This window comes from Bradyrhizobium sp. Crot121 (assembly GCF_059512385.1).
The window spans coordinates 1-56,907 of record NZ_JCAMOR010000034.1 but is presented as its reverse complement, the minus strand read 5'-3'; the positions used below and the strand labels follow the sequence as shown (position 1 = coordinate 56,907).

Below are 56,907 nucleotides of genomic sequence, written 5' to 3'. Positions count from 1 at the left end.
CGGCTGCGACTTTCACAAATGCGGGGAGTTCCTCGACAGTCTCCTTCAGGCCTGTGAGCCACACGGAAACCTGCGGTCTGGTGTGTCCCTCTCTTTCCTGCAGCTCGCGAAATGCGCGCACATTGCGCAGGATGCGGCCGAAATAATCCCTGCCGCGGATCGCCTTGAAGCTCTCGCGGTTTGACGCGTCGAGCGACACACGTAGCTCATCAAGCCCGGCGTCGATCAGTGCACGGCCATTGCGCTCACCGAGCACCGTTCCATTGGTGTTGAACAGGACGTAAACGCCGCGGTCCTTCAGGTATTTGACCATTCGAGGCAGGTTCGCGACCAGCATCGGCTCGCCGACGCCGTGCAGAACAGCGCGCGCGAGCGTGGGTACCTGGTCGACGATCGACGTGAACAGATCCCAGCTCATGTCGGCCGGCGGTTCGAGCTCCTCATAGGTGCGAGGACAGGTGGTGCACAGCAGATTGCAGCGGTTGGTCACTTCCAGATAAAGGCAGACGGGCAGACGCTGGGCGATCTCGCTACGTTCGGCCGTGACCGACTCGTGATAGCGGCGCGGATCGAATGGCGCTTGCGTAGCTGTCCCCGTTCCTTCGCCGGAGAGGCTCATCGCGATACCCCTTCCTCTGCAATCCGCTGCATGCGGGTCCTTAACGCGGTAACAGCCAAAGCCAGCAGGAGACCTCCGAACAGAACCGACTTGGTCACCATTCTTGGAATGTAGAAATCCCAGTCGAGTTGCTCGGACAATAGCAGCGCGCCAATCGACACGACCCATGTTGGCGCGGAGCCGCACAGGGCGGCGAACGGCGTGATGACGAGAAAATACCAGGGATAGTTAGGCGACAACAACAGGAGGGTGATGAGTAACAGCATGTTGATGTCGGCGAGACGGGGAGCTGTGGTGCGATCAGAGCTGCGGGCCACGGAGAGCCCCTTGAACACGAGAAGCAGCGCGGCCAGGACAACGTAAGCGACAACATCACCTCGATGCTCGCCAAACACAAGGCGCCAAAGCGACAGGAGCCAGAGATCGTTGCCGGCACGGATGCCCTCTTCCGTCAGATAGCCTTTGGTCAGGAATCCGAGCACTCCCCAACCGACCGACAAATAGGGAAGATAACAAAGCGCGACGGTAGCGATCACGACGAGCGGCATTTTGAAATCCCACGGTCGCCAGATCCCGGCCAGCACCGGCGCGACATATGGTTTCACCAAGACCGAAAACGCGATCAAGACGGCTCCGCGCAGAGCATAGCCGGTCAGCGCAATCCACAGACCCAGCATCATCAGCGCCATCATCAGCGCGTCGACGTGGCCGCTGTTGGCAATCTCCCACAAGGGCAGCGGGTGCCAGAGATAGGCGACCACGCGCGTCACAGGGCGGTTCATGCGCCGCAGCAGGAGGATGATCATTGTAACGGTGACGGCCTCGCACCCCAGCAGAGCGAGCCGCATCACAGTCACGTTTTCACCGAACCGCGTGACGATGAGGAAGAAGAATTGCGCCACCGGAGGATAGATGGTGACGGCGGTATCAGCCCGGTTGATGTGAGGAAAGATCATCCCGTCGCGCAGAAACGCCAGCGCCTCATCGGCTGGCATGTAGCGATAGGGATTGATGCCGGCGGCCTGCACCTTGCCATCCCAGACATAGCGATAAATGTCGCTGGACAGAAGCGGATCGAACAGCAGCGCATAGACTCTCAGCGCGATCCCAAGCCCAAAGATAAGCCATAGCGCGCGATCAGGTGGAGCGCGCTCGACCAGGCCTGTCGCTACGATCGTCAGCAGCCCCGCGGCGATAGTCAGAGCGATGAAGGCGTTGTCACCATAGGCCTCGAAGGCAAAGGGTGTCACCACGGTCAGAACGACCAGGAGGGTGCCGATCCCGGTCAGCAGGTGAAGCGGCGGCAAGTTATTGGCGGAGCGCATCAGCCGACCGAGTTGAATCGCGTTAGCTCCGGGCATTGGCGTCACGGGCTTAGCTGCGGCGCCGCCTTGATAAAGGCCCGGCTCGCCGCGGCAAAGCCGCCGCCACGAAAGCGGCTCGAATGGCCGGCCAGTTCATCCTGTAGCCAACGCAACGTCTCAATGTCGTCGACGTCGTACCATTCCGGAAGCAACGTCGCGGCAAGCCCGATTTCGGCAGCCCGGTCGCATGTACTGCGAGCTACGGTTTCTGTTCCCCATGCGATCTGCGTAAACAGATGCTTGTGCGGATGCTTCAAGCCGATGAGATAGTAGCCACCGTCGCTTGCTGGCCCAAGCACCATGCGGTCTCCGGGTTGGCGAAGCGTTTCAACAGCCTGAATCAGCAAACGCGGCGGCAGGGTTGGGCTATCGCCATTGACGAGCAGGACGCAATCATGTCCGGCGAGCAGGAGAGTACGCGTAGCGCCAAGCAACACGTGCCCCAAATCGTCGCCGGCCTGCAGCAACAGTCCGAACCCTGCCGGAAGCAGCCGCTGCACGATGTCTTCGGCGCCCGCCGGAGCATAAACGCCGTAGCCGCGCCTGCCGAGCGCTTCGGGTACCGCTTCGATTGTTGCCGCGACATCGCGCACAAAGCAGGCGGATAACTCTGATGCTGCAACTTCGCCAATGGCCGTTGCAAGCCGCGTCTTTGAGCGGCCGGGCTGCGGCGCCTTGCAAATGATCCCGATCGCCGCGACGCTCATCGCAGCCATGACCGGAGGCGATCCGCGGCGATCGCGATCATTTGAAGCGCGTCATGGCTGCCGTCTCCCTCGCCCTTTTCGAAATCGCCGTCGACACGTCCCATTTGATTTGTCACATGGGCAAAACACACGACGGGCTTTTGTCGGACTTGCGCGAACGCATAGAGCGCAGCGGCTTCCATTTCGACTGCCATCAGGTTCCGTTCGCGCATCGCGTCGATCGCCCGCTGGGTTTCCCGGAACGGCGCGTCAGTCGTCCAGGTCGCCCCTGTGATCACCGGCACGGAGAATTCGTCGAATGCGCCATTGAGCGCCGAGATCAATCCGGCATCAGCATGCGAATAGTCGGACGCCGCCATGTAGTGATAGCTGGTACCTTCGTCGCGCAGCGCGCGTTCGATGATGATGAAATAAGGCGGCGGGCGTACCGGCACGATCTGTCCGGAGGAGGTGACGCTAATCAGGAGCTTACAGCCTGAAGCGAACATCTCCTCGGCAATCAGCACCGCGAACGAGGCGCCGACAGCGCAGCCGACAATCCCAAAATCAATCCCGCCGCGGCTGAAAGTGTAGAGCTGGGTGTGGTAGCAGGCCCATGCCGGTTCGAGCCGGGCTTCACCACGAGCGAGCAGGCTACGCACGATGTCGCCGTCAGGATCGAGCACGCAGACATCGGGAATGCTAGCGTCCGTAATCCGCTTTTGCCTGCGCGCTTCGCGCAGCAGATTTTCCGGCGTAAATGCGGACGGCTGCGCGTAATGTTTTTGCGCGAGGATGGGCGGGATCCCGCCATCATTGATCGCCATCGCCAGACAAACCTTGTCACGTTGTTGCCGATTATTGGTAGCGTTCTCCCTGGCAGCGGGCAAGCGCCGCCGGGGTCTCGCCGACGTCACAAAAAAATAGGTTTCGGGTGATGTAACAAGACGGCTTTGAAGAACGTAATGGCGACGGTCTGCACTGGCTGTTGGTGCGGCAAGAACCTGCCATACCCGAAGCCAGTCGTGTTGATCCGATGGCGCGGGTCGCGTAGCATCGGTCGCAAAGGGAGCGGATCGATATTTTCGAAATTGATAACCACTAGGTGTCGAGGATCGCCATGAATCACGAGACCGCAGTTTCGAATGCCAAAGAAATCGCCGATCGCGTTCTCGCACCGGCGGCCAGGCAGAACGACAAGGAAGCTCGATTTTCGTCCGAGGCAATCGCGGCGCTTGGTCCGGCGGGATTGCTGGGAGCCATGCTGCCCACTGAGGTCGGCGGTTCGGCCCTGGGACCCCGGACCTTGGCTGCCGTCATCGCAACGCTCGCAGAGGCGGACGCGTCCGCCGCCATGGTTTACCTGATGCACATGAGCGCTACCGCAATGATTGCGGCGGCCCGTCCGGATGCCACGGTCGCTCAGACGCTAAAGGACATTTCGGCCGGAAAGCACCTGAGCACCCTGGCATTCAGCGAAGCTGGATCGCGCAGCCACTTCTGGGCGCCCGTCTCGCGGACGAAGCGAAACGCTGACAACGCGCGTCTCACAGCCAAGAAATCATGGGTGACAAGCGCCGGCCATGCGCAAAGCTACGTTGTTTCGGCGCTCGCCCCTGAAGGCAAGAGCCCCACGGATTCAACCCTTTATCTTGTCGACAGTGGCACACCCGGACTGTCGATCGCCGGCCCATGGGATGGTCTTGGGTTACGCGCCAACGCCTCCGCACCAATGACCCTCGATGATTGCGAGGTCGCGCCTGGCTTCCAGCTGACCGACGACGGCGCCGGGTTCAAGGCGATGCTGGAGGTCGTGCTTCCGCTATTCAACCTCGGCGCATCGGCGGTGGCGCTTGGACTTTGCCGGGCAGCGGTGGCTGGGACCGCGGCGCACCTCAATAGCGCTCGCTTCGAGCATTTGGGCCAGACCCTCGGCGAGAGCCTGCCGACCCTTCGCGTACAGCTTGCGACGATGCAGATCGACACCGATGGGCTTGCGGCGCGCGTCGACGATCTCGTCGACCATCTTGAGCACCCGCGAGATACCACCATGCTGCGCGTGCTCGAGAGCAAGGCGGCGGCAGGTGATGTCGCCATCGCTGTTACCTCGGCGGCAATGCGGGTGTGCGGAGGCGCTGCGTTTTCCAGGCATCTGGCGATCGAGCGATTGTTCCGCGACGCTCATGCGGGCGCTGTCATGGCGCCAACGGGCGATGTTCTACGCGAGTTCATCGGCAAGGCCATCTTGGGAATACCGCTGTTCTGAGCGCGCGAGCGCTGCGCCGCCTGGCAGCGCTCGGATCGCGATCAATGACATTTGAATATCGAGCTCGAGAAGCGAGATGCAATCATGAACCAGACGATCTGGGTAGGCGCCGTCGCTTATGATCCAAAGGTGGTTGGTATCTGGGAGGGCATGCGGCGGTACTTTGTCGAGGAAGCGGGTCTCCCCGTCGAGGTGGTGCTGTTTCAGAGCTACGAGGCACAGGTCGCTGCCCTCCTGGCCTCGCCTGGCGATCGGCTGCCGCGCATCGACATCGGATGGAATACGAACCTTGCCTATATCCAGGCCGACGCCTGGAGCGACCATCGCTGCCGACCAATCGCGATGCGCGACACGGACGTCGGCTGGATGACCAAGATTGTCGCCGTCACCGGCGGGCCCGTCGCTAGCCTCGCTGATCTTAAGACCCGCACCCTGGCGCTCGGTAGCCGCGACAGCGGCCATGCGGCAATCCTCCCGGTTCATTTCCTGCAGCGCGACGAATTGGTTGAGGGGAAAGACTACCAAACGCTGCGCTTCAACACCGACCTCGGCAAGCACGGTGACACGGGTGCAAGCGAGTCCGAAGTCGTTCGTGCGGTCCTCGACGGTCGCGCCGATGCCGGCGCAATCGGCAGCCCCTTCTGGAACGCGGTGCGTAACGAGCGTCTGGTACCCGAAGGCGCGCTGACCGAGATCTGGACCTCGCCGTCCTATAATCATTGCATGTTCACTGCTCGGCCCGATCTGGATCCGTCCTTGGAGCAGCGGTTCGCCAAAGCGCTATTCGGGATGAGCTACGACAACCCGACGCATCGTCCTGTGCTCGAGGCGGAAGGGCTGCGCCAATGGATAGCGCCGCAGCTTGAAGCATATAGTGAGTTGCGGGAAGCCTCCGCGCAACAGGGCTTCTTAACGCGGCCTTTGGCCTAGCGGCCGAGCCAAAAAGCCCGATGCTGCTCTGAGCGCAGTCTGCGCCTTTATCAGGCGCAATTGAAAATCATTGCCAACCGGCGCGCATGCTCAGATTCGTGGTCGAAGGCGCGGCGTACAGCTGCGAAGGATTCAGCGAGCGGAAAGATTTCACGGCGGACCAGCAGGTCGTTATCCTCGGCTCCGACCGGATGCCAAAAGACGCCTTCGGCGGTGATCGTCACCTCGGGGACCAGATCCGCCCTTGCCAACGCGATGCCCCGCGTGGCGGAGCCTCGCAGCGCAATTCGCCTGATCACGCGGTCCTCCTCACTCACGTGATGGCCATCAAGGAAGCTCCGAAACTCAACGGCCTCCGCGTCGCTTGACACTGTGGCCGCCACTCGCACGCGGAATCCTTCGGCCCGGGCGCGCTCGATTCCATTCCAGGCGCGCGCCCATGTCCCCTCTCCACGATGGCTATCGTGGCGCTCCGGCGTGGGGCTGTCGAGGCTGATCTGCAAGGTTACACGCTCTCGCGGCAACGCGCGCAGCGTTTCGAGCCGACTTCCGGCAAACAGCATGCCGTTGGTGAGGACGGTGGTCGGCGCCGTCGCTGCACATGCGGCGAGAATCTCGCCAATATCCGGCAGCATGAACGGCTCACCGCCGGTGACAAAAATCTCGCTCACGCCGAGTTCCCTGGCCTCGATTGCGATCCTTCGCACCCGCTCGACGCCTAGCGCCCGCCGCGGAGCTTTGGGTGACGAGCGCACGCAGCAATAGTCGCAGCTGAGGTTGCAATCGAAGTTGGTGTAAAGCCATAGTCGAGAGCCGACAGGCCGATCTTCTCCCACATTCTCAGGGGCCTCTCCGTACCGAAGCACCCATCGTGTGCGACCGTCTTCGACTACGGTGTCGACCAAACTGTTGCGGGTGAAGCGACACCATGCCTCGAGATCGGGGCCGATGTTCGGATCGCTGCTGATCACCGCGACAAGATCGCCCCTACGGCTCCGGCGTAACGCGCCGATCAAATCCGGCAGGAGGCCTGAGGCAAATGTCTTGCTGCCGGCGTCGAGCTCAACGTTCGCATTCGTCCTCATGCGCAAATCCATGGTCCTCCAGACGTTCAACGTCTGCCGCACCAGTTTCGTACCGGAAACGATCTCACCAGAACGCAATGAACGGGATCAATCTCCGACGAAAATGCATGAAAATCAACGATCGCGTCCGATATCCTGCCGCTCATAACGGTCTGGTTGCAGGTTCGAGTCCTGCCGGGCCCACCAATGATTACAGGCGCTTGCGACGCGGCGGTTGCCTGAGGATTCGGTACCGCCACAGTTACCGCCACAGAAACGATTGCCGCTTCGTTCGCGTAATGGTCTCAAAAACGCAAGTTTGATCCCGGCCAGAGCCGCCTTCGCTGGCAGGCGAGTGTCAAGCGCTCATCTCTGTTTCGATAGTAGCCAACCATCGGCAAATTGGCCGGAGGAACCGAACGCTCGATCCGCCTGCGTCCGCAAAGCGCGCACGCTCACTGCACGTCGATGATCTCCACCCAGTTCGCTCCATTTCGCACTGGATAGCGATGAGCCTCGCCAAGCTTGCCCGTGCTCTGGTCGACCTTGTAGGAAAGGTGATCCGACTTTTCACCCGACGCGACGAGGTACTGGCCACTCGGGTCGATCCCAATGCCGCGCGGCTGCGCCTCGGTCGCGAAACTGGCGACGTAGGCGAGCCTGCCGGTTCCGGGTGCCAGGGTGAACAAAGCGATCTTGCTGGTGGTACGTTCGGTCGAATACAGAAACTTGCCGTTGGGGCGTGATTTGGATGTCAGCCGCCCAGACTTTCGGCTTCTCGTCCTTCGGCAGCGCTGCGCCGGGCGTCGGTGCAGCGCCAACGGGCGCCTGCGGCGTACCCCAAGCAAGGCCGGCATCCGCCGGCACCGAGCTAATGCTCTCAACGAGGGTCAACGTCCCCTTGCAGGAATCGACCAATGGCACGCCCGACGACTTCATTGCGGATGACGACTTTGAGTTTTCACTATCATCGCAAAACGGTGTCGTCCGGCGCTACCGATGCGTGGCGAACACGCGATTTTTTCCTGAAGACGGATTTGCATTGGTTACGGCCCGGCAGCGCGCAGCAAAGTGGTATCTTCACGTCAGATTCCGCAGTGAAGCCGGGTTAAAGGCAAAAGGGGCCGTTGGATGTAGACTTATCTACCCTGACCGCGCGGGGAGCGCTTCGATGAACTCGAGCACTGCCCGTCCCTTGGACGTGATCCTCCAGCCGCCGCTTATCCGCTCGACCAACTCGGGTGAAAAGATGCCGAGATCCGGAACTCGCGCGGCGGGCGCTTGGTCCGGTCCGCAGATTATTCGACCGTCCGCCGCAACCGGATGACCGGCATAGCAGAACTGCCGATCAGCCCGTTCGGCAGGTGAGCGCGCCGTCGACCGGGAGCAGCACGCCGGAGATATATTTCGCGTCGTCCGATGCCAGAAACAGCGAGGCATGCGCCACATCCCAGGCGGTGCCCATCTTGCCCATCGGCACCATGGCGTCGCGCCTGGCGATCATGTCGTCCACGGAATCATAGACATGCTTGTAGGGCTCGACGATCATCGGCGTGTTCATCAGGCCCGGCAGAACCGCGTTGCAGCGAATCCCCTTCGGCGCGTATTCGACCGCGACCGCACGGGTAAAGTGATTCACGCCGGCCTTTGACGAGTAATAGGAGATCATCGGCACGCTGATCGTCGTGATCGATGCGACCGACGACACGTTGACGATCGCGCCACCGCCCTGCCGTACCATCTCGGGCAGCACGCGCTTGCAGGTCAGGAAGAACCCCTTCAGGTTCACGGACATCACGCGATCCCAGCTCGCCTCGTCGATATTCTCGGGACCGCCGGGTTCGGCGATGCCGACATTGTTCTGCAGGATGTCGATGCGGCCGTGACGAGTAACGGCGGTGCCGACAGCCGCATCGATGTCCGCCGCCGACGTGATGTCGGCGCGCAGCGCGCTGGCCTTGCCGCCCTCGCCCTCGATGATCGCGACGGTACGCTCGGCCGATGCGATATCGCGGTCGACGCAGATCACCGTCGCGCCTTGGCGGGCGAAGAGAACGGCGGTGGCTTTGCCGTTGCCCCAGCCCTCACCGACGCAGCCGGCTCCCATCACGAACGCGATCTTGTCCTTGAGCCGCTGCGACATCCTTACTGTCCCTGTTACCGGTTTCAGTTCTTTTCGTACAGCGTCACGACGGCCGCGCCGCCGAGGCCGAGATTGTGCTGCAGCGCGAGCCGCGCGCCGTCGACCTGCCGCGCCTCGGCGGTGCCACGCAGCCGATGGACGAGTTCGTAGCACTGGGCGAGGCCGGTTGCGCCGAGCGGATGGCCCTTGGAGAGCAGGCCGCCGGACGGATTGGTGACGAAACGCCCGCCATAGGTGTTGTCGCCGTCGACGACGAATTTCTCGGCCTCGCCCTCGCCGCAGAGGCCGAGCGCCTCGTAGGTGATGAGTTCGTTCTGAGCGAAGCAGTCGTGCAGTTCGACGACATCGACATCGTCGGGCGCGACGCCGGCCTTCTCGTAGACTTTTTCCGCCGCCGACTTCGACAGGTCGAAGCCGACCACCCGCATCATGTCGCGGGTCTCGAAGGTGCTGGGACGGTCGGTCGTCATCGCCTGCGCGCGAATCCGGACCTTGTCGTTGAGGTTATGGCGCTTGGCGAAGGCCTCAGAGACCAGCACGGCGGCGGCGGCGCCGCAGGTCGGCGGGCACGCCATCGAGCGCGTCATCACGCCTTCCCAGATCACCGGCGCCTGCATCACGTCGCCCTCGGTCATCTCCTTGCGGAACAGCGCCAGCGGGTTTTTCGCGGCATGGCGGCTCGCCTTGGCGCGGATCTTGGCAAAGGTTGAGAGTTGCGTGCCATACTTCTCCATGTGCTCCTTGCCCGCGCCGCCGAAATAACGCAGTGCCAACGGGATCTCGCCATGACCAACCAGATCGTCGGTGACGCGGTCGAAATCCGCGAATGGCGACGGACGGTCTTCGAAGATCGAGCCCAGCGCACCGGGGCGCATCTGCTCGAAGCCGACGGCCAGCACGCAATCGGCCGCACCACTCTGGACCGCCTGCCGCGCCAGGTACAGCGCGGTCGAGCCGGTAGAGCAGTTGTTGTTGACGTTGACGATCGGAATGCCGGTCATGCCGACGCGATAGAGCACCTTCTGGCCGGCGGTGGAGTCGCCGTAAACGAAACCGGCATAGGCCTGTTCGATGGCGTCGTAGCCGAGCCCGGCATCCGCCAGTGCCAGCTTCACGGCTTCCTCGCCCATCGCGTCGTAGGGTGCCGAAGCGCCCGGCTTCGCAAACGGGATCATGCCGACGCCTGCAACGATCGTGGTCATTATGCGCTCTCCTTGTTTCCTTCGCCGATTATGCGGCCGTTTCGCTTTCGATGAGCTTCCTGATTTCGGTCTTGAGGATCTTGCCGTAGTTGCTCTTCGGCAGGCTCGGCAGGAAGCGGTAGGACTTCGGCCGCTTGAAGCGGGCGATGTGCTCGATGCAGAAGGCGTCGAGTTCTTCGGCCGTCACCGGTGCCGACGACGCCACGAAGGCGATGACCTCCTCGCCCCAGTCCGGATGGCGGCGGCCGATGACGCTGACCTCCGTCACGGCGGGATGGCGCAGCAGCACCTCCTCGACCTCGCGCGGATAGATGTTGGAGCCGCCGGAGATGATGACGTCCTTGGAGCGGTCCTTCAGATAGAGAAAGCCATGCGCATCGAAGGTGCCGATGTCGCCGGTCCACAGCCAACCGTCGCGCAGCGCCTGCGCCGTCGCGGACGGGTTGTTCCAGTAACCGGCCATCACGACGTCCCCGGCGACGATGACCTCGCCGTTCTCGCCCGGCGGCCTGTCGTTGCCTTCGGCGTCGACGACGCGGACGGCGACGCCGGTGCGCGGAATGCCCACCGACGATAGCCGGTCATCGAGACGGCCGTCGCCGCTGTCGAGGTGCATGTGCGGCGGCAGATAAGTGATCGTGCACGGCGACTCGCCCTGGCCATAAGCCTGCCACAGCCGCGGGCCGAGCACCGACAGCGCTCGCTTGAGATCCTCGACATACATCGGCGCGCCGCCGTAGAAGATGTGATCGAGATTCTCCACCTTCAGATCCGCCAACGACGGCGACGTCACAAGCCGGTTCACCATGGTCGGCGCAGCGAAGAACGAACTCCCCGGATAGCGATTGATCAGATCGACGATCTCGCCCGGCTCGAATCCGCCGCTCTCCGGCACGACATTGGCCGCGCCGCGCACAAGATGCGCCAGCGCGAGCAGACCCGCGCCATGCGACAGCGGCGCCGGGTATAGCGAAGCGTCGGTCTCGTCGACCGGCCCGATGTCGGCAAGAAAGCTCATGGTCATGTTGTAGAGGTTGCGATGGGTCAGCATCGCGCCCTTCGGATAGCCGGTCGTGCCGCTGGTGTAGAACAGCCACGCGATGTCGTCGGGCTTGGCCGACGCTGGCCGCAAGTCCGGAGGCGTGGTCGCGAGCATCGCGCGATACGCCTCGCCGTCGACATCGACGACATTGCCTGGCTGCGAAAGTCCGCCCTCGATGTCGGTGAACAGCACCGAGGCCGCGCAATTGTCGATGATATAGGCGAGCTCCTTCGGGTGCAGCTTGGCATTGATCGGCGCCACCGCCAGCCCCGAGAACCAGGCGCCGAACAGGATCTCGAAATACTCGGGACGGTTCGACAGGAAGACGCCGACCCGCGAGCCCGGCGCTAAGCCCTTGTTACGCAGCGCGGCACCGAGCGCGGCGCTGCGCTGCAGAAGCTGCGCGTAGTTGTGAACGGTCTCGCAGCCGAGGCAGACCGCCGGGCGGTCTGCGAACGCCTTCGCCGCATTGGCGAGTACCATGGCGATGTTCATGGGCTTTTCCCTGTTCAGATCGCGCGCGTGCGTCCCTTCCAGAAGATCTCGCGGATATCTTTCTTGCGGACCTTGCCGACCGGGCTGCGCGGCAGGCTCTCCCAGAATTCCACCGACTTTGGCGCCTTCACGCTGCCAAGCTTCTTCTTGCAGAGCGCGATGATCTCGTCGGATTCGGCGCTCGCGCCGTCTTTCAGTTCGATGACGGCCTTGACCGCCTCGCCCCATTTCTCGTCGGGCACGCCGATCACGGCGCAATCCTGCACCGCGGGGTGCCCCCAGATCACCTGTTCGATCTCGCTCGGATAGACGTTGAAGCCTCCCGAGATGATCATGTCCTTCTTGCGGTCGACGATATAGACGTAGCCGTCCTCGTCCTTGAAGCCGATGTCGCCGGTGTGATGCCAGCCGAAAGTGGATACCTCCGCGGTCGCTTCGGGGTTCTTGTAGTAGCCGGGCATCACCAGATTGCCGCGCACCACGATCTCGCCGCGCTCGCCGGTCGGCATCAGGTTGCCGTCATCGTCCATGATCTCGACAGGCGTCAGCAGCGTCGGACGGCCGCAGCTCGCCAGCCGCTTCTCCTTGTCGGGATCGCCGATCACCAGATGCTCCTGCGGCGACAGGAAGGTGCACAGCATCGGCGCCTCGGCCTGGCCAAAGGTCTGCGACATCACCGGTCCGAAGACGTCGAGGCACTCCTTCAGCTTGTCGATCGACATCGGCGCGGCGGCATAGATGAAGTGTTCGAGCGAGGAGAAATCATGGTGCTTGATGCCGGGATGCGCGAGCAGCATGTAGATCGCCGTCGGCGGCAGGAACATATGGGTCACGCCTTCGGTCTCGATGGCGTTGACCACCTTGGCGGCGTCGAAGCCCGGCAGGATGATTTGGGTCCCGCCAACGGCCATCAGCATGATGCCGACGCCGCCTGCTGCATGGGTCATCGGTGCCACGACCAGATGGACCGGCGGCTTCTTCACCGACATCGAGGTGAAGAAGTTCGAGATCATGGTTTCCCAGACCAGGTGGGTCCAGAGCACGCCCTTGGGCCGGCCGGTGGTGCCGCCCGAAGAGAACACCGAGATCGGCGCGTCGCGATCCGCCGGTACGTCTGGATCCGTCTCGGGCGCATCCGCGATCCAGTCCATCAGAAACGGCGCGTCGGCACCGGCCTTGTCGATGCAGATATAGTGGCGGACCTTCGGACACTCCTTGCGGAAGACCTGTACGTTGGCTTCGAATTCGCTGTGATAGAACAGCACCTCGACGTCGCAATTGTCGAGAATGTAGGCGTTGTCCTCCGCGGAGTTGCGAGCGTTGATCGGCACCCAGATACTGGCGGCGCGGATGATGCCCAGAATGCACTCGAAAGCCGTTGCTCCATTGGGGCTGTAGACCGCGGCCATCTGGCCGGGCTTCAGGCCGGCTGATGCAAGTGCGTTTGCGATCCGGTAGCTGCGCAGCTGTACCTCGCGGAAGGTACGCGAGACCGTCGCATCCTTCAGGCAGGTACGCGATGGATTGATGCTGACGCCGCGGTCGAAAAAATCGATCAGACGCATGAGTCGGTTCTCAACGTTCGAGGATCGTGATGCAGGCCGTCGCTTCCTCGTAATGATGGAAGCCGCCGCCGTTTTCGGCAATAGCGTGATGCGCTCCCTCGACCTGGCGCGCGCCTGCTTCGCCGCGAAGCTGGGTGACGAGCTCGTATATCTGCGCAAGGCCGGTGGCGCCGATCGGATGCCCCCGCGACTCGAGGCCGCCGGAAACGTTGATCGGTATCCGGCCACCGAGCGTGGTGTCGCCGTCGCGCACCAGGCGGCCGCCATCGCCGATCGGGGCGAAGCCGAGCAGTTCGGCCTGGTGCAGTTCCGCAAACGCGCTGGCATCATGGACCTCGGCCACCGACATGTCGGCCGGGCCGACGCCGGCGATCCTGTAGGCACGGTTGGATGCGAGCCGGCAGAGATGCCGCTCCAGATCGTCGGCTTCGCGGTCGGAGCCTGAAGCCAGCACCGAGGCGGCGATGCGGATTGCCCGCGTCGCGCCGAGCGCGCGCGCCTTCTCCGCGGAGCAAACGATCGCCGCGGCGGCGCCGTCGCTGATCGGCGCGCACATCGGCAGCGTCAGGGGCCACGATACTTCGCGGGCCGCCAGCACGTCGTCGGCAGTCATTGCGTCCTGATACTGCGCCTTGGGATTCAGCGACGAATGCCGGTGGTTCTTCGCGGAAACCTCGGCGATGTCGCGCTGCGTGGTCCCGAAACGATGCATGTGATAGCGCGCCAGCGAGGCGTAGACGTCCATGAACACGCTGCGCTTGCCGCTGTTCTGGCCGGCACCCGGCGGCAACGCGAGGTCCTTGCTGAGCGTCGTCAGGCGGCGGACGCTGCCGTCGACATCGTGCACATCCCAGGCGCCGTCGAAAATGGCAAAGGACTTTTCCCGGTCCTTGGAATTCATCTTCTCCGCGCCGACCGCCAGCGCGATGTCGCCCTGCCCCGACGCAATGTAGGAGAAGGCGGCATTGAGCGCCGTTGAGGCGCTGGCACAGGCATTTTCGACGTTCATCACGGGAATGCTTTCGAAACCGAGCGCCCGGAGAACGAGCTGCCCGCGCACGAGGTGCTGCCCCTCCACGACGCCCTGCGCCGTGTTGGCGAAGAACGCGGCCTGGACATCCTCGCGGCCAACACCGGCATCGGACAGCGCCTCGTCCACCGCCCCGCGCGCGATCGTCTCCAGCCGGTCGTCGAGGTAGCGGCCGAACCGCGTCATGCCAACCCCGATGATGTAGACGTCGGTCATGGTTTCCTCCTAGACGCTGATCAGGGACTCGATACGGGCGCGGTCCGCCTGCAGCTCAGCGGTCGTACCCGACCAGACCACGCGGCCATTGTCGATGACGAACTGGCGGCGTGCGAGCTTGAGCGGAACCTTCAGGTTCTGTTCGACCAGCAGCATGGCAATGCCCTCGGCATTGATGATGCGCATGGCCTCGATCAGCTGGTCGACAATGAGCGGCGCAAGCCCCTCGGTCGGCTCGTCGAGCAGCAGCACTTCCGGATTGGTCAGCAGGCCGCGGCCGATCGCCAGCATCTGCTGCTCGCCGCCGGAGAGCGTATCGCCGCCCTGAGATGCGCGCTCCTGAAGCCGCGGGAAAAGCTGGTAGATCCGCTGCAGCGACCACGGCCCCTTGCGACCCATCACGGTCGCGATCTTCAGGTTTTCCTCGACCGTCAGGTTCGGAAAGATGCGCCGGTTTTCCGGAACGAAGGCGAGCCCCAGCCGCCCGAGTTCATAGGGTTTCCGCGCGGTGACGTCGCGATCGCCGATCATCCGCCGCCCGCTGCGCACGGCGTTGAGACCGATCGCGGCCTTGAGCAGCGTGCTCTTCCCGGCGCCGTTGCGGCCGATCAGCGAGACGACCTCGCCGGCGGCGACGTCGAGCGAGACGTGATGCAGCGCCTGGGCCTTGCCGTAGAAGACGTCGCAATCCTGCAGGGCCAGCGCGCTCATTCGTCGTTCCCGAGATAGGCGGCGCGCACCGCCGGATTGGCCTTGATCTCCGCCGGCGAGCCGGACGCCAGCAATTGCCCCTGCACCATCACGACGATCTCGTCGGATATCTGCATCACGACGTCCATGTTGTGCTCGATCAGCAGCACGGTTCGCCCGGCCACGATCCGCTGGATCAGTTCGATTGCCTGCTCGAGGCGCTCATGGCCGACACCGGCGAGCGGCTCGTCGAGCAGCAGCACGCTCGGATCGCTGAGCAATGCGAGACCGACCTCGAGAGCCCGCTGGTCGCCGTGCGAAAGGTTCTCCGCCGGCGCGTGAGCGAGACGTTCGAGCCCGATCTGCTCGAGGACCTTTTCGGCGCTCTGCCGAACATCGGCGAAACGGCCGGCCGGCAACCAGAACGGCTGCACCCGGTACAGGTGCGCGAACGCCGCGAGCTTCAGGTTCTCCAGCACCGTCATGCCGGCAAAGATTTTTGTGATCTGAAAGCTGCGGCCGAGGCCGGCGCGCGTCCGCGCGTGAACGGAAAGTTTCGTGATGTCCCGCCCGTTGAGGATCACCTGCCCGGCGGCCAATGTCGCGTGGCCGGACAGCGCATTCATCAGCGTGGTCTTGCCGGCGCCGTTGGGACCGATCAGCCCGTAGATCCGTCCGGACTGGAAGCTGCGGCTGACGCCCGCGACCGCCTTGAGGCCGCCGAACGCGACCTGGATATTCTCGCACCGCAGGGAGATTCCGTTGGCCGTGCTCATTTCGGCGCACCTTTCCTGGCGCGCCCGAGTGCGGCGAACAGACCTGCGATGCCGTTCGGCAGCAGGATCGTGCAGAGGATGAACACGATGCCGAGGATTCCGTACCAGTGCTCGGTGAACTGGCTCAACTCTTCCTTCAGCACTTCGAACACCGCGACACCCAGCACCGGCCCGAGCAAGGTGCCCTTGCCGCCCAGCAGCGTCATGATCAGCACGTCGCCGGAGGTGCTCCAGTGCAGCATCTGCGGGCTGACATAGAACATCAGCGAGGCCAGCAGCGCGCCGCTAATTCCGGCATAGGCGCCAGAGATCATGAAGGCGCACTGGCGCAGCCGCTGCACGTTGTAGCCGATCTGCTCGGCCCGAACGTCGTTGGCCTGGACCGCCTTCAGCGCACTGCCGAACGGCGAGATCCGCAACAGCGCCATGATCGCTACGCCGATCACGAACACCACGACGAGGAAGAAGAAATAGTTGCGGTTGCTGTAGAAGTCGATGCCGAACAGGGCCGGCCGCGGAACGCCGGGAATGCCGTCGAGTCCGCCGGTGAACGCCCGCAGCTTGGTGCTGGCCAGGATGTGGACGAGTTGCGCCAGCGCCAATGTCAGCAGCGAGAAGAATAGGCCCGAGACGCGTAGCGCGAAGATGCTGAGCAGGAAAGCCAGCGCCGCACCGGCCACGGCGGCGACCAGGAGCGACGGCACGAAGCCGAACTGCGGCGCCAGCAGCGCCAGCGCATATCCGCCCGCGCCGAACATCGCGGCGTGGCCAAAGGACAGCATGCCGGCCATGCCGAAGATCAGGTCGAAGCCGATCGCGAACAGGCCCCAGATCAGGATCAGGCTGATCAGGTTCAGGCTTTCTTCGCTGGTCGAGACGGTCGCAAAGAGGATCATGGCAGCGACGACGGCGGCCATCAGGATCTGATCGAGACGGAACATGCTCATGCCGCACGTCCCTTGTGGCTGAACAGGCCCGATGGGCGGGTCATCAGGGTGACGATGAGCAGCACGAAGGTGATCAGCTCCACCCACTCCGGGGCATAGGTAAATCCGGCCGCGCGCGCCATGCCGAGCAGCAACGCGGCAAAGATTGCGCCCTTGATATTGCCGAGGCCGCCGATGATCACCACCACGAAACAATCGATGATCACGCTAAAACCCATGCCGAGTTCGATCGGCACCAGCGGTGCCGCGACGACGCCGCCGAGCGCGGCAAGCCCCGAGCCGAGCGCAAACACCGCGGTGCGCACCCGCGCCACATCGACGCCGAGTGTCTGGGCCATTTCGGAGTCAGAACTCGCCGCGCGGATCACCATGCCGAGCTTGCTGCGGTCGAGCAGCAGGAACAACAGGACGGAGACAAGGGCGCCGAAGCCGATGATGAACAGGCGATAGGACGGAATCTGGCTGCCGAACAGCGCAATCGGCTGCGAGAACACCGCCGGTGTCGGCACCTGCTTGTAGTCGAGCCCCCAGATCAGGCGGACCGATTCCTCGATCACCAGGATGAAGCCGAATGTCAGCAGCAGCTGATAAATATGATCGCGATTGTAGACCGGCCGCAGCGTGATCACCTCCATCGCCGCGCCGAGCGCAGCGACGACCAGCGGCGCGAACGCCAGCCCGATCCAGAACGAACCGGTCCAGTGGACGATCTGGTAGCAGACATAGGCGCCCAGCATATAGAGGGCGCCGTGGGCGAAATTGATCACGCCGAGCATGCCGAAGATGAGCGTCAGGCCCGCCGCCAGCAGGAACAGCAGGAAGCTCAAGCTCAGGCCGATAACGATCGTCGACACGCCAGATTGATCCGCGGTTCATAGACAAGGAGTGAGGCGTGTCCCGACGCCGGGACACGCTTCCGTTTCACGAGCAGACGTCGAACAGCTTCGAGGCGTCGAAGACGTCGGTGATCTTCATGGTCAGCGGCGGCAGGGGCGCCTGCCCTTCGGTCACGATACCCCACAGGCCGACCTGCGCCGCCTGGTGATCGCAGCCGCGCATCACCTTCTTGCCCTCAAGCGAGTTCTCGCGGGTGCTCTTGGCGAAGGCATCGACCCACTTCTCGCGATCCCAGCTTCCGGTGGACTCAACCACATCGAGCCACCAGCTGATGCCGTCGTACGCCTCGCCGGCAAAGCTCGACGGCCATTCGTTGTATTTGGCGCGGTAGGCCTCGACGAACTTCTTGTTGGCGGGATTGTCGACCGTGAAGTGATAGCGGACGCCCGAATAAACGCCGACAGCCGCGGGACCGACGGCCGCAGCCAGGGTTTCGTCCTGCAGCACCGGACCGAACTGGGTCTTGGTCTTGTTGAGACCGACCTGGCCCGACTGCTTGAGGAAGGTGACTGCGTCGTTGCCGGTGACGATGACGGCAATGCCGTCGGCGTCCGACTTGGCCATCTTGTCGACGATGACCGAGTAGTCGCGGTTGCCGAGCGGCGCATAGTCGTTGCCGACGATCTCGATGCCGGCCTTCTTCGCCTCGGCGACGAACAGGTCCCAGCCGTCGCGGGTTGCCTGGTAGTCCGCGGTCACGCCGTAGATCTTCTTCAGCCGCTTCACTTTCGCGAACTCGACGCACATGCGGATTTCCATGCCGAGCGTGTTCGAGGTGCGGAATGTATAGCGCGAACCATTGGCTCGGGTGATCTTGTCGTCCGCCGAGATGGTCACGAGCAGCGGAATCTTGCGCTGATCGGCCAAGCCCTGCAGCGCCAGCGTCGAAGCCGATCCGACCGCGCCAAACATCATCTGGGCGCCGCCCGCGAGCAGGCGCGTCGCCTTCTGAACGGCGGGCTGCGGCTTGGTCTCGTCGTCTTCCCAAGAGACCCGGATCGGCTTGCCGAGCACCTTGCCCCCGCGGTCGGCGATGGCGAGCTCGACGCCCTGCCGCATGTCCTTGCCGATAATGCCGTAGGCTCCGGAGAAAGCCAGAATGCCGGCGATGTGGAAATCGGCTGGTTCGTCCGCAGCCTGCACACCTGATGCAGGAGCGAGAGCCGAAAGTGCCACGCCGGCGGAGCTCATCAGAAACATTCGACGATGCATAAAACCTCCCAAAACTAACGCTTATTTTCGTTGTACTGGCGGGTAGGCTATCTCTTACCTCACAGTAAATGTCAAGCGAGAGCGGGTCCGTCAACTGCGGCTTGATCGAAACCTAAGAAATGTGCATTGAAACCGCAGCGCGACGGTATGCCGCCCCTGCGTCGTCGCAACTTGGGAAGTGCTCGAATGTCGAAAAAGCTCATTGGGAGAAAGCGTCCCAACATTTGGGAAAGCGCCGACCTGCGCCAAGAACAGCATGACGCGAAGCGCCGTCTCATTCTGAAGCAGGCTGCGGTCCTCTTCGCCGATCGTGGCTTTCACGAAACGACGATCGATCAGATTGCTGAAGCTCTGCAGGTGAGCAAGCCGACGATCTACTACTACATCGATAGCAAGGAAGACCTGCTCTATGAGGTGGCGCACACGGCTCTCGCCGACCTCAAAGCGGCTCTGTCTCGCGATCAGGACGAGCAACTTTCGGCTATCGATCGCCTCGCACGATTTTTCACGATGTACGGCAGACTCATTCTATCGGAGTTCGGCGTGTGCCTGGCGCTCGTCAGTGATCGTTCGCTGAATCCGCAATCGCGACGCCGGCTTCGCTCGCTGAAGAAGCAATTCGAGGTTGAAGTTCAAAAGATCCTCGATGAAGGCCGCGCAGACGGTACCATCCGCGTGGACGATCCAAAAATGTTTACCGTCGCGATATTCGGCGCCTTCAACTGGGCGCCGCAATGGTTCTCAAACACCGGCCCATCCACGCCAGACGAGATTACGGCTGCCATCTTCGCCGTCTTCCGCAAGGCGATGAGATAGGTCGTCAGCACAGCGCGCTGCCCCGCCGGTCATCGCGTGCTTCACGAGAGGTGGTTGATCGGCTCGATTTTCGTGGCCAGTACCTACAAGCGTTTCAAACTGGACCGCAGGGCGCAGACGCAGCGTTTGCTTCGGGCCATCTGCAATCCTCGCATCACCATCATTGGCTGACCGGATCAGTCAGCTGTCGTCCCCCCGAACGACGACGTTCGAAATTCGTGTCCTGCTCCCCGACTTGACGCCTAGGAAGCCGGCAACTGTGCGCACGGCCAAGTGGGCCTTTGTAGCCAGCGATCGTCGTCGAGTGTCTGATGGGTTTGGCTCACACGGCTCCAAGGGCTTGCAGCCCCTCTCTCGTCAAGAGCAAGCTGGGCCAGCGTTTTCCCGACTAACACCTGGCTAGGAGCGAACAACGGTGGAAATACCGATACGTTTGCATGCGCGGCGCGTCGCACGCGAAGAGCGTACCGGATGGATTGGATAGGCCAATGATCCGGCAGGCCGAGGAATTCGGAATCACAGGAAACGGTCTGGCCAGGGTCTGCGATAAACGAGCCTGCGCACGCCACGGTCCGACAACAAATCGAGTGATTCCAAGGCCGCGAGTTGCGATCTTATGGTGCGCTCGGAGGGCGGTCGCATTTACTGCGATTCCAACGGGTTATGAACATGGCTAAAGTTATAGGTGCATTTCCGACCTATGGGTGCTTTTCATGCCATCACCCTAGCCGCGGTAGGTCTGATACAGGAGTCTATAGCGGCCGGCGCCTGGGATCGGCTACCAAGCGAAGCGTTCGGCGAGTTCTGGCACCTCGAAGACGGTCAGGCCAAAGTCGGCTTGAGCCGGACTCCGGCTTCGTACAGAAGAGGAAGAACGTGTCTGCCGAAGAACTCCAGATCTTCACGAAAGTCGTAGAACGAGATCTGCATCCCCTCGCATCCAGCTCGGTTCAAGGCGGTCAGCCAATCGGCCACCTGCCGCGGGCTCCCGATCAGGTGGACGTTGCCGCCGCGGATGCGATCGCGCGGGACGTGGTTTTTCCATGCCGCAGCGTCGCCGCTCTTGAAATGATTGGCGTAGCCCGTAGCGGGCTTCCATGTCGGCAAGATCGAGGATCCGATCATAGTAGGCCCGCGCCTCGGCCTCGGTTGGCCGGCAGACGATCATCGGGTTGATGATGGTTCGTATCTGACGACCGTAGCTGCGCGCCTTCGCCTTCAGGCTGGTTGTAAGCTCCGGTAGCACGTCCAGAGCACGATTGATGTGGGCGCCTCCGGGGCTTGTGATGAATACAAGGTCGGAATGGCGCGCTGCGAACGAAAATCCGGCAGACGAGCCGCTCGCGTTGACGAGAATGGGGCGGCCGTATCTCCGCTTTGGGCGGACGAAGGCATCCTCGAGCTGCCAAAACCGTCCGCTGTGCGTGAGATTCTGCTCGGACCGCCAGAGCGATTTCATGATGGCGACGAATTCGCCAGCCATGTCATACCGCAGGTCATGATCGAGGCGTTGCATGCCGAACTCAGCGGCGGCGACGCCATCAACGATGCGCTGCTGTCGGCGCGGTCGATATCGGCGGCCGGCGCCGGACCGGTGATCGTGCTGTGGGACCGCACCAAGGGCTCGGCCGACGTCAAGGTGATCGCCGCGCTCGGCGAGCAGCCGAACTACCTGATCACCAGCAACCCCAACGTCAAGACGCTGAAGGATTTCACCAAGGCCGACAAGATCGCGCTGCCGGCCGTGATCGTCTCGCAGCAATCACGCCTGCTGCAGATCGCCGCGGAGAAGGAATTCGGCGAAGGTAAGTATAACTCGCTCGACGAGCTGACCGTGATGCTGCCGCATCCCGACGCGACCGCGGCGCTGCTGTCGGGTTCGTCGTCAATCACTGCGCATTTCTCCAATCCGCCCTTCCAGGAACAGGCGCTGCAGAATCCGAAGTCCATAAGGTCCTGAGCTCCTACGACATCATGGGCGGCCGGATCACGCCGACCCTGCTCTACGCGACCTCCAAATTCCGTAACGAGAATCCGAAGACGTTCAAGGCGCTGCACCAAACAGCAGATAACTGCGATCGATGCCGCGACGATCCCTCGTCTCGTCGGTCCAACCGACCGCCCGACGATAGCTGCCGAGCAGAGTGTTCTGTCTCAAGGCTGCGAGATCAACCTGGTGCGGGACGTCCGCGAATGGCGAGACGAACAGCGCATCTTCGGGACAATAGAGCTCACACAGGAAACAGGTCTGGCAATCGCCCTGCCGGGCAATCACCGGAATTCCGTCAGTCTTATCGAAGACATTGGTCGGGCAGACGTTGACGCAAATGTCGCAAGCCGTGCAGCGCTCGGCGTCGATAACCTCGATCATTCCGCGGCCTCCGCATAGGCAGGATCGGCATGCGGACGCACCGAGGTCCAGACCTCGTCGAGACCGCCGGCCGTGATGTAATGGCGCTGATGCTCGTCCTGATCCGGAAAATCATCGCGCCGGTGCATGCCGCGGCTTTCCTGGCGCGCCAGCGCGCTGCGATACATCCAGCGCGCCGTCGCCAGCATCGCCGCGCTTTCCCGCGCACGGAGCACGTCTTCCTGCGCGGCGTCGCCCGCTTGCGATACATCGATCCAGAGCGCATCGAGCCGCTCCAGCGAGGCACTGAGACGCCCGGCCTCACGGAAATAGTTCAGCTCATAGGGAAAGACCTCGTCTTGAACCGCTCTTGCGAGCTCCGCGGGCTTGTAGGCTTTTTCATTCCGCGTCCGAAGCGCGACCATTCCCCACCGATGACAGTTCGCGCCTCACAGCCGCACCGGCTTGCTTCGCATAATCAGCGGCACCCTGCCCGGCCCATGAGCCTGATGAGATCGCCCAGGCTGCGTTGTGACTGCCGCCGCCGGTGAAGCCTCCGCAGATCAGCTCGCGGGTTGCGGCGTCGCCCGCGGCATAGAGGCCCGGCACGCTGGTCGCGCAACTGTCATCCACGATCCGAAGCCCGCCGGTGCCGCGCACTGTGCCTTCGAGCCGCAGAGTCACAGGAAACCGATCGGTGAAAGGATCGATGCCGGTGCGATCGAGCGGCAGGAAGAAGTTCGGCTGCGAGGCGCGCATGTTCCGCCGCACCTTATCGTCAGCCTTGTCGAGGCGGGCAAACACCGGCCCCTGCAGCAATGCAGGGGCAATGGCCGAGCGTCCTCCCTTCGAGGCGGCACCGGGAGCGATGCTGCCGTCTTCATAGGTGAAGGTTGCCCAGCCATAGAATAGCGTCTTGGTGACCGAACCGAAGGCGGGCGAGATCGCGTAAGGATTGGAAAACTCCATGCTGGTGAGTTCGGCACCGGCTTCCGCGGCCATCAAATAGCCGTCGCCGGTCAGCACGTTCGAGCCGAGCGTCTTGCTGAGGAAGGCGCAGCCGCCGGTGGCGATCACGACTGCCTTGGCGCGCACGGTCCAGCGATCGTGCTTCTGGCGGCGCAAACCGCGGGCACCCGCCACCGCCCCATCGTCGTCGACAAGCAGTTCGAGCGCCGGGCTGTGGTCGAGGATCGTGACCCCCGCCTGCTTGGTGCGCTTGCGCATCAGCCGCATATATTCCGGACCCTGCAGCGAATTGCGCTGCGGCCTGCCGCTGTCGTCGACCGGATAGGGATAGCCCCAATCGGCCAGGCGGTTGCTCTGCTCGTAGGTGCGATCGAGCACGCGTGCCATCCAGCGCCGATCCTGCAGATAGCCGCCCATCTTCTCGCGATTGGCCATGGCCGCCTCGCGCAGCGCGGAATCCGGATCGATATACCAGACGCCCGTGCCGGCCGCAGCGGTCGCGCCCGATGTACCGCAAAAACCCTTGTCAGCCAGAACGACACGTGCGCCATGCTCTGCCGCGCTGACGGCCGCCCAGGTGCCCGCGGCCGATCACCAGCACATCCGTATCGAACTCAACGGATCCGGTCGGTGCGGACGCAAGTTCGGCGCGAGACTGTCGATAGGCCATGGATCATTTCTCTGTCCGCAATTGCCCGCAGCGCGCGCTGCATTTCATCAACGAAGGTTACGCGAACGAATGCTGCTGGCAATTTCAGATATTCTCGAAGACTTGGACTAAGCTTCGCTGTTTCTGGCAGCGAGGGAAAAATTCGTGCAAGCCGAACGATCGTGCTGTCATGCGTGATTTCTCTCGAACTGTCCGCACCGAGCCGCGGCGGGAGTGCGGCTGCTTTCGCCAAGGCCCGGGCACTGCTAAATCCTCTCGTAAGACGCAGGTCAGGAGAAGCTAGAGCAGCTTCCTCCGTCGCCTGCGCTGCTAGCATGGCGCGCGTTGGGCGCGACGAAAGCTCACGACAGCACCGCGGACGGTTGCGGCCGTTGGCGTTGTCGCACTCCTCCTTGCCGGTCGGCTCCATCTCCGCATAAGATCGCAGTTCATTTGCTGCCTCGTAGGGTTCCGATGCCGGACTCCCGACCCAGTGGCATCAGGCGCAAACCCGCCCGAAGATTCTTGTAGGCAAATTTCGAAGAGTCCGCGAGATGCCCGCCCGGCGCAATCGTGATCAGGATTTCTTCCGCGAGTGCCTGGAAATCGCCGCGAAAATGCACCGTACTTTTCAAGGCGAGGATCTTTTGCTGCTTCGGCTCAACGCCAAGATGGCGGAAAGGGGCCTGGTCAAGCGCTTGCATGCGCTTCGTTGTCACTGCGACTTTGACACCACCGATTTCAAGCAGCGCCATCGGGCCGAGATCGATGTCGCGATTGCCCGAGACCGGACCGGTGGTCCGGATTTTCCCGTCGCCGAGTTCCTTGACTTCAAACGTTCCACGAAACGGCACCACGCCTTCGGGGCCGCTGCGCCCGCCAAGATCTACCGTGATCCTGGCGCCTTCGCCGGCGGCATGCGCCGCCCTAGCTGCCTCGCCATCGCAGAGATAACCGAGAACCGCTCCTTCCGCCCCTGCTTCGACCAGAGCGAACAGCAGGCCTGTCGTATCGGCGGTGCCGCCCGCGCCCGGATTATCCTGGGTGTCGGCGATAATCACCGGTCGGTCAGCGTTATCAGCAATTTGCCTGGCGCGCGCCACCGCTTCTGCAGGCGAAAGCACCGGGACGGCGAACTCGCTTTCCTTCAGCGAAATGAAACGCGCGACTTCGTCAGCGGCCCGGTCGGCCGCCTCTTGTGTCGTGGCATGAACCACCACCGCGGGACCGCAATAGAATATGTCCGACGGCGGAAAGCCGGCGAGATATGAAACGGTCAAGATACCATCGCGCTCAAGCGATTGGGTCAGATCGATGATGCCGCGGGACGGCTCGACCATGGTGCATTGGCTGTGCAGCGGGATGAGAAATGGCATCTTCCTCAAGGCACGTCCCGGCGTTCGCCCATGCTTGAGCAGGTGCTGCATGGCGTGAGCGGCGCGAATCCCGGTTTCCGGCCGATCCACGTGCGGATAGGTGAGATAGCCCGATACTGCATCGGCATAATCGGCCATCGCCGGCGTGACGTTGGCGTGATAATCGAGGCTGATCGCAATCGGCAGATCTTGACCGACACAGGCGCGGATGCGTCGGAGTAATTCACCTTCACCATCCTCGAAGTCCTCGGTCACCATGGCGCCGTGCAGATCGAGATAGATCGCGTCCACCGGCATCTGCTGCGAGAGTTCCGCGATCAACTCGGCGGCGATGCGCTCGAAAGCGTCTCGCGTGACCATGCCGCCGGCTCCGCCGCTTGTCCAAAGCAGCGGCACGATCTCGTGGTCCTTGGACATGACCTGCAGGAAACCCGATAGCGCGAACGAGATTCCACTCAGCCATTTGAGGACGTCAGCACGCCGCACCAATGGCGGCCGATCACGATGAGTGCAGAAGTAGGCAAAATCGGTCGGCGGCTTAACGAAGGTATTGGTTTCGTGGTGAAAGCCGCCGACTGCGATGCGCGCCATACCTCTTCCCCGCTCTCTTAGTTCCCTGCAGCAGCTTCGATCTCGTTCAGCCGCACACATGCCGCCATGTGTTGGTTGCCCATGGAAATCAGTGGCGGCCGCGCCTGCGAACAGTTCGGGGCCGCGAACGAACACCGCATCCGGAAGGCGCAACCGCTCCGCGCCGTTGAAGCCGAAGGCGGCTCTCCTGGGAGGGCCGGCGTATCATGCAGCGATCCCGGTTCGAGCCTTGGGACCGCCGCCAGCAGCGCCTGCGTATAAGGATGCCGCGGTCGGGCGAATATTTCGTCGGTCGCCCCCATCTCGACAATGCGGCCGAGATACATGATCGCGACCTGCTCGCACATGCGCTTCACGACCGAGAGATCGTGGCTGACGAACAGATAAGTGAGCCCAAGCCGCTTGCGCAGCCCATCGAGCACGCCGAGCACCGTCGCCTGAACCGAAAGATCCAGTCCCGATGTTGGCTCGTCCAGGATGACGATATTCGGTTTAAGCACCAGGATGCGGGCGAGCCCCACCCGACGCTGCTGTCCGCCGGAAAGCTCGTGCGGATAACGAGTCCGGAAGGTCGAGTCGAGCCCGACCGCCTCGAGCATTTCGTCGACGCGCTGCCTGCGTTCGCCTCGATCGGTTACGCCATGGATGCGCAGCGCCTCGTCGAGCGCCTGTCCGATGCTCCACCACGGGTCAAGCGCGGCGCCGGGATCCTGGTGCACGTACTGGATCGTTGCGCGCGCGGCCCGCGCTTCCTGAGCGGACAGGCCTGACACGATTTTGCCGTCGAGCCGAACCGTTCCCGACGACTCGCGGACGAGTCCGAGTATGGTCTTGGCGAGCGTCGTCTTTCCGCAGCCTGATTCACCGACTAATCCGAGCGCTTGACCGGCCTTGAGCGAAAGACTTACGCCATCGACCGCCTGGACCAGTGGCCGAGGTTTTCCGAGAAATTTCTTGCCACCGCCGTAGCGGGTGACGACCTCTTCCACTTCCAGTAGCGCACGAGCGTCGGTCATGCCGCCGCCTCCGCGCCATACAGGACGCATTGAACGTCCTGGTTTTCTGCTTGTTCTGTGCGCCTTGGAATGACCTTGCTACACTCACCCTTTGCGCTCGGGCAGCGCGGATGGAACCGGCACCCGGACGGCGGGCGCAATGGCGAGGAAACCGATCCGGGAATGCCCGCGAGCGCGGCGCCGCGATCGGGGTGACATGCAAGCAGCATGCGCGTGTACGGGTGCAGCGGCGTGGCGAGTATCTGCGAGACCGGTCCGGACTCGACCGTCTGCCCCGCATACATGACCGTCACCGTGTCGCAAAGCTGGGCCACTACGCCGAAATCGTGCGTGACGAACAACATGGAAAGTCCGCGTTCTTCGGCAAGCCCGCGCAGCAGTTTCAGGATCTGCAGTTGCGTCGTCACGTCGAGCGCAGTGGTCGGCTCGTCGGCAAGGATAATGGCGGGCGATGAAGCAAGCGCAGCAGCGATCAAGAGTCTCTGGCGCTGACCTCCCGAGAACTGATGCGGATAGCGATCGAGCGCCCCTTCGGGATCCGGAAGCTGCACGGCTTTCAGCAACGAGATGATGTTTGCCCTGCCACCGTCACGCCGATCGGCGCGCGGTCTCGCCCGGAACGTTTCGAGCAGTTGCGTGCCGACGCGGAAGACAGGATTGAACGCCTGATAAGGATCCTGAGGAATGAATCCGATTTGTCCGCCCCGGACCTCGCGCTGAAGGATAGCCGGCGACAGCGACAGCAGATCGCGCCCGCCCAGCACGATCTTTCCTTCCGTAACACGCCCGCGCTTGGGCAGGATTCCGAGAACCGCGCGCATCAGCGTCGATTTTCCGCAACCGGACTCTCCGACGACACCGTGGATGGAGCCAGGCATCAGCGCCAGATTTGCGCTATCGAGGATCCGTGCCTGTCCCTCATCGGTGTCGACCGACAGCGAAAGGTTGCGGATTTCGAGCAGTGGCCCGGGTGCATTCTGCCTCATCGCGAGCGCCTCAGCCGTGGATCCACGAGGTCGCGCAACCCGTCCCCGAACAGATTGAACCCAAGCACCGTGATCAAAATGGCGAGTCCCGGAAATGTCACGCCCCACCACGACTGCGGCAGATATTCCCGTCCTTCTGCAATGGCCAGGCCCCAATCGGGATTGGGCGGCGTCGCGCCAATTCCGAGGAAACCCAGAACCGCCGTGGTCATGATGGTGAAGCCCATCCCGATGGTTGCGCGCACAATGACTGCCGAGACCACGTTGGGCAGCACATGCACAAACAGGATACGCGACGTCGAAGCGCCGAGGCCCTGTTGCGCTTCGATGAACAGTGCATTTCGCAGGCGCCTGACCTCACCGTAGACGGTACGGCAGAAGAACGGCCAGTAGGTCAACGCCAGTGCCGCCATGGCGCTGCCGAGCCCGCGCCCCATCAGTTGTGCGACAGCCAGCGCCAGGATGAGTTGGGGTACGGCCAGAAACACATCCGTCAATCGCATGACGAACTGGCCGCCCCAGCCGTCCGTGTAGCCAGCGTAAAGGCCGGCTGGCACACCGATGCCGATCGCGAGCGCAACAACGGTCAATGCCACTTCGAGCGCGCCGCGCGATCCCATGATCACCCGGGCGAATACGTCGCGCCCCAGCGCATCGGTGCCGAACCAGAACTCGGCCGAAGGCGGCTGTAGCCGCGAAATGAGATCGCCGTCATAGACACTATCGAGATCGGGCACAACGAGCGGTGAAATGATCGCGATCGCGCACACCATGAGAATGATGCATAGCCCAAGGACAGCCGGAACATCTCGCAGGAATTTCTTCAGGATCAGCACTGTAGCCGCCCTCAGAGCTTTTCAGCGACGCGAGGATCGAGCCAGGCGTGCACGACATCCACCAGGATATTGACCAGGGAATAGATCAAGCCGACGACGAGGGTGACGGCGAGAACGGCCTTGTAGTCGGATGTCAGGATCGCACTCACGGCATATGAACCGACACCGGGCCAGTCAAAAATCGATTCCACGGCCACCGCGCTGGCGATCAGCCCGCCGAACAGCAGACCGATCTGCGTCGTCGCCCCCACGACGGAGTTACGCAATACATACACCCAGATGATGCGCGACCTCGCATAGCCGGCGGCTTCGGCATAATGCACGAACTCCTTTTGCATCGTTTCGAGCACGCCTGCGCGTGTGAACCGCGCTATCGAGGCCAAGCCGGCCAGCGACATCGTAAACGCCGGCATCAGGATGTGGACGAAGGCCTGGTGGAACAGGTCGAATCTCAGCGTCAGCAGGCTGTCGACCAGGTAAAGTCCGGTGATATGGGCGGGCGGAGCTAGTCCGACCGGGAAGCGTCCGCGCAGCGGCAGCCAGTCCAGCTCCATGGCGAATATCATCTGCAGGATGATCGCGAACCAGAACGATGCGATCGCAAGCCCCGCTACGGTCGCCACGCGCACGGCGTGGTCGAAGAACGAGTTGTACCAGACCGCCGCCATGGTCCCGAGGGGAATGCCGACGCATGCCGCGAACAGCAGGGAAACGAACGTCAGCTCTAGCGTAGCTGGCAGACGCTCGGCGATGTCCCGCAGCACAGGCCGGTTGGAGATGATGGAGTTGCCGAAATCGCCCCTTCCGACCTGCCCGGCATAAATGACGAACTGCTTCCAGATCGGCTCATCGAAACCATAGGCCTTACGTACGGCGGCGATCTGGGCTGGCGTTGCATTTTCACCTGCGAGTGCCGCCGAAGGATCGTTCGGCAGCACGCGCAACATGATGAAAGTGAGCACGAGCAGCCCAAGGAGCGCCGGTATCGTCAACAGCAGACGGTGCAGGACGAAACGGATCATCAGCTCGTCAGCGACATGTTGCGGAAATCGGCACCCGATCCAATCGGACTGAACTGGAAGCCTTGCACGCGCTTGCTCAAGCCGCGCAACTCGACTGCGTTGTAAATCCAGATGTCGGCGGCATCCGCCACAACGATGCGGGAGGCTTCCTCATAAAGCGCCTGCCGCTTGCTCTGATCCTGGAGCCGGCGCGCCTCGCGCAGAAGACCGTCGACCTTGTCGTTCTTGTACCAGCAGGAGGCCTTCCAAGTGCCGTGGAACTGGCTGTCATACATCTGGCCGATCCAGTTCTCCGGATCGATGAAATAGGACGAAACCCAATGCGCCCACATGTCAGGTGTGGTTTCCGCCTTTGCCGTCGAAGAAACAAGCTGCGGCCAAAGATTGGCAACGATCTTGAGATTGACGCCTATTTTGCGCAGTCCCTGCTGGAGAATCTGGGCGGCTTGCGTGGTTTGCGCCAGGTGCTGCTGGATCTGGATCTCGATTTCCCGATCCACCGGAGCGCCCTCGGCCTTGGCTTTGGCGAGGAAATCCTTGGCCTTGTCGAGATTGAATTCGTAAGGCGTCAAATCCTTCGGAGCGCCCCACAGATTGACCGGAATCGGGCCGGCGTTGCGAACCGCATATCCCTTGAGCACGCCATCGATGAAGCCCGTGTAGTTGAAGGCATGACTCACCGCGAGACGGAAATTCAGATTGTCGAACGGCGCTTTCTTGTTGTTCATGCGGAGCACCATCACCCGCATGCTCTGGTCCTTCGAAACTGTCGCGGTTGTCGAGGTCTGCACGCGATTGACCTGATCGGGCGGCAGGTAGCTGTCGGTGCAGTCCACATCGCCCTTGATCAATGCGTTGACGCGGGTCGTCGTTTCCAGAATGTTGCGGCGGCGCACGATCTCGATCGGCGCCTTGTTATGACTCCAGCCCACGAACTGGTCGCGATTGCGCTGCAAATCGATTTGCTGCACCGGTTGATAGGTGCTGGAATCGAGAATGTAGCAGCCGGAGCCGGCCGAGTTCGACGCGAGCCAGGCTTGCCCCCAATCATTATCCTTGACCTTGGCCTCAACCAATTTTCGGTTGAGAATCGCAACCAGCGGGGTCGCAGACAGGAACGGCGCATAAGGTTCCTTGAGCTTGAACACCACCGTTGTCGGATCGGGTGCGGAGATGCCGTCCACGCGCAGCACGGCCAGGAATGCCGAGGCCGGTCCTTTCTTGATGGTGAGCAGACGGCGGAATGACCACACCACGTCCTCTGACGTAAGTGGGCTGCCGTCGTGGAATTTGACACCCTCATGCAGCTTGAAGGTGACGGTCAGTCCGTCATCGCTGACCGTGTGACCAGTTGCCAGCCACGGCTCCAGCTTCGGCGGATTTCCCTTGTTCACATAGAGCGTATCATAGACGTTGATCATGTAGCCCTGCATGGGCACATCCGACAACGCATGAGGATCGAGACTGCCGGGAAGATTGTCGGCCCAGATGAGTTCGTCGGGGCTGCGTTCAGCCAGCGCAACGCGGGCGGCGCCCGTCATGGCTGCGGTCACGATGGCACCGGTGCCCATCAAGAACGTTCTGCGCTTCATGAGAATACTCCATCTGCGGTCGCTACGGTGGTCACGCGAGATAAGGCTTGTCAGGCGGAGAAGGCCAGGCACTGCGGGAATGCGAAAGATCGAGATCGAGCAGGGTTTCCGTCGTCTTCAGGGCGGCGAGCACCGGGCTGACGACCGGCACCGAAAGCCGGTCCGACAATTGACGCTCCACGCCCATGAAGGCCATGCTCATGCACCCCATCACGAGAACGTCGGCGCCATCGTCAATACATCGGCGGCCCGTTTCGATGATACGATCCCAGGCCGCATTGTCGCCCTGCGCCAGATCCACAACCGAAACGCCAACGCCACGGATGCTGGCAAGCCGTTCTGTGAGCCCCTGCCCCCTGAGCCGCGGCATCGCGCGCTTGGCGCCCTGATCGAGCGGCGACAGGATCGAGTAGCGGTCGCCGAGTTGTATGGCGAGCGCTATGGCTGACTGGCCCGGCCCTACGACCGGCATCCTGACGGTCTCGCGAATAGCATCGAGCGCCGGATCCGAGAAGCAGCCTATGATGCCGGCGCTGGCGCCATCGGCCTCAGCCCTCTGCATTCCACGCAGCAGATGCGGAGCCACCGTCACCACGTCCCGCTCACTTTCGATCGAGGGATAACCTGACGGAACGCTCTGCACCTTGATCTCGATGCCGTCGCCGGCATGGCGCTGCAGATAGTTCTGCCGCCTGTCGATCTCGGCCTCACCGAGCACCTTTTCCATTGGTGCGACGAGTTGATAAACGATGCGACGGCGGCTTGCCATTGGCCTGGCCCTACCTCAATTGCGCGAGCGCGTCTTTGACGATGGCCGTTGAATCTTCGAGCGCATCGGCGACGCGATTGCGGGCACGCACGAGTCTGGTCTCGAGCATCCATCTCTGTTCGCCATCGGAGAGTCCGGATAGCTGGCCGAGATCATACAGGCACGGGATCATCGTGGTTTGCGGCGTGTAGCCATAGGGATCGTGGCCATAGGTGCCGATTGCCGTCGATTGTAGCGGCACAAGAATGCGAGACAGGCGCTTGATGGCGCCGTTCAGCAAGAGCGCGGCCTCTTCCGAACCGCTGCCGCTCCTGAAACGCTCGGATTCTGCAGCTGCGGCCGCGTCGATCCTGGCCGCGGCTTCGGCGAACTTGCGCGCGCTGGCCTGCGCGCCTTCGAGACCAACCGCGCGGCCCGGCTCCTTGAATTCCTCCAGACGCGCGATCACCTGCTCGGCTACCGGCGTAAAGCGGAAAGGGAGCACCGGCGCTGTCGTCAGCTCCCAGAGGTATGCAGCGTACATACGAATATGTTCCTGCATCAGCGTCCAGTCCATCTTGTCGAGCCGGTTGTCGATCGAATGGTGCCACCAGCCAAGCGTGGCATTGGCGGTCTCCTTCAGTTCGGCGTCGGTAAAGGCGCCCTGGCCGGCGAACATCGGAATGCCCAATCCGAAGAAGCTCGAGTCCCCGGACTTCACCGAGCGCTTCCATTTGATCTTCTTGTCGAGCAGCCGCTTTTCGATTTCGGAGTGAAACGTCTTGAGCTCGGCGTTCGAATGCGTCGCCCATTCCGTCGTGCCGATGAAGGCGGGCTGGTCGATCTGCAGGTAAGCGACGCAGTGGCGCCGCAGATCGTCCCAGTTGCGGTCGGCATACCACGCCGACCCGGCCATGGTGCCGGTCTCGTGCGCGGTCCAGAACCCGAAGGTCAGGCCGCGACGAAGCTTGTCGCGATGCTGCATGAACACGCGCGCCAATTCCATCTTGCAGGCGTTGCCGGCTGCATTGTCGGTCGCGGCTTCGCCAGGCCAACTATCCTGATGGCCGCCGACGAGCACGAAGTCGTCCTTCTCCGGCGAGTTCGACGCAGCCGGCATTCTTGCGATCGTAATCTGCACAGGATGCCAGCCGTTCTCGACATGGGTCCGGAACCAGACGCTTACCGGGCCCTTCTTGGCCATTTCGCGCAGCTTCAGTCCCGCGGTGCGCGCAATGCCGATGCAGGGAATCGTCGGCATTTCGGTCTTGGCGTTTTCCGGTGTCGGGTTACCCCATACCGGCTTCACCGAACCGAACGGGACCGCCTCATTGTCGGGCTTGCCCCAATTCATCATGACAGCGCCGATCGCGCCCTTGATGCCTGCGATCCTTTGCTTTTCGTGGCGCGCCGGCGAGTATGAGAGCTCGGTCAGAATGATTTTTCCGCGGGCATCCTTGCCGGCGTAATCCGAAAATGCGCCACCACCGACATCGATGATCTCGCCGCGGATACCATCCTCGGTCGTCTTCAGGCTGTGGCCGAGCGTATTGGCCTGGATCGAAATCTCCGTCGGAGCCTCGACCCGAAACTCCGAATGCTCGGGAAAAGAGACGATTGCCGGGAGCTCATGGATGACGGTGTCGGCAAGTCCGTTCTGCTTCATGACATCGCGGCTGTACTCAGCCATTCGCTTGCCATTTGGGCTGCCGGCGGCCCGATGCGGTATCTCACGGACAATCTTTTCAATGTGCTGGCGGATCCGGTCCGCAGACACCTCGTTCGAAATAGCCGGATCGGACATTATTCCTCCAGTTTCGTCGGATTTCTGCAACTTTCTATCTTCTAGTACGATAAACTGCTGTATGACAACATGTCAAATGACAGGAGCAACGGTTACCATGACGAGTGTTCTGCGATTGGACGAGCACCCGCCGCTGCGGCGCGATCAGGCGTTTGAGCGATTGCGGGATGCGATCATCACGGGACATTTCCCGCCTGGCGCGCGCTTGATCGAACGAGAGCTGTGCGAGGCCATGGGCGTCAGTCGCACATCCATTCGAGAGGTACTGCGGCGTCTCGAAGCCGAACAACTGATCGAAGTGGAGCCTCGGCGCGGGCCGATCGTGGCGCGGTTGAGCCGCAAGCAGGTGCAGGAAATCTACGAGGTGCGCGCGCTCTTGGAAGCGGCGGTCGTGCGCCGTTTCGCACTCGAAGCCGGCGCCGAAGACATCGCCGCACTACGTCGCATCTATGAGAAGCTGAAGGTTGTGCGCGAACAGGAAGATGTCGCGGCAATCGTCAGCACGACCCGGCAGTTCAGCGAGCACATGATGAAGATCGTCAATCACGAGCTGATAAGCGACATCCATCAAAAGCTCATCGCCCGAATCAGCGTTTCACGCGTCTTCGCCATCTCCCTCCCCGGTCGGCTGCAGCAAAGTGCGCGCGAACTCGCGGAAGTCATGAAGGCAATTGAGCAGCGCGATGCCGAAGGCGCCGCACAAAGCCTTATGGTCTACGTACGCAACGCCGGAGAAGCAGCATTGAAACATCTCGATGCCACCACCGCCGCCGATCAATAATGTCTCCAAATTGCAAGCCTGATCGCCCACATAGTTTGCGAACTTGATCCTATCGCCGTAGGACGCGGGTATCAGGTGCGTTTCTCCTGCCATTCGAAAGACGCCGATATTGCTACGAATGGCGGTGGGAGATCGAAGACGGGCAGCACGCAGAGGAAATTCTCGGCAGCGGCGCAGCGGATCTCATCGCAATCGGCGGTGGCATAACTTATGACCCGCGCTGGAGTTGGCATGCCGCCGAGAAGTTGGGCCCAACGGCTGCCTTCCCGCCGCAGCCGCCGATGCTCTCTACCTCCGACATCTGAGATCAACGTATCCCTCGTTGGCGCATCGCTCCTTGACTTGAGAAATTCTTGTCGTGCGCGTCCCCCCCCCCCGCACACCCATCCCGCCGCCTTCACGAAGCCTGTCCACACTAGAGCCACAACATTTTTCTTGACCTCCCGGCACACACGTCGTGCACAGGCAGCCACCTAACCTCTTGAGAAAATGGAGCTCTTGTCCCAATCCATCATTTGGGGCACAGCCAAATCCCCATTTGTTTTCAATTTGTTGCGGCCCCCAGCGGAAAACACGACTTGGTAAGAACATTGGTTTCATGTAACCGGTTTTGAGCAGTGAGTTGCTACCAAGCCGGCTCGCGCGCAATGCAAGGAACTTTGGTAGCAAATAAGAAAAAGCCGCCCGGAGGCGGCTTAGTATGGGCAACGATGTCGTTGCGTTGCTCGCGCTCATCGCCTGCCGCATTTTGCGGCTTTTCAGGCTTCACTCGTCCAGAAGGTCCAGGAACTCTTCCGCCTTGCCGAGCGGCCCGACGCAGCGCTCGGTGGTGTGGACGACCCTACCGCCGTCGCGTTGGAACGATCGCGCTCTCGACTTCCGTAGCCGTCCCGGCAGGAATGTCGCGGCGACTGCCTCCGGACCGACATCCAATCTAACGATGCCGCGTCGCCTGCAGTCGATCCTGAGCCTTGCGGCAGCAAAGAAATCGCGGACTGCCCGCGGCAATTTGCCGAACCGTCGCTGAGTCTCTTCCTCCAAGTCATCCAGTTCGTCCTGACCTCGACACCTGGCCGCACGGGCGTAGATTTCCAGCCGGACCGGCTCCGATTGCACGAAGCCTGGCGGCAACATATCCGCGACCGGAAGATTCAGGTCGGGCACCCACAGGTCGGCGGCAGTGGCGTCGGCTTTCTCTGAGGCCAGTTTCAGAAGATGGCTATAGAGCACGGGACCGAAGACCTGCACATGGCCCGACTGCCGCTCGGACAGCAGGTCCCCTGCTCCTCTGAGATCTAAATCTCGCGCACTGATCGCAAAGCCCGAGCCTGGCTTATTGAACTCCTCCAGAACGGCCAACCGCTTCTTGGATCCCTCCGAGTCTGAATCCGTCAACAGATACGCAAACGCGCGTATGCCACCGCGTCCCACCCTACCCCTAAGTTGATGGAGTTGCGCGAGGCCGAACCGCTCGGGCCAGCAGACCACGATCGTGTTCGCACGCGGGATATCGAGACCGCTTTCCACGATGTTGGTCGCCAGCAGAACGTCTGCGCGGCCTTCAACGAAACTCATCATCCGGTCGTCTATTTCATCAACGGGCAGCTTGCCATGAAGGCAAACGACGCGGAGATCCGGGGCCAGCGATTGAATTCGCGCCAGCATCGGATCGAGATCCTGGATGCGCGGACAAACCAAGAAGCTTTGCCCGTGACGTCTTTGTTCACGCGACAAGGCCGCGGCGATGGCAGCGTCCGAAAGCGGAGCGATCTTTGTCTGGACCGGAAGGCGATGAGCGGGCGGCGACGCAATGACACTGAGATCCCTGAAACCCGCGAGACCCGCCGCGAGCGTCCTCGGGATCGGCGTGGCGCTCATCCAAAGCGTATGGACCCCCTTGGCCAGTTCTGAAAGCTTCGCCTTCTCTGCTGCACCAAAATGCTGCTCCTCGTCGATCACAACCAGACCAAGGTCGGCAAACTTCACATCCTTCGAGGCGAGAGCCTGCGTTCCGACCACAACCTTCAGCCTTCCGCTCTTTAGCCCCTCCTTCGTCTGCCGTGTCTCCGGCCCTGATGTGGCCCGCGACAGGCTTCCCACCTCAATACCGAACGGAGCAAACCGTTTGCGAAACGTCGCGACATGCTGTCTCGCCAAAACAGTTGTCGGCACCGCGATGGCCACCTGTCTCCCCGACAGTACGACTGCGGCCGCCGCTCGCAACGCCACCTCGGTCTTGCCGAATCCGACGTCGCCGCAGATGACCCGGTCCATCGGGTGCCCCGATGCCAGATCGTCGAGGACGTCCCGAATGGCTTTCGCCTGGTCGACCGTCGTGAAATAGGGAAAACGAGCGACGAACCTCTCGTAAGACGGGCCTGGTGGTACGAATTTTGCCGCCCTCCGCCGGCGCCGCTGACTGATATGTCTGGCGAGCTGCTTTCCGGCGGTTTGAATTTCCTGCTCCGCCTCGGTGCGCCGAGCCCACCATGTACTTCCGTCGGCTTTGTCCAGCGTCAGCTCGCCGAGCTCCGACGCGTAGGGCCAGATCATGGTCAGGTCGGCGGGCGGAACGAGAATGGCATTATCTCCTGCAAACACGAGCCGGATCATTTCGCGCGACGACATGCCTCCCATCGCTACCGTCTGCAATCCATCGAGCAAGGCCAGTCCTCGCTGCAGATGAACGACCACGGTGCCCGGCTCCGGCACATCCGCACGGTCGAAGGCGGCATTCCAGGCCCTGGCCATGGGCTGCGGATGATGGGCCCTGCTCCCGAGCACATCGGACGCCGTCACAACGACCAAGGGCTTCCGGCCAGCCTCGACAAATCCCGCATCGAAATCGGCCAGAATTGCCGCCTCGCGATTGCGTCCGGCCGTCGCCTCATTCCAGTTCGAAAAGCGCTCAGCCTTGACCCCACTCATCCGCTCCATGGCGCGCAGATCTTCTTCCTGCGCCGCCACGAACATCAAGCGCGAACCGGCGCGTCGCGTCTCGTCGACGAATGCTCGAAGAGCCTTTCTGGGTGAAGCGACCTTCGAAAAGTCCGGTGTGGGGATGAAAGCTGCCTTGCCGGACAGCACCTTCATGCGCTTGGTCGCCTGATTCCATTCGCGCCTCCCAAGATATTCGCGCTCTCTCTCGGCGCGACTGGCCGCCTCCTCGATCGTGCTCAACCAGCTCTCGGCGTGCGCCGGAATCATCGCATCGGCAATCCACGTGGCCCGGCCACAATAGTCAATCAGGGTCGCGCGCTTTCCGCGTTTGCTCCCGAGCGCAAGGCGCTCCGACATCGGATCGATGATGAGCTCCTTCGCTTCGAAAACAACCTCGTGCTCTGTCGGGTTGAAGGACGAAATCCGCCGAATCACCTGGCCCGCATGTTCCACGCGGAACGGACCGAGCGCGCCAGCGGGAAATATCTCGAAAGTCTTCCCGTGGAACAGCGCGTTGCCAGGATACTCCGCCTCATCATCGAGGTCGTATCCGAGAACCTCAAGCCGCGACCGGAGGTCCCGTTCGGAGAATGTGGCGCCTACCTTCAGATGGAGACTTGAACGAGACCAGGTCGCCGTCGGCGGCAGGCGCTCCATCACTGCCTCCGCCGTGGACACGAGCATGATTGGCTTCTCGGGCCTGGCAAGGCGCCGCAAGACCGAACTCCGTCTGCCGGCGATTTCGTGTGACGGCTCCAACTGATCGAACGGCAGCGTGTTCAGCCGCGGGAAAACAAGCACCTCGCACGAGGGATCGAGATCATGAATGACGGCACCCAGCCGCTCGGCCCTGTTCTCGTTCTCGGCAAGAAAGACAATGCCATGTCGGCCAGACTTTCTCCACTGCGCAAGCAGATGGAGAGCGATCATGCCGAGCGGGGACGCAGAAGAGATCGCAGTCCGCGTAGGGGTCCTTCGTTTCTTTGCGCGACTCTCCGCGCGCGCTTTGCTTGAACGCCCCACTTTGATCCTGTTGCTGGTTCGCAATCCGCTTAGGCCGATGGCGAGGAGTTTCAATAAGGCCGGCCCGAATGTCGGCGGGTTGCCTAGGGCGCTTGCATACTCGACGTTCGCCGCGGGCGCACATTTACGATATCATCGGCCGCTTGATCGTGGCTTCAGCGGCAGGTTCTGAGAGCTCCGATGACAGGCTCCGAACGCGCACGCGCCCTCTGCCGAGGCCGAAGTTCCCCTCCAAGCGCTTCGCCGCTACGAACCAAAACCGGCATGACGATTCTTTGAGGACTCGTTCAGGAGGCCAGCAAGCCTGAGACCTTCCAGAATGCCTTCGAGCCGCTGTTCCCGAATCATCGCGGCAAGCATAGAAACGGCGTCCCTTGATGAACGGTGAAGTCGACGTCAGGCGATCTCTGAGACAAGATATCGATGAGCGTCGGCACATCAGCCTCATGATGGCGCAAAATCGAGACGGCTTCCTCCGCGAGATAGTCAGCGATATCTCCGTTATGTGGCGGATCAAACCCGAACTCGGCCTCCGCGCGCTCCTTGATCGATCGTCGTATCCGCTCACTTTGCTGCTTTGCCGCCATCGAAAGCAGGAACACCGGATCCGCGAGCTTTTCCCGCGGCATGCTTCTCAACTCAGCAATCCCGGCCTGGATGTCTCTGCCTGAACTCTTATTGCGCTCGTGCCCTTGCCCGCCCCGCCGTGCATCACGTGCGCGAGATCTGTTCTTCCGCCCTCGAAACATCACCATGCTCTCCGACGGACGATATATCGCGGCGAACTGGTTAGATGAAAGCGCAAAATTGCGAGCTGCTCGGCCATGGGCCACGCCACTTTCTCGGGTCAGTGGTCCGCTCCTGCGCTAATGCAGATGCTTCGAAGCAGCAAGCAGGCGCGGCCTCCGGTGTGATGGAATTACCCACAGTTCAGGCGAACGAACAGGCCTCAACCAACCCATCCGCTTCAAACAGCGTCTTTAGCCGCCTTCAGAGGTGACGCCTTGACCGACCTGCTGGCTGGCTTGGCCGCGAACTCCATCGGCTCTTTCGTAAAAGGATTTACACCGCTGCGGGCTTCAGTAGCAGGCTTGTTTACGACTGACATCTTGACGAAGCCGGGAATGACGAACTCGCCGCATTCATTCAATTCCTTATAGCCTACAGTCGCCATCTGCTCGATGACGGCCTTTACATCTCCTTTGGAAACCTGCGTTCCTTCTGCAATTGCATCAATCAACTGATTCTTGGTCATCTTGGCCATGATGGATTCCTTATGTGGAGGCTCAGAACGGTTTTGAAGCGCATGAGCTACCAAAGGTACGTCACTCCGATTAAAAGGTGACAAATCACGCGGTTCGCTTCTCGTTCGCACCTGTGATCGTGAAGTCACCGGGCTTAAAACCTATCAGGGCCCAAAACGCAAGGAGCAGTCCGGCGTGTGTTCTTTACCCAGCACCCTGTACCAGAAGCCGTCGTTGGCGTGGAGACGCACCCGGCGCTGATTGCAGTCGGCACCGTTGGTCAATCGCGTACCGGATTCAGCAGATTGACCCACACGGAGACAATGTCCATATGAGACACAAGAAGCGAATGTAGCCTGCCGTTTCGGACAAGCTTGGACGCGGCCAAGTATCTCTGGCGGCGTCATTCACACAGAAGGTTTCGTTCGGGAGCTCCTATGACGACACTGTCTATCCTCGATCACGTCCATGGAGATCCATGGCGCGGCCGTCGGCTGCGGATAGAGCAGCATCCATCAGTCGAGACCAGACAAAGGTGTGGGGGGATGCCGCTGCCCTCGCCTGCGATAGGATCGACCCGGGGTATGGATCTGCGTCCGATTTCGGCGCAGGAACCAACGACACCAGCGCGTCACGAAACGGGCTCTCGGTCGGTCGAAAACACAACGGTGAACCAAGCAGTATGCCGAAGCGTCGTGTTCGCGCGGTCTTGCTCCATCCTATCGACGCCTCTAATCGCCGCGGCCGATCCCTACATCAAGTTCTGACGTTTGTGTCGGAGTGCCCGCATAGTTGGGCCCGCGGCGCGATGGCACAGCCAGCCCGAAGCTGATGCTCGGAACCGCGCCCACAAGCGCCTCGTGGAGGCCTTCCACCGTCTTGATAAAATGCGATGCCGGGGCCCTTGCGGACGCCGGTGGGCGCTGGCGCTTTGTTAGGTTGTGGAGGTCGAGATCGACCCAGCCGCCGTCTCCTCGACCCACGGGTCGGTCGCCTTAGAGGAGCGGGCATCCCATTGACGGGACGACTCAACGGGAGTTTGCTCACAGCGCGAACTCGCAGCATCAGCTCCACTTGCGAGGGTCATCATGTCAGAGCTCGAACACGCGCGCCAACACGCTCACGATCACCATTACGCCTGCGCTAACCTCTTTGGCTGCGGCGACGAGAAGGGAATGGGTATCATCCGCGAGGATATCAAGGACGCCGCCTTTGACAATCGCGCCTCGGATCGCCTCCTCCATATGGACCACGTCGATCAGGAAACTTTTGGTGGCTACTTGTCGGCCCGTGGCCGCTGGCGCCGGAAGTTCCTGCAGGCGAGCAGCTTTCTGGGGGTGCTGGCTGCTGTCGAGCCGTGGTTCACCGGCCTTGCGCAGTCGCAGGAGTCCGGCGCCAGGCCTGTGCGCCGTTCCCAGCCTGACGGTCGCGTGCACGTGATTCCAGGGAAACGGTTCGGCTCGGGGTATTCGACGCCACCCTGCCACCCATTCTCACCGTCGAGTCGGGCGACATCATCAGCTTCCCCGATACTTGGTCGCACTTCCTGAATGAAATGCAGCCGGACGTAACGATCGACACGCTGGCGAAGCTGCGCGTTGACAATCCGGGCAAAGGGCCGCATTCGATCATCGGGCCGATCGCCGTAAACAAGGCCGAGCCCGGCGACGTGCTGGAAATCCGGTACCAGTCGATCCGTCCCTACGAATGGGGCGCGGTGTTCAACAACCCGGGATCGCTCGGCACGGGCCTGCTGCCGCAGGACTATGCGCAGGGCCAGATCAAGTATGTCGATCTCGACCTTGGCGCCATGACAGGCAAGTTTATGCCAAACATCAGCATTCCGTTGAAGCCGTTCCAGGGCACCTTGGGCGTTGCGCCGCCCGACGGCTATTTCCCGCCCTTGAGCCCCGGCGTGATCAGCTCGGTGCCTCCAGGCCCGCACGCCGGCAATCTCGATCTCAGCGAGTTGTCCGAAGGCTCGACGCTCTACATCCCGGTATGGAAGCCGGGCGCCCTCATCTATACGGGCGATAGCCACGCGGTGCAGGGGGACGGCGAGATTTCGCTTACCGCGCTGGAGACACGGATGAAAGAGTTGCGCATCCAAATCATCCTCCACAAGCAGGAAAACCTGGCCTGGCCGGTGGCGGAGACGGACACACATTGGATCGTCATCGGGCTTGACAAGGACCTGAACGCGGCGATGACGCTTGCTGCGCGCAATGCGATCAAGTTTCTGGCGACGCGGGCGAAGATCAGCGAGCTGGACGCCTACGCCCTATGCAGCATCGCCGTGAGCTTCCGCGTGACGCAGGTGGTAGATATCGTCCGGGGCGTTCACGCCCTGATCCCGAAGGCCATCTTCGCTCCCGATCTGAGGCACGAGATGACGGTGGTATAAGCAGCATGCGCCTGCGTAAAGGAATTGCGGTGCCAGAGCATGCCGCGCGGCAATCCAGGGACGACGTGCACTCCAACACCACCTTCTGCCCTTCCGCCCCAATCCAGCAACTGGAACGCTCTTCAGCGAGGATGATGCTGGCGTCGAGGCGCCTCGCTGCCTGTTTGAACAGGCTCTGATTAGAAGGAGGTCGCGATGAGATTGAGAGCGCCACATTTGGCGCGATTACAATTGACGGAAAGACGTATGAGCACGACGTGGTCGTTCGCCTTTCCGGCGAAGTTGTGAAGCGGAAAAAGAAGTTATCAAAGAAGCTCTACGGTACCTCTCACGTACTTTCGGAAGACGAAGCAAAACTTGTCTTCGAGAAGGAGTGCGACCAGGTCGTTATCGGCTCGGGTCAGGTGGGCAACGTGCAGCTGTCACCGGAAGCTGAAGCATTTTCGAAAGAAAGGGTTGCGCGGTTCTTTTGAAGCCGACACCCGAGGCGATCGGAGTGTTCAACCGGTCGCGCGCAAAGAGAACCGGGCTCTTTCACGTGACTTGTTGAAAGAAACGCCAGGGTGATGCCGTGTAGAAGGCATCGGTCACTTGGCCGCAGTCGGAGCGGCTCGACACTTTCTGGAAACTGACCCGGCCAGCCGTGGCGTCAAAAGTAGCGTTGCTGGAATTGATAGATTGCTTGATAGACGCCCGACTGCGCGTGAGCCTCATAGGCTTGTCGGAAAACTTGGAACAGATCCTGATACACGTTCGTGGCTTTGGGATCCGGATCGATCGCATGGTCGATGACGACCATGGCTTGCACAGCCTCGTCGACATCCGCGAAGTGGCCGGAAGCCACCGCGCCGAGTAGTGCCGCGCCCAGGACCGTGCATTCCCGATTGCGCAACAAAACGATCGGCCGGCCCAGAACGCTAGCGTGAATTTCCATGAGCGGTCGCGAGCGCGCGCCGCCACCGGTCATGCGAAGCTCCGATATGCCGCCCTTAAGGTCGCGCGCCATCCCGTCGACCATAAACCGGACTTCACAGGCACACCCTTCCAGCATTGCGCGAACCAGACAGCTGCGGTCGTGATCGAGCCCCAGCCCAAGAAAGGCGCCACGCGCCATGGCATCGTAATAAGGCGTTACCTGGCCGGCGAAAAATGGATGGAACACCACGCCTCGACTGCCTGGCGGCGACGCTTGCGCGGACTCGACGATCAGATCATAGACGTTCGCTCCTTGCTCGGCCGCCTGCGCGCGCTCCAGCTGACCGAAGTGGTCGCGCCACCATTTGAGGCAGCTGCCGATCGAAAACGCACCGCCCTCGGCATCCCATTTACTCGGCACGGCGTGGCCGCCGACATAGGGAGCCGAACCGGTGACGAGGTCGGGACTGTCAAGATGTGCGACCATCATTGCCGCGGTCCCGATGGTCACCTCGGCCAATCCCTGCTTCGTCACGCCGGCACCAACCGCCGCGCACTGCTGATCGCCGCCGCCCCGGCACACCGGCGTGCCCGCTGGCAGCCCAAGCTGCTGGGCGGATTGACGCGAAAGCTTGCCCACCGGGCTGGCCGGCTTGCCGACCGTTGGGAACAGGCTCGGATTAAGCTCGGCAGCCTCGATGACGTCCTTGCTCCAATCGAGGCTGCGGATATCCAGCATTCCGTTCAACGTCAGCGACGAAGGATCGCTCTCGAGACGGTCGGCCCCGAGCCGGTACAGGAAAAACTCCTGACCATTGCAGACATGACGTACGCGTCGCATGAGATCCGGGCGATGGCGCACGAGCCAGGCGAGTTTTGCGATCGACCAGCTTCCGGATATGGGCATGCCGGTGATGCTTCGGAAGCGATCCATACCGAGCCGCTCCGCCAGCAAAGGCTCCATGTCCTTTGCTCGACTGTCGTTCCACAGCACGCAGGGCGCGAGTGGGCGATATTGCTCGTCGAGCAGAATAAAAGTTCCGCGCTGGCTCGACAGGCCGACCGATCGGATGAGTTCATCCCGCACGTTCGCCTGTGCTCGCGCCGTCCGACTGGCCTTGCAGATGCCACGCCAGACATCCTCCACGTCTTGCTCGATCCACCCCGGGTGCGGATAAATGCAAGGGTAGTCGGAGTAGCCGCTCCCGAGCTCGTTGCCAGCTCCGTCAAAGAGCGCAACTTTAGCGCCGGTTGTGCCCGCGTCCACTCCCACAAAGACATCAGTTGCCGTCATCATTGGCACATTCGGTCAGAGTGTCGCTATCCATTCGGTCAGCTTCTCGAAGAAACGCGTCCGCTTCTCGCGCTCCGCCGGACTCAATTGCGCAAGCAACTCGGCCTTCCGCGCAGCCAAATCCTCGACCGCCGGATACTCCCTGATTGGCGTCGCAGCGAGCACCGTGTCGCCTGCTCCCCGCCAGTTGCGGTTCACCGGAAATCCGAATGGCATCAAGGCATCATGCCAGGTCGCGTCAAGTTTGAGCCAGTGCTGATCCTCAAGCACTCGGAGATAGTGATGAAAATCGCAGACGGGATCACCCTCAATCATCACGCGCAGGTCCGCCGGCATGGAAGGATGCGACGGGACGCCGCGATTGAAATGGGCAAAGATGGTGATGATCTCTGCATCATGGCCAATTTGACGGAGCAGATCGCGCAGGAGAATGTGCTTACCCGAACAAGACCCCACATTGTTCGTGATGACCTTCACGGGATCCCGATCCCCGACCGAGCCGTAGGGGATGTTGCGGACAGCGTGATAGAGGTCCGCTAACTCGGTCTTCTGGTCCTTGACATACCTACGCAGGAACGTCGCGTATTTGGATGCTGACATTGTCTCGAACATCCTTCAGCAGGTGGAGATCAAATTGCCAAGTGCTCCGCCAGCACTTCTCGATGCTGGAGAGTTTCCCAGGTCAAGGTCGCGACCACGCTCCCCTTGTCCATGGCATATGCACGTTGCGCCATGTGTGAAATCAGTCCAACGTTCTGCTCGACCAGAAGAATCGAAAGGCCTTCTTCGCGGTTAAGTCTGGTGAGGCTCTCGCCGATCTCCTGGACGATGCTCGGTTGAATGCCGAGCGACGGCTCGTCCAGCAGCAACAGTTCCGGTCGACCGACGAGCGCACGACCGATCGCCAGCATCTGCTGCTGGCCGCCGCTAAAGGTCCCGGCGAGCTGACGCCTTCTCGCGTGCAGTATCGGGAAATATGCATACACCAGATCGTAGCGTGGCCTGACCTTCGCCTGATTGATACCCTCCCCCATCAGCAAGTTTTCCTCGACTGTGAGTTCGGGAAAGATATCCCGCCCTTGGGGCACGTAACCCATGCCCAGCGCCGCGCGTTTATGCGGCGGCAAATTCGTAATTGCTCGCCCCTTGAACCGTATCGATCCGGAACGGGTGGGGAGCAATCCGATGAGAGTCTTCATCAATGTCGACTTGCCAACTCCATTGCGCCCGATCGTTGCGACGATTTCGCCCGCCTCGATCCTCAGGGTGACGCCCTGCAGGATATCGCCGCTACCATATCCAGCCACCAAGTCCTGCACCTCGATGAGAGATCCGAGTGTCATTCTCACCGCTCTCCTAGATAGATTCGCCGGACCTCCTGATTAGCCTCAATCTCCTCCAAAACACCTTCACTGAAGATTTGTCCATTGTGCAGCACCGTCACACGGCGCGCGATGTGGCGCACAAACTCCATATCGTGCTCCACCACCAGCACCGTGAGGCCCTGCCTGTTGAGGTCGATCAGGAAACGTGCCGTCCGCGCGGTCTCGTCGAGAGTCATTCCCGCGGTCGGCTCATCGAGCAGAAGAAGGTCGGGCTCGGTGGATAGCGTAAGGCAGATTTCGAGCCACTGCTGGTGACTGTGGGGCAGCTCGCCGGCCTTGACCGCTGGTCGTGACGCCAGATCGAGGCTGCGCAGCGCCCACCTCAATCGTTCGTTTTCTCGTTCGAACTGAACGCCGCTCGCGATGAGCAGATTCTGTGCGACCGTCAGGTCGCGATAGATGCGGGTGGTCTGAAATTTCTGGCACAAGCCTTTGCGGACCCGGCGATGAGGCGGTAGCCGGGTGATTTCCTCGCCCTTGAACCAGATGTGACCTCGGTCTGGTCGGTGAAGCCCTGACAACAAGCCGAACAGCGTCGACTTTCCTGCTCCATTTGGACCGATGACGCAACGTAACTCGCCGGCAGACACCAGCAAGTTGAGATGATCGACGGCCATAACGCCGCCGAAGGATTTCACGAGATCTTCGGTCCGCAACAGCGGTCGCGCATCTCGATCGGTGAGTTCGCTCATTGCGGCGCCCGTATCACGTCATGTGCCTTCGGTCGCCAACGGCGGTAACCGCGCGCCAACGACACGATGATCCCTTCCGGGAAGAACACCATGGTCAGGAGCAATAGAACTCCCATGATCAGAAAGGCATATTCGCCGCCTCTGACCGCCAATGTGTCTGCCAACCAACGCAGGATTAGTGTTGACACCAAAACAGCGACCAAACTCTTGCGTCCGCCAACTGCCGCCCAGATCACCGGCAAGGTTGCCATGAGCATTCCCGCGCTTGCGGGGTTGATGTAGTTTCCCCAGGAGACGTAGAGGACACCACTGAGCCCAGCCAATGCCGCGGCCAGGACAAACACCTGGATTTGAATGATGGCAACGTTGTACCCAAGCGAGCGCGTACGCTCAGAATCGTCCCTGATCGCGATTACAACGTGTCCGTACCGGGAATTCACCAGGATCCGAAGGCCGAGATAAATCATCAGCGTCAGCACCATGACGAGGTAATAGAGAGCTATGCTCGCGCTGACGAAAGTGATCGAGCCGATTTGAATCGACGGAATTCCGGTCATCCCATTGTAACCGCCCAACAGCACGCTGCCGACACGCCACTGGTAACCCGCCGTTTGCCCAAGGAAGGTTTCCAGGATCAACGACAGTACCAGAAGCAGCAGCGGGATGATCCATCCGCTGACCTGTCCGTAAAAGACGAAGTATCCGAAGATGACGGCCACCAGAGCGGACGCCGAAATTCCTGCCCCGACGCCGACGAGCGTGCCGCCTGGAATGTCGATCAGATTGCCCGCTACCAATCCATAGACGTAACCTGCGATCACGAAGAACGCGCTCTGCCCGAAGCTGAGCACGCCGCTATAGCCCCACAAGAGCGAAAGCCCGAGTGCCATCGGAACGTAAAGACAAAAGTTCGCAATATTGGACAGACCGAACGCTGAGCCAAAACTCGGATAGGCCAGGGCAATCACCGTCGCCGCCGCAAAACACGTCCAGAACGCGGGTCCGCGTCCGAGCTCTTGGGGGCCATTGAGGATCCGCCACATCCTCGTCCCGGTGTTCGGAATGGGTTCTTTCACACCGACGCCCTCCCCATGCGCTGATAACGCAGCTCCTGCCAATAGCCGGATAATCCGCGCGGAAGAAACCTGATTACCACGAGTGCCGCAACGAGGAGGCCGATGCGTCCGATGAAGGTGCCGAGAGCACTGGACAGAGGCGTCGAGATCATGGCCAGCAACGCGGCGCTCGATAGCGCTCCAATGATGGGGTTAGCGCCGCCCCCGATCACAACGGTGATGAACGCGACATCGACGAATTGCGTACCCATCAGCGGAACGATCGTCGTGGTGGGGGCGTACAGCGCACCAGTGAGGCCGGCCAAGGCGGACCCGGCACCGAATGTGAGCAGGTAGATGTGGCGGGTGTCTACGCCGAGGGCGCGCGCCATATCAGCATTTTGCATTGTCGCCCGTGTACGCACCCCGATCTTGGTGCGATAGAATGCCCACCAGGTCGCAAATATTGCGGCAAGCGCGATGGCGAAAAGAAGAAGCCGATAGCCCCCGAACGAGTAGCCCCCATACGAGAAGGTCCACGCCGGCAGCGGCACGGACTGCATCGACGGACCGAGCGTCAGCAGAGTGCCCTGGCTCAGGATCAGACCGACGCTCCAGGTGGCGACAAGCGCGCCGAGTCTGTCACCGTAGAAGCGCCGGACAATGAACCGCTCCAGCGCCATCCCGAACAGGCCAACGCCGACGACGCTAAGCATCATGCAAATCGGCAGTGGAAGATGGGCGCGGTTGTAAGCAAGCGTCGTGATATACGCGCCGAGCATTATCAACTCGCCATGAGCAAGATTGATGACGTTCACCACCCCAAGGATGATGATCAACCCGAGCGCGGCCAACAGCAGAAACGCCATGTTGTCCACGTACTGATACGCGAGGCTCACGAGGTCGGCATAGCTCATCTGTCTACCTTCCTCCGAGGAACATGCAATCCACTAGCTCGGCGCACGCCGCGCTCGTTCCCCCCGCTCCTCCACGTCCCAAATCGGTCTAAGTCTTCTTCGCGAACTTCTTGAAGAACGGGTCCTCGTCCGGGATGTACTGTTTTGACTCCGACTTCCGCACTAGGTTCACGCCGAGCCGGCGCGTCCACCAGGGCTCGATGTAGGGCCATTCAGTCACGAACTGGATGTTATGCTTCTCGTCACAACGCGCGAGGCGGATGTATTGGCTGAGATGATGGGTGGCGGGATCCATAAAAACCCAGCCAGCCGGCGCCTCAACGCCAATGCCGGATTCCAGCGCCTCGATTACGGCCTCTTTCTGCGTCGTGCCGGCGAGGCGGACGGCCTTGGCATAGAGATGGGTCGCGACGTAGGCGCTATGGCCTTCCATAGCCATGTAGGGCTCGTCGGAGAACATCGCGCGCCAACGTTGCACGAACTTGCGATTACGCGGGGTTGGTATCTCCTCCATGTAACTTGCTGTCACATGGAAGCGATCGAGAGACGGCGGTTGGAAGCGCCTATGCTCGTAACCTTGCGCAATATTGATGCTCGACCCCATCGGGATTTTGAGGCCCGCGGCATTTGCCTGCGGATAGTAATTCGAGTGGTTCTGGCCCGTGATGTACATCATGAGCCAATCGGGCTTTGCCTGCTGAATGCGCGCGATACTTGACGCAAATTGCGAAACGCTGAGAGGGATGAACTCCTCGCCAATCACCGTTGCGTTGAGCAGTGGAGCCATCGCCCGCGTCCACGCGGCGCTCAACTGGCCGAAATTGTAGTCCGCCGCCAGGGTGTAGATCTTTGGACCAAAGTTCTTGATCATGTATTGCATGACCGGCACGATCTGCTGTTCAGGGATTGCACCAGTGCAGAATGTGTATTTGTCGGCTACGCCCCCTTCGTACTGGTTGTTGTAGAAGTAGAGCATCTTGTTTTGATACATGATCGGACGGATCGCCTCGCGCTCCGCGCTGGCGAATCCCGCCATGATGACGTCCACCTTGTCTTCGAGAATGAGGCGCCGTGACAAGGCCTGGAACTGGGTATTATCGGATTGCGGGTCGGGCGAAATGAGTTCAATCGAGCGACCGAGCACCCCCTTCTCGCCGGATTGGACCAAATACTCGTCACCTTCCTTCCAAACCGTCGCATCGACCGTCTCGTCACCACCTCGGTCCACCACCTCCTTGATGTTGGCGGTCGGCGGCTTTGCCGCGGTCTTGGCAAACGCGCCAGGACCACCAGGCCCCTGAACACCGCCGTCGAGCGTCCAGCCATCGTTGATTTCCTTGATAGCCAGCTGAGTCCCGTGCCACTTGTTGAGGCCGAAGATGGCGAAGTTGCCTGATCTATCTTCGAGAAGACCGAATTTGATCGAGGGAGTCTCAGCCGCCTTGGCCTGAATGTACGGAAAGGAACTGATGGCGGTCGCAGCGCCGGCTACTGCCGTGGCCTTCACGAATTCTCGCCGCGAGAGCGCGTCTTTGGGGGTGCGAACAGGAGACATACCAGCACCCTGTTCGGTAGTGACAGAGACATTAGCACTCATGTCTTCCTCCCTAGGATTTGGGACGATCGTTTAGTCGCATGTCCTCCGCAGATTAACTTTCGATCCTTTACTCGCGGGCGCAATGCGCGCCTTGGGCGCTGCGCGGACCTTGCCAGCCTTCGGCTGCAACGCCAGCACCGCGCGGGCCAGCGAACTGTCCGCGATCAGCGTATTGATAAATCCGCCACGCATGGCCGCAGCAAGGGCTCGCGCCTTCGCCGCGCCAGTGGCTACACCCAAGGTGGTTGGAATGCGGCGAACATCGGCAAGACCAATCGTGATCAGCCGATTGTAGAGCTCGGTTCGTACGACCTCCCCATCTTCGTCAATGAAATAGGAAAAGACATCGCCGACGGCTCCTGCCCTTTTCAAGGACCTCAATTCCGTCGCGGAAATGTACCCGCTCGTAATTAGCATGGACTGAATTGCCGGCCTAACCGCGCCGATACCGACAATCGCCAAATCGAGCTCACCGAAATATTTAAAAGTATCGCGGATATTGCTGTCCCGCATCAGCAGTTCGCGCGTCCGCCTGTTATCGACGATTCCTGGCGCATGCAGCAGGATAGGCTGCACATGAAGCTTCTGCGCAAGGCGACGCGCGACTTCGTGGCAATCGAACTGCATCGATAGCCTTTTGTTGCCGCCGGTGATTTGCACGACCTTCGTGTTCGAAAGATCTAGAGGCTCAAGCGCATTGATAAGTTCGAATGTCGTACTTCCCCATCCCACTCCGATCGTCCGATGCGCGCTTAGCCTGTCTCTAAGAAACGAGACCGCCGATCGGCACGTCACCTGCTTCATCTGATCCGGTGAAATGTCGGGCGGCACATCAACGATCAGGGCTGCCTTGAGCTTGAACGCTGTTTCCAGCGCCTTCCGGAGCTCAACGTTTTCGCTAGTTGGGACGCGGATCTCGATATTGACCACGCCTGTGGCGATGGCCGCCTTAAGAAGTCGACCAACGCGGTGCCTCGAAATACCGAGACGATTTCCGATCTCAGCCATGGTGAGATGGCTGCGATAGTAGTGATGCGACACCCGCATCATCAGGTCGTAAGGCGTCGCCATGGGTATACCATTTGAGCAGATCGCGCTCAATTGTACGGCGAGGTGGAAGTGCAGGTCAATACACGCACCAGGAAGTGTTCCGGGCGTACGAAGCCACCACGCGACCGCATGTTTGCAGCTTCCATTTCGCGTCAGCACACCATCTGCATGAGGCTTTTGGGCATGAACCTTTTGCACATGCGAAGGCAGGTTCGCTGTCGCGGATTGCCAAACCGGATGGAGGAAAGTTCCGCCGATGCCGTTTGCCGTGCGAGCTTGACTCCGCTCTGCGAACTCAATTGAATTGAGTCACCATCGTTGGTGATCGCTGCGGTAGATAGGCAGCCTGCAGCCTCCCGTTCGCTTGTGGGAATGGCCAATGAGCGACATTTCGGGCGCGCAAAGCGAGCTCACGATTGCCTGTATTCAAATGGAGCCGATCGTGGGCGCCAAGCAGGCCAACGTCGCCAAAAGCTTGGAATGGAGCGGACAAGCGGCACTCAACAGCGTCCGCCCATCGTCCTCCTTGAGCTCGCGGACTCCGGTCACGTTTTTCGCGACCGGGACGAAGCTTCGCACTCGCCGTACGCTCAAGGGGAAGCAAGTGCTTTTGCGAATTCTCGATCTCATTCGGCATCGCGACTTGCTCACCGTGGCGTCCGAACAATAGGGGAAAGCGTTACGTAAGGGGGCGGCGGATCAGAGTAGCAGTATGACCCATCGTCAGAAGACGGACGTGCTGATCCCAGCGAGCAGGACGCTCGCAGAGGAGATCACTTCTCCGTTGAGCTCGGCCCGTAGATGGCTGACGATCTTCGGAGTTTCCATCGTGCTCGCTGCCTTCCTGCTCAGTAGCCCGATCGTGCTCGGGGAATACGCGCAACAGATTCTCTCGCAGGCATTTTTCTTCGCGATCGCAGCCGTCACGGTCGATCTCCTGTGGGGATACACCGGTGTCCTGACATTTGGTCAGTCGGCCTTCTTCGGCATCGGGGTCTACATGGTTGCCATCGCCTTGGCGTACTACGTCGACGGGGCGCTCGCCACCGCAGGAGTGATTTTCGCTGCCATGGTCGGCGCGGCCTTGGTCGGAGCTGCCGTGGGTTGGCTCTCTTTTTGGGACCGCGCGTCGCCCATCTACGTTGCCATCGTCACGCTCGCACTTCCTGTCGTATTCACGCAGATCATCCTGAGTGGGGGAGCCTACACTGGATCAAGCAGCGGGCTGCCCATCCCAGTGCCGTTCCTTTCCATCACGGAGTGGTACTATATCGCGGGCGGGCTCCTTCTCGTTGTTGCCATGGGCGCGTACGTTTTCGTTTCGAGTGACGCTGGCCGAGTTCTGCTCGCCATTCGCGAGAACGAGGAGCGCTGCCGCTACCTTGGTTTAAACACTTCGTACCTGAAGATTCGTCTCATGGCCGCATGCAGCGCCATCGCGGCCATGGCCGGCGCCTTCTACGTACTGTTTAGCAGCGTCGCGGCTCACTCCTATGGGGATTTCGTCTTCGGAACCGAACTTGTCGTTTGGACAGCCTTGGGTGGGCGCGGGACACTTATTGGTCCGATCCTCGGCACGGTCGGGGTCAACTACGTCTCGGCGCTGCTCGGAGGCAACCTGCCATTCATCTGGTTGCTCTTTGTGGGGCTCGCCTTCGTACTCGTCGTCGTGTATCTCCCTCAGGGACTCGTCCCGGCAATCGGCCAGGGCCTGTCAGTGTTGGTCAGCCCCATCAGGCAACTTCTCAATCGAGGACGGAATGCAGCGTCCGCTGACGCGCAGCCAGGAGCATGGGCAGGCACCGCCGTCGCCCTTTCAAGCCCGGGGGACATTCTGGGTCAGCGGCGCAACGTGATAGGCTCGCCGGACGAAGCTCCAGTGCTGGAGCTACGTGATGTTGGCATGCAGTATGGAAGCCTCGTGGCGCTCCATGGGGTCTCGCTCAAAGCATACCGCGGCGAGGTTGTTGGGATTATCGGGCCGAACGGGGCCGGAAAGACGACTCTGCTCCGCTGCATCGCTGATGGCCGCGAGCGTTCGACAGGCGAAGTGCTGATAAATGGTCATCGCATCGACCGGCTCCCGCCGCAACGCTGCGTGGCCTTTGGCGTTAGTCGGAAGTTCCAAACTCCCAACGTTTTCGATGCGCTGACGGTCCTGGACTGCCTTCGCGTGGCGCGGTCATATCGAAAGCCTACATCCCTTTGGCGACGGTCGCGGACAGTCGAGTTACCTGAGCCCGCGCTTGACGCGGTGGAAGTCTCTGGACTGACGACCATGCTCAACGAGCGGGCGGGTCATCTGTCTCATGGCGCCAAGCAGGCGCTAGAGCTCGCTATGGTACTCGCCCAAGAGCCGACCGTGCTGCTACTTGATGAGCCGACCGCGGGTCTCACACGCGACGAGCGAGCGGCGATCGGGAGCGTGCTGACAGAGTTGGCCCAGAGCCACCGGCTGTGCATTTTGCTCATCGAGCACGATCTCGACTTCGTCCGCAAAATCAGCACGCGACTGGTCGCCCTTCACATGGGAAAAGTTCTGCTCGACGGGCCGCTATCGGAGATTGCCGACTCGGACCTCATCCGTTCGATTTATGTCGGAGGAACCGCATGATCGCGTCAGTGGCCCCACGCGGCCTCGCCGTCGGTAGCTTGGAGGGTGGGTACGGCAGCTCTCGAGTGCTCCACGGAGTGACCTTCCACATCGGACCTGGGGAGATCTTCGGGGTCCTCGGTAAAAACGGCATGGGCAAAACGACTTTGCTGAAGACCGTTATGGGATTGCTACCACCTCGGCGCGGCCAAGTCGAACTGCTTGGTGAAAATGTAACCGGCTGGCCCCCATACCAGATCACGAGGCTCGGAGTCAGTTACGTCCCCCAGGAAAAGTCGATTTTCCAGGATCTCTCGGTGGAGGAGAACCTCAGATTGGCGTTGCGAGGGCCTTCGAGCTTCGACGAGCGATTGATCGCGGTGGCGGGATGGTTTCCGTTCTTAACCGCCAGACGCCAGCAGCGAGCAGGCACGCTGTCCGGTGGCGAGCAGAAGATGCTCCTGATGGCACGAGCACTACTGACGCGCCCGCGTCTGGTCCTGATCGACGAGATCACCGAAGGCCTGCAACCCGCAGTGATCACACGTCTTCAGGACATCCTGGCACAGGAGCGACGCGCCCATGGGACCACCATCGTACTTGTAGAGCAAAATGTCAGGTTTGCTTTGGCGTTGGCCGACCGATACGCGGTCCTGAAGGTTGGAACGATTGTAGAGACCGGCAATTCGAGCGACCCCGGGGCGCAGAAAACTATAGAGCGTCACCTTGCGATTTAGCCGAACGAGGCCTGCGTCCGGAACGCTGCATCCTTTTGAACTGGGAGAAGGGAGAAAATCCAATGCGAAAGGTTTATGGGATCCAACTACTGCTCCTGATGTCAGCCTCATTGCTTCTGGCGGTCGCACCAGTGCGGTCGCAGGAGAAAAAGCCGGTCGTGATTGCCATACCTGTTGGCCTCAGCGGGGTGAACAGCGTTGTCGCGCCGGCAGTCGTGCAGTCGGCCGAACTCGCGGCCGACGAGCTGAACGCGAAGGGCGGCATTCTCGGCCAGCCGGTAAAGGTTGTTCCTCTTGATGACGAGAGCGGGCCGGCCGGCGCAGTCAAGGCATTCAACACGGGCATCCGCCAGGACAAGGCCGACGTCATCATCACCATGGAAACGAGTGCGGCGCGCAATGCCGGCGCGCCGATCGCCGAGCGGGCGAAGGTTCCGTTCATCTACACCTCATTTTACGAGGGCCGGGCATGCGGAGAATACCTGTTCGTCAATGCCTGGGTCCCGGAGCAGGTCGTGCCCCCACTCATCAAGTTCATGACCGACGAGAAGAAGGTCAAACGGTGGTCCGCAGTTGGGAGTGACTATGCGTTCGGGCGCGGGATGATCGAGGCTGCAAAGAAAACGATCAAAGATATGGGCGGGATAATTCTCGGCGAAGAATACCAACCACTCCAGCAATCGGACTGGACGGCTATCATTAGCAAAATCCGAGCAGCGAATCCCGATGGTATCATCTACTCCACGTCTGGCGGCGGCCCCAACATCGACTTTCTCAAGCAGCTGAAAGCAGCCGGGCTCACGATGCCGATCGGAAGCCTCTCCATCGATGAGCTGACTGCGGAGGCAGGCGGCAACGCGGCCGAGGGCGTGTACTACACGGGAGACTATTTCACGGGCATCGACAATCCCGAGAACAAACGCTTCCTCGAGGCGATGAAGAAGAAGTTCGGAGCGGAGCTGAAGACGCCAAACGCACTTTCCGAGCAAGAGTACGACGGGCTGCACGCGTATGCGATGGCCGCTGAAAAGGCTGGCACCACGAATGCGGATGCCATCATCAAGGTCCTGCCCACGGTCGTGTTTGAGGGGCCGCGCGGGTCCGTTCAGATGAACAAACAGAACCACGCGCCGCTTCCGATCTACTTGGCGCAAGTCCAAGCCGATGGCAAGACGAAGGTGCTGAGGGACTTTGGGCTGATCGATCCGGGTGACCAGTGCCCGACTCGCTGATAGTGCAGGAAAAGCAGGAGGCTGATCGCTATGTACACGATCGAACTCTTCGACGTCGTCACGACGGCGGGGGTCCTGTACATCGTGGCGCTCGGCCTCCTGATCGTCTACGGTGTCCTGAAGATCATCAACCTTGCACACGGCGCTTTTCTTGCGCTTGGCAGTTATGCAGCAGTCGTTGCTACTTGGCTTGGCTGGAATCCGTGGAGCGCGTTGTTGATCGCTCTTGCGGGCGGTGTCGTGGTCGGAGCGGTAACGGAGTGGCGAGTGCTTCGGGGCCTCTATGTCCGGCCGCTCGACACGATCCTCGCGACTTGGGGTCTGAACATCATCATTGTCCAGAGCATTACGCTCTATTTTGGACGCGAGATTCGGTTCACTGAGAGTGCCATCACACAAGCCGTGAGCGTCGGCGGAGTCACGTATTCGCTGTATCGTCTCGTCCTGCTCCTCGTTGCAATCGTGCTGGGCGTCGTCGTGTGGCTGGTCATGCGCCGAACCCAGATTGGCCTCGTAGCCCAAGCGGTCATCATGAACGAGGAGCTGGCACAGGCGCTCGGCATCAACACCCGGTTCGTCCGCTTTGTTACCTTCTGCCTCGGTGCTGGCCTGGCGAGTCTGGCCGGCGCCTTAATCACGCCACTTGTGAGCGTGCACCCGAACCTTGGTGTGCCCTGGCTGATCAACGCATTCATGCTAGTGCTCGTCGCCGGGGTGTCACTTGGCAATCTAGCACTCGCTGCCTTGATCCTTGGTGGCGCTCAGGTGCTGGTCAGCTCGTACGGTAACCCCGTGCTTGGAAGCCTCACCATCATCATCCTGGCCGTGATCATCCTTCGATTCCGTACAATTGCGACGTGAGCGGAAAGCCCGCGCCGGTAACCGGATTAGAACGCTGTGTGATGTACTTCCGGACAGGACTAATGCTCATTCTGCTGCCTCTGTACAATCGCCATATTTGGCCGGCCAATTGCAACTAGAGGGTTGCGGACACCTTGGCCCGGCGCGCCGAGTTCATAGTGCGCAAACTCGTTATACCCACAATCAAAGGAGCCGAGCCATGCTCTCGCGTCGTTCCCTCGTTTTTGCAGTGGTTGCCGCAAGCACAGCCTTCGCGGCGCCGGCTTTCGCCGTCGAGACCCGACCGTT

General features: G+C 61.2%; 53 protein-coding genes (1 of these 53 only partly in view). 14 read left to right on the top strand and 39 right to left on the bottom strand.

Features of this window, described 5'->3' with window-relative positions; all coding sequences use genetic code 11:
- The 4 genes in view from AC5ZGW_RS26315 to AC5ZGW_RS26300 are tightly spaced (at most 5 nt apart) and all read right to left on the bottom strand, a layout consistent with a single transcriptional unit that may run on beyond the window.
- A protein-coding gene (locus AC5ZGW_RS26315; protein ID WP_130224618.1) for a radical SAM/SPASM domain-containing protein crosses the window boundary here: on the bottom strand, positions 1–619 show its 5' portion. 467 nt of this gene lie to the left of the window's left edge; the window shows 619 of its 1,086 coding nt (coding positions 1–619); it begins with the start codon at positions 617–619; its stop codon lies off the left edge, out of view.
- Positions 616–1,980, bottom strand: coding sequence for an MptA/MptB family glycosyltransferase (locus AC5ZGW_RS26310; RefSeq protein WP_130224616.1), 1,365 nt, complete (start codon positions 1,978–1,980; stop codon positions 616–618). Before AC5ZGW_RS26310 ends, AC5ZGW_RS26315 begins: the two co-directional genes overlap by 4 nt.
- 5 nt (positions 1,981–1,985) lie before the next feature.
- On the bottom strand, positions 1,986–2,690 hold the full coding sequence (locus tag AC5ZGW_RS26305) for a TIGR04282 family arsenosugar biosynthesis glycosyltransferase (protein ID WP_165435104.1): 705 nt from the start codon (positions 2,688–2,690) through the stop codon (positions 1,986–1,988).
- Positions 2,687–3,847 carry a nucleoside phosphorylase gene (locus AC5ZGW_RS26300; RefSeq protein WP_349645056.1) on the bottom strand — a complete coding sequence of 387 codons (1,161 nt, stop codon included), beginning with the start codon at positions 3,845–3,847 and terminating at the stop codon, positions 2,687–2,689. Before AC5ZGW_RS26300 ends, AC5ZGW_RS26305 begins: the two co-directional genes overlap by 4 nt.
- Between AC5ZGW_RS26300 and AC5ZGW_RS26295 the strand changes: the two genes are divergently transcribed.
- Together AC5ZGW_RS26295 and AC5ZGW_RS26290 are read left to right on the top strand one after the other, a co-directional pair.
- Positions 3,790–4,935 carry an acyl-CoA dehydrogenase family protein gene (locus AC5ZGW_RS26295; protein ID WP_130224612.1) on the top strand — a complete coding sequence of 382 codons (1,146 nt, stop codon included), beginning with the start codon at positions 3,790–3,792 and terminating at the stop codon, positions 4,933–4,935. The genes AC5ZGW_RS26300 and AC5ZGW_RS26295 overlap by 58 nt on opposite strands.
- Positions 4,936–5,019: 84 nt before the next feature.
- Positions 5,020–5,865, top strand: a complete 846-nt coding sequence (locus AC5ZGW_RS26290) for a phosphate/phosphite/phosphonate ABC transporter substrate-binding protein (RefSeq protein ID WP_130224610.1) — start codon at positions 5,020–5,022, stop codon at positions 5,863–5,865.
- A 50-nt stretch (positions 5,866–5,915) separates the two neighbouring features.
- Here AC5ZGW_RS26290 and AC5ZGW_RS26285 read toward each other — a convergent pair whose 3' ends face one another.
- From AC5ZGW_RS26285 to AC5ZGW_RS26230, 12 genes are all read right to left on the bottom strand, one after another.
- Positions 5,916–6,950 carry an Rv1681 family radical SAM protein gene (locus AC5ZGW_RS26285; protein WP_130224608.1) on the bottom strand — a complete coding sequence of 345 codons (1,035 nt, stop codon included), beginning with the start codon at positions 6,948–6,950 and terminating at the stop codon, positions 5,916–5,918.
- A 434-nt stretch (positions 6,951–7,384) separates the two neighbouring features.
- Positions 7,385–7,786: a beta-propeller fold lactonase family protein gene (locus tag AC5ZGW_RS26280; protein ID WP_245474591.1), complete on the bottom strand. Its 402-nt coding sequence runs from the start codon at positions 7,784–7,786 to the stop codon at positions 7,385–7,387.
- A gap of 491 nt (positions 7,787–8,277) precedes the next feature.
- On the bottom strand, positions 8,278–9,072 hold the full coding sequence (locus AC5ZGW_RS26275; protein WP_130224604.1) for an SDR family NAD(P)-dependent oxidoreductase: 795 nt from the start codon (positions 9,070–9,072) through the stop codon (positions 8,278–8,280).
- Positions 9,073–9,095: 23 nt separating this feature from the next.
- Positions 9,096–10,274, bottom strand: a complete 1,179-nt coding sequence (locus AC5ZGW_RS26270) for a lipid-transfer protein (RefSeq protein WP_130224602.1) — start codon at positions 10,272–10,274, stop codon at positions 9,096–9,098.
- Between the two features lie 28 nt (positions 10,275–10,302).
- Positions 10,303–11,811, bottom strand: a complete 1,509-nt coding sequence (locus tag AC5ZGW_RS26265) for an AMP-binding protein (RefSeq protein ID WP_130224600.1) — start codon at positions 11,809–11,811, stop codon at positions 10,303–10,305.
- 14 nt (positions 11,812–11,825) lie between these two features.
- Positions 11,826–13,376 carry an acyl-CoA synthetase gene (locus AC5ZGW_RS26260; RefSeq protein WP_130224598.1) on the bottom strand — a complete coding sequence of 517 codons (1,551 nt, stop codon included), beginning with the start codon at positions 13,374–13,376 and terminating at the stop codon, positions 11,826–11,828.
- A gap of 10 nt (positions 13,377–13,386) precedes the next feature.
- Positions 13,387–14,622, bottom strand: coding sequence for a thiolase family protein (locus AC5ZGW_RS26255; RefSeq protein WP_130224596.1), 1,236 nt, complete (start codon positions 14,620–14,622; stop codon positions 13,387–13,389).
- 9 nt (positions 14,623–14,631) lie between these two features.
- Positions 14,632–15,333 (bottom strand): ABC transporter ATP-binding protein, encoded by a 702-nt coding sequence (locus tag AC5ZGW_RS26250; RefSeq protein WP_130224594.1) that lies wholly within the window; start codon positions 15,331–15,333, stop codon positions 14,632–14,634.
- Complete coding sequence (locus tag AC5ZGW_RS26245; RefSeq protein ID WP_130224592.1) at positions 15,330–16,088, bottom strand: ABC transporter ATP-binding protein; 759 nt, start codon at positions 16,086–16,088, stop codon at positions 15,330–15,332. The genes AC5ZGW_RS26250 and AC5ZGW_RS26245 overlap by 4 nt, the downstream gene beginning before the upstream one ends.
- The gene (locus tag AC5ZGW_RS26240) at positions 16,085–17,035 is read right to left on the bottom strand and encodes a branched-chain amino acid ABC transporter permease (protein ID WP_130224590.1); all 951 of its coding nucleotides are present in this window, start codon (positions 17,033–17,035) and stop codon (positions 16,085–16,087) included. Before AC5ZGW_RS26240 ends, AC5ZGW_RS26245 begins: the two co-directional genes overlap by 4 nt.
- Positions 17,032–17,889 (bottom strand): branched-chain amino acid ABC transporter permease, encoded by an 858-nt coding sequence (locus AC5ZGW_RS26235; RefSeq protein ID WP_130224588.1) that lies wholly within the window; start codon positions 17,887–17,889, stop codon positions 17,032–17,034. The genes AC5ZGW_RS26240 and AC5ZGW_RS26235 overlap by 4 nt, the downstream gene beginning before the upstream one ends.
- Before the next feature lie 67 nt (positions 17,890–17,956).
- Complete coding sequence (locus tag AC5ZGW_RS26230) at positions 17,957–19,123, bottom strand: ABC transporter substrate-binding protein (RefSeq protein ID WP_207230969.1); 1,167 nt, start codon at positions 19,121–19,123, stop codon at positions 17,957–17,959.
- Positions 19,124–19,330: 207 nt separating this feature from the next.
- Between AC5ZGW_RS26230 and AC5ZGW_RS26225 the strand changes: the two genes are divergently transcribed.
- Positions 19,331–19,960 carry a TetR/AcrR family transcriptional regulator gene (locus AC5ZGW_RS26225; RefSeq protein WP_165435103.1) on the top strand — a complete coding sequence of 210 codons (630 nt, stop codon included), beginning with the start codon at positions 19,331–19,333 and terminating at the stop codon, positions 19,958–19,960.
- Positions 19,961–20,861: 901 nt separating this feature from the next.
- On the opposite strand, the gene AC5ZGW_RS26220 is transcribed toward AC5ZGW_RS26225, so the two are convergent.
- Positions 20,862–21,476 carry an LLM class flavin-dependent oxidoreductase gene (locus tag AC5ZGW_RS26220; protein WP_130224582.1) on the bottom strand — a complete coding sequence of 205 codons (615 nt, stop codon included), beginning with the start codon at positions 21,474–21,476 and terminating at the stop codon, positions 20,862–20,864.
- On the opposite strand from AC5ZGW_RS26220, the gene AC5ZGW_RS26215 reads away from it, so the two are divergent.
- Positions 21,381–21,920, top strand: a complete 540-nt coding sequence (locus AC5ZGW_RS26215) for a substrate-binding domain-containing protein (protein ID WP_245474589.1) — start codon at positions 21,381–21,383, stop codon at positions 21,918–21,920. The genes AC5ZGW_RS26220 and AC5ZGW_RS26215 overlap by 96 nt on opposite strands.
- An 84-nt stretch (positions 21,921–22,004) precedes the next feature.
- Here the strand turns inward: AC5ZGW_RS26215 and AC5ZGW_RS26210 are convergent, their stop codons facing one another.
- The 3 genes from AC5ZGW_RS26210 to AC5ZGW_RS26200 are packed head-to-tail and all read right to left on the bottom strand — an operon-like array spanning position 22,005 to position 23,813.
- Positions 22,005–22,331 (bottom strand): 4Fe-4S dicluster domain-containing protein, encoded by a 327-nt coding sequence (locus tag AC5ZGW_RS26210; RefSeq protein ID WP_130224658.1) that lies wholly within the window; start codon positions 22,329–22,331, stop codon positions 22,005–22,007.
- Positions 22,328–22,735, bottom strand: coding sequence for an FAD-binding protein (locus tag AC5ZGW_RS26205; protein ID WP_245474588.1), 408 nt, complete (start codon positions 22,733–22,735; stop codon positions 22,328–22,330). The genes AC5ZGW_RS26210 and AC5ZGW_RS26205 overlap by 4 nt, the downstream gene beginning before the upstream one ends.
- Positions 22,710–23,813, bottom strand: a complete 1,104-nt coding sequence (locus AC5ZGW_RS26200; RefSeq protein ID WP_245474596.1) for an FAD-dependent oxidoreductase — start codon at positions 23,811–23,813, stop codon at positions 22,710–22,712. The genes AC5ZGW_RS26205 and AC5ZGW_RS26200 overlap by 26 nt, the downstream gene beginning before the upstream one ends.
- On the opposite strand from AC5ZGW_RS26200, the gene AC5ZGW_RS26195 reads away from it, so the two are divergent.
- The gene (locus AC5ZGW_RS26195; RefSeq protein ID WP_245474587.1) at positions 23,713–24,060 is read left to right on the top strand and encodes a hypothetical protein; all 348 of its coding nucleotides are present in this window, start codon (positions 23,713–23,715) and stop codon (positions 24,058–24,060) included. The two genes, AC5ZGW_RS26200 and AC5ZGW_RS26195, sit on opposite strands and share 101 nt — an antisense overlap.
- Positions 24,061–24,377: 317 nt before the next feature.
- Here AC5ZGW_RS26195 and AC5ZGW_RS26190 read toward each other — a convergent pair whose 3' ends face one another.
- From AC5ZGW_RS26190 to AC5ZGW_RS26155, 8 genes are read right to left on the bottom strand one after another with little or no spacing between them, the layout of a single operon-like run.
- On the bottom strand, positions 24,378–25,895 hold the full coding sequence (locus AC5ZGW_RS26190) for a M81 family metallopeptidase (protein ID WP_165435102.1): 1,518 nt from the start codon (positions 25,893–25,895) through the stop codon (positions 24,378–24,380).
- Between the two features lie 17 nt (positions 25,896–25,912).
- A complete protein-coding gene (locus AC5ZGW_RS26185; protein ID WP_496113984.1) occupies positions 25,913–26,911 on the bottom strand; it encodes an ABC transporter ATP-binding protein in 999 nt (332 codons plus the stop codon).
- The gene (locus AC5ZGW_RS26180) at positions 26,908–27,897 is read right to left on the bottom strand and encodes an ABC transporter ATP-binding protein (RefSeq protein WP_130224575.1); all 990 of its coding nucleotides are present in this window, start codon (positions 27,895–27,897) and stop codon (positions 26,908–26,910) included. The genes AC5ZGW_RS26185 and AC5ZGW_RS26180 overlap by 4 nt, the downstream gene beginning before the upstream one ends.
- The gene (locus AC5ZGW_RS26175; RefSeq protein WP_130224573.1) at positions 27,894–28,733 is read right to left on the bottom strand and encodes an ABC transporter permease; all 840 of its coding nucleotides are present in this window, start codon (positions 28,731–28,733) and stop codon (positions 27,894–27,896) included. The genes AC5ZGW_RS26180 and AC5ZGW_RS26175 overlap by 4 nt, the downstream gene beginning before the upstream one ends.
- 11 nt (positions 28,734–28,744) lie before the next feature.
- The gene (locus AC5ZGW_RS26170) at positions 28,745–29,755 is read right to left on the bottom strand and encodes an ABC transporter permease (protein WP_207230967.1); all 1,011 of its coding nucleotides are present in this window, start codon (positions 29,753–29,755) and stop codon (positions 28,745–28,747) included.
- Positions 29,755–31,347, bottom strand: a complete 1,593-nt coding sequence (locus tag AC5ZGW_RS26165) for an ABC transporter substrate-binding protein (RefSeq protein WP_130224571.1) — start codon at positions 31,345–31,347, stop codon at positions 29,755–29,757. The genes AC5ZGW_RS26170 and AC5ZGW_RS26165 overlap by 1 nt, the downstream gene beginning before the upstream one ends.
- Before the next feature lie 31 nt (positions 31,348–31,378).
- A complete protein-coding gene (locus tag AC5ZGW_RS26160) occupies positions 31,379–32,116 on the bottom strand; it encodes an aspartate/glutamate racemase family protein (RefSeq protein WP_130224569.1) in 738 nt (245 codons plus the stop codon).
- A 10-nt stretch (positions 32,117–32,126) separates the two neighbouring features.
- Positions 32,127–33,785: a M28 family peptidase gene (locus AC5ZGW_RS26155; RefSeq protein ID WP_165435099.1), complete on the bottom strand. Its 1,659-nt coding sequence runs from the start codon at positions 33,783–33,785 to the stop codon at positions 32,127–32,129.
- A gap of 211 nt (positions 33,786–33,996) precedes the next feature.
- On the opposite strand from AC5ZGW_RS26155, the gene AC5ZGW_RS26150 reads away from it, so the two are divergent.
- A complete protein-coding gene (locus AC5ZGW_RS26150) occupies positions 33,997–34,680 on the top strand; it encodes a GntR family transcriptional regulator (protein ID WP_474418799.1) in 684 nt (227 codons plus the stop codon).
- Positions 34,681–35,445: 765 nt separating this feature from the next.
- On the opposite strand, the gene AC5ZGW_RS26145 is transcribed toward AC5ZGW_RS26150, so the two are convergent.
- Entirely contained in the window at positions 35,446–38,550 is a 3,105-nt protein-coding gene (locus AC5ZGW_RS26145; RefSeq protein WP_165435097.1) for a DEAD/DEAH box helicase, read from the bottom strand.
- 470 nt (positions 38,551–39,020) lie between these two features.
- Between AC5ZGW_RS26145 and AC5ZGW_RS26140 the strand changes: the two genes are divergently transcribed.
- Complete coding sequence (locus tag AC5ZGW_RS26140; protein WP_165435096.1) at positions 39,021–39,314, top strand: hypothetical protein; 294 nt, start codon at positions 39,021–39,023, stop codon at positions 39,312–39,314.
- A gap of 296 nt (positions 39,315–39,610) precedes the next feature.
- Here AC5ZGW_RS26140 and AC5ZGW_RS26135 read toward each other — a convergent pair whose 3' ends face one another.
- Together AC5ZGW_RS26135 and AC5ZGW_RS26130 are read right to left on the bottom strand one after the other, a co-directional pair.
- Positions 39,611–39,907 carry an HU family DNA-binding protein gene (locus tag AC5ZGW_RS26135; protein WP_130224561.1) on the bottom strand — a complete coding sequence of 99 codons (297 nt, stop codon included), beginning with the start codon at positions 39,905–39,907 and terminating at the stop codon, positions 39,611–39,613.
- Positions 39,908–40,618: 711 nt separating this feature from the next.
- On the bottom strand, positions 40,619–40,870 hold the full coding sequence (locus tag AC5ZGW_RS26130; RefSeq protein WP_474418797.1) for an adenosine-specific kinase: 252 nt from the start codon (positions 40,868–40,870) through the stop codon (positions 40,619–40,621).
- A gap of 105 nt (positions 40,871–40,975) precedes the next feature.
- Between AC5ZGW_RS26130 and AC5ZGW_RS26125 the strand changes: the two genes are divergently transcribed.
- The 3 genes from AC5ZGW_RS26125 (at position 40,976) to AC5ZGW_RS26115 (ending at position 42,764) form a co-directional block, all read left to right on the top strand.
- On the top strand, positions 40,976–41,437 hold the full coding sequence (locus AC5ZGW_RS26125) for a hypothetical protein (RefSeq protein ID WP_130224559.1): 462 nt from the start codon (positions 40,976–40,978) through the stop codon (positions 41,435–41,437).
- Entirely contained in the window at positions 41,368–42,291 is a 924-nt protein-coding gene (locus AC5ZGW_RS26120) for an acetamidase/formamidase family protein (RefSeq protein WP_349645058.1), read from the top strand. Before AC5ZGW_RS26125 ends, AC5ZGW_RS26120 begins: the two co-directional genes overlap by 70 nt.
- Positions 42,292–42,548: 257 nt before the next feature.
- The gene (locus AC5ZGW_RS26115; protein WP_207230966.1) at positions 42,549–42,764 is read left to right on the top strand and encodes a hypothetical protein; all 216 of its coding nucleotides are present in this window, start codon (positions 42,549–42,551) and stop codon (positions 42,762–42,764) included.
- A 176-nt stretch (positions 42,765–42,940) separates the two neighbouring features.
- Here the strand turns inward: AC5ZGW_RS26115 and AC5ZGW_RS26110 are convergent, their stop codons facing one another.
- The 8 genes from AC5ZGW_RS26110 to AC5ZGW_RS26075 all read right to left on the bottom strand — a co-directional run bounded on the left by AC5ZGW_RS26110 (position 42,941) and on the right by AC5ZGW_RS26075 (position 51,217).
- Positions 42,941–44,503 (bottom strand): xylulokinase, encoded by a 1,563-nt coding sequence (locus tag AC5ZGW_RS26110; protein ID WP_130224555.1) that lies wholly within the window; start codon positions 44,501–44,503, stop codon positions 42,941–42,943.
- Positions 44,504–44,515: 12 nt separating this feature from the next.
- Positions 44,516–45,100 carry a transglutaminase domain-containing protein gene (locus tag AC5ZGW_RS26105; protein WP_130224553.1) on the bottom strand — a complete coding sequence of 195 codons (585 nt, stop codon included), beginning with the start codon at positions 45,098–45,100 and terminating at the stop codon, positions 44,516–44,518.
- Positions 45,101–45,129: 29 nt separating this feature from the next.
- A complete protein-coding gene (locus AC5ZGW_RS26100) occupies positions 45,130–45,843 on the bottom strand; it encodes an ABC transporter ATP-binding protein (RefSeq protein WP_130224551.1) in 714 nt (237 codons plus the stop codon).
- Positions 45,844–45,845: 2 nt separating this feature from the next.
- Complete coding sequence (locus AC5ZGW_RS26095; protein WP_130224549.1) at positions 45,846–46,577, bottom strand: ABC transporter ATP-binding protein; 732 nt, start codon at positions 46,575–46,577, stop codon at positions 45,846–45,848.
- Positions 46,574–47,653, bottom strand: a complete 1,080-nt coding sequence (locus AC5ZGW_RS26090) for an ABC transporter permease subunit (RefSeq protein ID WP_130224547.1) — start codon at positions 47,651–47,653, stop codon at positions 46,574–46,576. Before AC5ZGW_RS26090 ends, AC5ZGW_RS26095 begins: the two co-directional genes overlap by 4 nt.
- Entirely contained in the window at positions 47,650–48,549 is a 900-nt protein-coding gene (locus AC5ZGW_RS26085) for an ABC transporter permease subunit (RefSeq protein ID WP_130224545.1), read from the bottom strand. Before AC5ZGW_RS26085 ends, AC5ZGW_RS26090 begins: the two co-directional genes overlap by 4 nt.
- Before the next feature lie 88 nt (positions 48,550–48,637).
- Positions 48,638–50,146 carry an ABC transporter substrate-binding protein gene (locus AC5ZGW_RS26080; protein WP_130224543.1) on the bottom strand — a complete coding sequence of 503 codons (1,509 nt, stop codon included), beginning with the start codon at positions 50,144–50,146 and terminating at the stop codon, positions 48,638–48,640.
- 30 nt (positions 50,147–50,176) lie between these two features.
- Positions 50,177–51,217 carry a sugar-binding transcriptional regulator gene (locus AC5ZGW_RS26075; RefSeq protein ID WP_130224541.1) on the bottom strand — a complete coding sequence of 347 codons (1,041 nt, stop codon included), beginning with the start codon at positions 51,215–51,217 and terminating at the stop codon, positions 50,177–50,179.
- Between the two features lie 691 nt (positions 51,218–51,908).
- Here AC5ZGW_RS26075 and AC5ZGW_RS26070 point away from each other — a divergent pair.
- The 4 genes from AC5ZGW_RS26070 (at position 51,909) to AC5ZGW_RS26055 (ending at position 56,619) form a co-directional block, all read left to right on the top strand.
- Positions 51,909–53,810, top strand: coding sequence for a branched-chain amino acid ABC transporter ATP-binding protein/permease (locus tag AC5ZGW_RS26070; RefSeq protein ID WP_130224539.1), 1,902 nt, complete (start codon positions 51,909–51,911; stop codon positions 53,808–53,810).
- A gap of 77 nt (positions 53,811–53,887) precedes the next feature.
- Entirely contained in the window at positions 53,888–54,526 is a 639-nt protein-coding gene (locus AC5ZGW_RS26065; protein WP_245474584.1) for an ABC transporter ATP-binding protein, read from the top strand.
- Between the two features lie 62 nt (positions 54,527–54,588).
- A complete protein-coding gene (locus AC5ZGW_RS26060; protein WP_207230965.1) occupies positions 54,589–55,758 on the top strand; it encodes a substrate-binding protein in 1,170 nt (389 codons plus the stop codon).
- A gap of 30 nt (positions 55,759–55,788) precedes the next feature.
- A complete protein-coding gene (locus tag AC5ZGW_RS26055) occupies positions 55,789–56,619 on the top strand; it encodes a branched-chain amino acid ABC transporter permease (protein ID WP_130224535.1) in 831 nt (276 codons plus the stop codon).
- The last annotated feature ends 288 nt before the right edge of the window (positions 56,620–56,907 follow it).

Coding starts and splice junctions, on each gene's coding strand:
- AC5ZGW_RS26285 (WP_130224608.1), bottom strand. CDS start 6,950: ATGAGGACGAATGCGAACGTTGAGCTCGACGCCGGCAGCAAGACATTT.
- AC5ZGW_RS26170 (WP_207230967.1), bottom strand. CDS start 29,755: ATGATCCGTTTCGTCCTGCACCGTCTGCTGTTGACGATACCGGCGCTC.
- AC5ZGW_RS26265 (WP_130224600.1), bottom strand. CDS start 11,811: ATGAACATCGCCATGGTACTCGCCAATGCGGCGAAGGCGTTCGCAGAC.
- AC5ZGW_RS26255 (WP_130224596.1), bottom strand. CDS start 14,622: ATGACCGACGTCTACATCATCGGGGTTGGCATGACGCGGTTCGGCCGC.
- AC5ZGW_RS26225 (WP_165435103.1), top strand. CDS start 19,331: ATGTCGAAAAAGCTCATTGGGAGAAAGCGTCCCAACATTTGGGAAAGC.
- AC5ZGW_RS26145 (WP_165435097.1), bottom strand. CDS start 38,550: ATGATCGCTCTCCATCTGCTTGCGCAGTGGAGAAAGTCTGGCCGACAT.
- AC5ZGW_RS26270 (WP_130224602.1), bottom strand. CDS start 10,274: ATGACCACGATCGTTGCAGGCGTCGGCATGATCCCGTTTGCGAAGCCG.
- AC5ZGW_RS26140 (WP_165435096.1), top strand. CDS start 39,021: ATGAACGGTGAAGTCGACGTCAGGCGATCTCTGAGACAAGATATCGAT.
- AC5ZGW_RS26205 (WP_245474588.1), bottom strand. CDS start 22,735: ATGGTCGCGCTTCGGACGCGGAATGAAAAAGCCTACAAGCCCGCGGAG.
- AC5ZGW_RS26125 (WP_130224559.1), top strand. CDS start 40,976: ATGTCAGAGCTCGAACACGCGCGCCAACACGCTCACGATCACCATTAC.
- AC5ZGW_RS26305 (WP_165435104.1), bottom strand. CDS start 2,690: ATGAGCGTCGCGGCGATCGGGATCATTTGCAAGGCGCCGCAGCCCGGC.
- AC5ZGW_RS26085 (WP_130224545.1), bottom strand. CDS start 48,549: ATGAGCTATGCCGACCTCGTGAGCCTCGCGTATCAGTACGTGGACAAC.
- AC5ZGW_RS26275 (WP_130224604.1), bottom strand. CDS start 9,072: ATGTCGCAGCGGCTCAAGGACAAGATCGCGTTCGTGATGGGAGCCGGC.
- AC5ZGW_RS26245 (WP_130224592.1), bottom strand. CDS start 16,088: ATGAGCACGGCCAACGGAATCTCCCTGCGGTGCGAGAATATCCAGGTC.
- AC5ZGW_RS26195 (WP_245474587.1), top strand. CDS start 23,713: ATGGCCGCCTCGCGCAGCGCGGAATCCGGATCGATATACCAGACGCCC.
- AC5ZGW_RS26100 (WP_130224551.1), bottom strand. CDS start 45,843: ATGACACTCGGATCTCTCATCGAGGTGCAGGACTTGGTGGCTGGATAT.
- AC5ZGW_RS26160 (WP_130224569.1), bottom strand. CDS start 32,116: ATGGCAAGCCGCCGTCGCATCGTTTATCAACTCGTCGCACCAATGGAA.
- AC5ZGW_RS26210 (WP_130224658.1), bottom strand. CDS start 22,331: ATGATCGAGGTTATCGACGCCGAGCGCTGCACGGCTTGCGACATTTGC.
- AC5ZGW_RS26110 (WP_130224555.1), bottom strand. CDS start 44,503: ATGATGACGGCAACTGATGTCTTTGTGGGAGTGGACGCGGGCACAACC.
- AC5ZGW_RS26230 (WP_207230969.1), bottom strand. CDS start 19,123: ATGAGCTCCGCCGGCGTGGCACTTTCGGCTCTCGCTCCTGCATCAGGT.
- AC5ZGW_RS26260 (WP_130224598.1), bottom strand. CDS start 13,376: ATGCGTCTGATCGATTTTTTCGACCGCGGCGTCAGCATCAATCCATCG.
- AC5ZGW_RS26135 (WP_130224561.1), bottom strand. CDS start 39,907: ATGGCCAAGATGACCAAGAATCAGTTGATTGATGCAATTGCAGAAGGA.
- AC5ZGW_RS26250 (WP_130224594.1), bottom strand. CDS start 15,333: ATGAGCGCGCTGGCCCTGCAGGATTGCGACGTCTTCTACGGCAAGGCC.
- AC5ZGW_RS26310 (WP_130224616.1), bottom strand. CDS start 1,980: ATGCCCGGAGCTAACGCGATTCAACTCGGTCGGCTGATGCGCTCCGCC.
- AC5ZGW_RS26290 (WP_130224610.1), top strand. CDS start 5,020: ATGAACCAGACGATCTGGGTAGGCGCCGTCGCTTATGATCCAAAGGTG.
- AC5ZGW_RS26155 (WP_165435099.1), bottom strand. CDS start 33,785: ATGGCTGAGTACAGCCGCGATGTCATGAAGCAGAACGGACTTGCCGAC.
- AC5ZGW_RS26150 (WP_474418799.1), top strand. CDS start 33,997: ATGACGAGTGTTCTGCGATTGGACGAGCACCCGCCGCTGCGGCGCGAT.
- AC5ZGW_RS26295 (WP_130224612.1), top strand. CDS start 3,790: ATGAATCACGAGACCGCAGTTTCGAATGCCAAAGAAATCGCCGATCGC.
- AC5ZGW_RS26220 (WP_130224582.1), bottom strand. CDS start 21,476: ATGCAACGCCTCGATCATGACCTGCGGTATGACATGGCTGGCGAATTC.
- AC5ZGW_RS26075 (WP_130224541.1), bottom strand. CDS start 51,217: ATGGCGACGCCTTACGACCTGATGATGCGGGTGTCGCATCACTACTAT.
- AC5ZGW_RS26070 (WP_130224539.1), top strand. CDS start 51,909: ATGACCCATCGTCAGAAGACGGACGTGCTGATCCCAGCGAGCAGGACG.
- AC5ZGW_RS26165 (WP_130224571.1), bottom strand. CDS start 31,347: ATGAAGCGCAGAACGTTCTTGATGGGCACCGGTGCCATCGTGACCGCA.
- AC5ZGW_RS26190 (WP_165435102.1), bottom strand. CDS start 25,895: ATGGCGCGCATCGCAGTCGGCGGCTTTCACCACGAAACCAATACCTTC.
- AC5ZGW_RS26055 (WP_130224535.1), top strand. CDS start 55,789: ATGTACACGATCGAACTCTTCGACGTCGTCACGACGGCGGGGGTCCTG.
- AC5ZGW_RS26095 (WP_130224549.1), bottom strand. CDS start 46,577: ATGAGCGAACTCACCGATCGAGATGCGCGACCGCTGTTGCGGACCGAA.
- AC5ZGW_RS26060 (WP_207230965.1), top strand. CDS start 54,589: ATGCGAAAGGTTTATGGGATCCAACTACTGCTCCTGATGTCAGCCTCA.
- AC5ZGW_RS26180 (WP_130224575.1), bottom strand. CDS start 27,897: ATGAGGCAGAATGCACCCGGGCCACTGCTCGAAATCCGCAACCTTTCG.
- AC5ZGW_RS26105 (WP_130224553.1), bottom strand. CDS start 45,100: ATGTCAGCATCCAAATACGCGACGTTCCTGCGTAGGTATGTCAAGGAC.
- AC5ZGW_RS26185 (WP_496113984.1), bottom strand. CDS start 26,911: ATGACCGACGCTCGTGCGCTACTGGAAGTGGAAGAGGTCGTCACCCGC.
- AC5ZGW_RS26240 (WP_130224590.1), bottom strand. CDS start 17,035: ATGAGCATGTTCCGTCTCGATCAGATCCTGATGGCCGCCGTCGTCGCT.
- AC5ZGW_RS26080 (WP_130224543.1), bottom strand. CDS start 50,146: ATGAGTGCTAATGTCTCTGTCACTACCGAACAGGGTGCTGGTATGTCT.
- AC5ZGW_RS26280 (WP_245474591.1), bottom strand. CDS start 7,786: ATGCCGGCCTTGCTTGGGGTACGCCGCAGGCGCCCGTTGGCGCTGCAC.